This window comes from Acidovorax sp. Root275, from assembly GCF_001428965.1.
Taxonomy (GTDB): Bacteria; Pseudomonadota; Gammaproteobacteria; order Burkholderiales; family Burkholderiaceae_C; genus Acidovorax; species Acidovorax radicis.
In genome coordinates, this window is sequence record NZ_LMJH01000001.1 from 412032 (window position 1) to 467779 (window position 55748).

Genomic DNA, 55748 nt, shown 5'->3' on the forward strand with positions numbered 1-55748 from the left:
GCACTGAGGCGTGATTTGAGGGAGTCCCGCTCCTGCGTCAGCGCAGCCACCTGGTCAGTCAGCAACGCGTTGGTGCGTTGCAGTTCTGCGTGGCGCAAAAGCAGGCGGTCAACGCGCTCGGCGATCTGGTCGGTGGGGGACGGTGTTGCCATACAGCCCTCGATTGTAGGGTTGCGGGTTGTAAACGGTCGTAAAATCCCGCTGTTGGTGCTCGCGGTGTGGTTCACATGCCGCAGTTCAACGGGAAGCAGGGAGGAGGCGCCAAATCTGGCGCGCCCAGCCTGCGCTGCCCCCGCAACGGTCAGCGGACGAATCACCCGATTCTCTCTCCATCCATAAGCCACTGTGTGCCTTGAACAAGCGCATGGGAAGGCATTGGGGGGTGTTCCGCCAGCCCGGATACCGGCCAACACGGTGGCTGCGTGCGCCCGCTTGGGCGCTTCGCGGCTGTATCACCCATATGCTGGCGGGAGGCCGGCCCGGGTTGTTTGTTGACGATGATCCCCATGAAAATCCGTACCCTCCGTGCGCGCCCTGTGGCGTTGCTGCGCCTGCCTGTTCACCGTATTGCCGCAGTGACCCTGGCTGTCGGCGCTGCCTGCACTGCCATGGCGCAAACCGCCTCCGCAAACGGCGAACTGCTGGCCCAGAATCTGCGCACGCCGTCGCTTTCCGAAACTGTAGTGGCTGCCACGCGCACGCCCCAGCCGCTCGCTGACCTGGTGGCCGACATCTCCATCGTGGACCGCGAAACGATCGAGAACAGTGGCGCCACCGGCCTGGCCGACCTGCTGGGCCGCCTGCCTGGCGTGGAGTTCTCGCGCAATGGTGGCCCGGGCACTACCACGGGTGTGTTCCTGCGCGGTGCCGAATCGCGCTTCACCGCGGTGTACATCGACGGGGTGCGCATCGATTCGCAGTCCACCGGCGGCGCGCCGTGGGAGAGCATCCCGCTGGGCCTCATCGACCGCATCGAAGTGCTGCGCGGCCCGGCTGGCGCCGTGTATGGCTCGGATGCCATGGGTGGCGTGGTGCAGATTTTCACCAAGCGCGGCGAGAACGGCGTGGCGCCCTATGTGGGCGTGGGCATTGGCAACCACAACACCACCAAGGTGGAAGCCGGCATCAGCGGTGCCAGTGGCACCGTGGACTACGCGCTGGGCTTTGCACGCGATGACAGCAAAGGTTTCAACGCCCGCACGCTGGCCACCCAGAACCCCGACCGCGACGGCTACCGCACCACGGCGGGCCATGCCCGCGTGGGACTGCAGGTCGATGCGGCACACCGGCTGGAAGGCACGCTGATGGTCAATGATTCCAACAGCGGCTACGACAGCGGGCTGGGCAAGGACGACCGCAACCTGCACACCATGCACGCCCTGGGCCTCAACTGGATCGCGCAGTGGAGCAGCGCCTACAAGACGCGCCTGTCCATCACCGACTCCCGCGATGAATACGAAACCCGCCCCTCGCCCTATCTGAGTGACACGCGCCTGCGCGGCTATTACTTCCAGAATGAATGGCGCCAGGGCGCGCACCTGGTCACGGCCGCGCTGGAGCGCCGCGAAGACCGCCTGGAAAACGCTCCCATCGATGCCAAACGCTCGCAGGACGCGCTGGCCCTGGGCTATGGCTACAACGCTGTAGGTCACACCGTGCAGCTCAATCTGCGCCACGACTCCGATAGCGAGTTTGGTGGCAAGAGCACCGGCAGCGTGGCCTACGGCTATGCCATCACACCGCAGTGGCGCGCCACGGCGTCGGTGGGCACGGCCTTCCGTGCGCCCACGCTGTACCACCGCTTCAGCGAATACGGCGTGGCCACGCTGCGCCCCGAAAGCAGCCGCAATGCCGAAGTGGCGCTGCGCTACGCCCAGGGCAAGAGCACGTTCTCCACCACGCTGTTTCGCAACCGCGTGAGCAACCTGATCTCGTTCTCCGGCCCCGGCACCTGCCTGTCGGACTTTGGCTGCTACGCTAACACGGCCCGGGCCGAGTACAAGGGCGTGACGTTTGCTGGCTCGCACCGCATGGGCGATGTGCAGTTGCATGGCTCCATCGATCTGCAACGCCCGCGTGACCTGGACACCGGCAAGCAGCTCGCGCGCCGCGCCAAGCAGCACGCCACCTTCGGCGCCGACACGCGCCTGGCAGGTTGGACACTGGGCGCCGAAGTGCAGGCATCAGGCCGCCGCTTCGACACCGTGGCCAACACCAACGTGTTGGGCGGCTACGCGCTGTTCAACCTCTACGCCAGCACCCGCATTGCGCGTGACTACACGCTGCTGGCCCGCATCGACAACCTGGCCGACAAGGACTACCAGCTGGCCCGCACCTACGCCACCGCAGGCCGCACGGTGTACGTCGGTGTGAAGTGGGCGCCGCAGTGAAGCCCCCCCTGAGGCGTTGCGCGCCTTCCCCCCACGGGGGGACGCCACCCGTGGCCTGGCGGAGCCAGTTCCACGGTGGCACTGGCTTCGCGCGTGCCAGTTTCATAGGCATGCCGGGCATGTGTCCCACAGGGTTGCTGAAATGACCAGGTGCCCTGCGCTGCTGATTGCAGCCCCGGCCTCCGGGCAGGGCAAGACCACCGTCACCGCCGCCCTGGCGCGCCTGCATGCGCGCCAGGGGCGGCGGGTGCGGGTGTTCAAGTGTGGGCCGGATTTTCTGGACCCGCACTGGCACCAGCTGGCCAGCGGGGCGCCGGTGCACCAGCTCGACCTCTGGATGAATGGCGAGGCGGACTGCGCGCAGCGTCTGCATGACGCGGCGCGCGAGTCGGACCTGGTCCTGATCGAAGGGGTGATGGGGCTGTTTGACGGCACCCCCAGCGCGGCCGACCTGGCCCGGCACTTTGGTGTGCCCGTGCTGGCGGTGGTCGATGCCTCGGCCATGGCAGGCACGTTTGGCGCGCTGGCTTTTGGCCTGCGCCACTATCGCTCGGGCCTGCCCTGGGCCGGCGTGCTGGCCAACCGCGTGGGCAGCACGCGCCACGCCGACATGCTGCAAGGGGGCTTGCACGACGCCGACGACTGGATGGGGGCACTGATGCGGGTGCAGTCCGGCACCGCGCCCGCTTCGGGCAAGGCCGGTTCGGCGCTGCTGCCCGAACGCCACCTGGGTCTGGTCGCGGCGCATGAGCTGCCCGACAGTCTGCAGCGGCTGGACGCCGCCGCCGATGCCCTGGCGGCGACGCCCCTGGGCCAGATGACGCTGGAGGACCTGCAGCGCTGGGCCGTGGAGTTTCCGGCTCCCTCAGTGGGAGCCGCCGTGCCGCCGCTGTTGGCAGGCCGCACCGTGGCCGTGGGGCGCGATGCGGCGTTCTGCTTCATCTATGCCGCCAATGTGGAGTGCCTCACGCAAATGGGTGCACGCGTGGAGTTCTTTTCGCCCCTGCACGACGCGGCGCTGCCCGACTGCGATGCCGTGTGGCTGCCCGGCGGCTACCCCGAGCTGCACACCGCACAGATCGCCGCCAACACCGGCATGCAAGCCAGCCTGCGCGCCCATGGGGCCGCAGGCAAACCCCTGTGGGCCGAGTGCGGCGGCATGATGGCGCTGTTTGAATCCATCACGCTGGCCGACGGCAGCACGGCCCCGCTGTGGGGGCTGCTGCCCGGCCGCGTGACCATGCAAAAACGCCTGGCGGCGCTCGGGCCGCAGCAACTGGCGGTGGCAGGTCACACCCTGCGCGGCCACACCTTCCACTATTCGACCAGCGACAGCAATGCGCCTGTGGTGGCCCGCACGGCCCGCCCCCATGACGCGGTTGCGCCGGATGCGGGCGAGGCGCTGTACCAGCAGGGCCGCCTCCACGCCAGCTATTTCCATGCGTGGTTCCCGTCCAGCCCCGAGGCGGTGGCGCGTCTGTTGGGAGGCGTCTCGGCATGACTCTCGCCCCGCACTCCATCACCACCGAGCTCATTCTGGGCGGCCAGAAAAGCGGCAAGTCGCGCCGCGCCGAGCTGCTGGCGCGCGACTGGCTGGCGCAATCCAGCGACTACCGCGCCGTGCTCATCGCCACCGGGCAAGCCTGGGACGACGAGATGCGCGAACGCATCGCCCGCCACCAGCGTGACCGAGCCGAACGGGTGCCCGGCCTGCAGACGGTGGAAGAGCCGCACGACGTGGCCGCAGCCCTCACGCGGCTCAGCACGCCGCAGACCCTGCTGGTGGTGGACTGCCTCACGCTGTGGCTCACCCACTGGACCATGCCCATGGGCGTGGAAAGCATGAATTTTGAACAAAAACAGGCTCTAGCGCTTGATTGGCAAGCGCAAGCAGCTATGTTTTTGATAGCGGTTCGGAAAGCCCCCGGCCCCGTTGTTCTGGTGGGCAACGAAATTGGCCTGGGGGTCATCCCGATGGGGCGTGAGGTGCGCGCCTTTGTGGATGCGCTGGGTACGCTGAACCAGCAGGTGGCCCAGGCGTGCCCGCGCGTGACGCTGATGGCCGCTGGGCTGCCATTGACCTTGAAATGAAACTATGAAACCAACCCCTGTGCGCCGCATCCTCTGGGTGATCGCGATAGTGATCGTGCTGGGCCTGCTCATGGCCGGACTGGCGCGGGCGCAGCCTGTGCAGATCACCGACGACAAGGGCCGCAAGATCGCGTTGCCCCGTCCGCCCGAGCGCATCGTGAGCCTGCTGCCCTCGTTGACCGAAAGCGTGTGCGAGCTGGAGCAATGCCACCGGCTGGTGGGGGTGGACCGCTATTCCAACTGGCCCGAGAACGTGGTCGGCAAGCTGCCCAAGGTGGGCGGTGGTATCGACCCGAGCATCGAGGCCATCGTGGCGCTCAAGCCGGACCTGGTGCTCATGTCCGTCAGCTCGCGCGCCAGCGACCGGCTGGAGGCGCTGGGCCTCACGGTGGTGCAACTGGAGCCCAAGACCCATGCCGATGTGCGCCGCGTGCTGGGCACCGTGAGCGACCTGCTGGGCGTGCCCCGTGCGCAGGGTTCTGACCGCCTGTGGCGCGTGATCGATGCGGGCGTGCTGGCGGCGGCACAGTCCCTGCCGCCCAGGGCCAAGAATGCGCGCGTGTACTTCGAGGTGAGCCGTGGGCCTTACGCGGCGGGCGAGGCGTCGTTCATCGGCGAATCGCTCACCCGGCTGGGGGTGCGCAACGTGGTGCCGGCGTCGCTCGGGCCGTTTCCGCGCCTGAACCCCGAGTTCGTGGTGCGCGCCAACCCCGACATCATCATGATCGGCAACCGCAGCATGCAGGCCATGGTGCCGTACCCCGGCTGGGCCAGCATGCGCGCCATCCGCGACAACCGGCTGTGCGTGTTCGGCCCTGGCGATTCCGACGTGGTGGTGCGCCCCGGGCCGCGCATGGCCGAAGCGGCGCGGATCATGGCGAAATGCCTCGTGGAGAAAGCTCCATGAAGCAACCTGAGTCGCATGGCGCCTCCGTGCAGCCGCCGCAGACGGCAGCTCTTCGGGCCGTCCAAGCCTGCGCGGGCAGGCTTGGAGCCGCGGCCCTCAGCCCCTCTCCCTGCGGGAGGGGGACGCACCCAGTGGCCTGGCAAAGCCAGTTCCCCGGGTGCCCTGGCCTCGGCCGTGCCTGTCGCAGCCGCTGCCAACGTTGGAAATAGCGGCAAGTGAATTCATCCACCAATTACGTCGGGCAAAGCCGCCGCGCGGCATGGTGTGCCGCCTGGCTACTGCTTGCGAGTGTGATCCTGGCCGTGTGTGGCGCCAGCGTAGGCAGCACGGGTTTTGACAGCGTGCTGCGCATGCACGGCGACCCCGTGGCCTGGCAGATCGTATGGGACATCCGCCTGCCGCGCACGCTGGGTGCGTGGCTGGCGGGTGCGCTGCTGGGCCTGTCAGGCGCGGTGGCGCAGGGGCTGTTTCGCAACCCGCTGGCCGACCCGTACCTGCTGGGCAGCGCCTCGGGCGCAGCGCTGGGCGGGGCTGTCGCCATGGCGCTGTTCGGGGTGTCGCCGGTGGCGGCGCAGTGGCTGGCGCGCATCGGCATCACGGGCATGGCTTTCTTGGGCGCGGCGGGGGCGGTGGTGCTCACGCTGCTGTTGGCCAAAGGCGTGCAGCACACGCTGCGCCTGCTGCTGGCGGGCGTGATTGTGGGCGTGGTGCTGGGCGCGCTGCGCGACCTGGTGGAGCTGGCCTCGCCCGACATCCTGCAGGCCATGCAGGCGTTCACGCTCGGCAGCACCGCCTTTGTGGGCTGGATGGCTTGTGTGCTCATGGCCGTGGCCTGGGGGCTGTGCTCGGTGGTCGCGTGGATGCTGGCACGCGCGCTCGATGGCCTCACGCTGGGCGAGGCCACGGCGGCCAGCCTGGGCCTGCCGCTCATGCCCATGCGCGCCGGTCTGGTGGCCGCCATGGCGCTGGCCACGGGCACGGCGGTGGCGCAAACGGGGCTCATCGCGTTTGTGGGGCTGGCCGCGCCGCACCTGGTGCGCTCCATCGTGCGCGTAACGCACGAGCGGCACATCGTGCTCGCGAGCCTGATGGGCGCGGTGCTGCTACTGGCGGCCGACATCCTGGCGCGCTGGCTACTGGCGCCGCAGGAGCTGCCCGTGGGCGTGCTCACGGCGGCGCTGGGCGGAACCTACCTGCTGTGGCTCATGCACCGGCGCACGGCGCAAGGAGGTGCGCTATGAAATCAATAGCTATCAGTGCAAATGGAATAAGCGCCAGCATCGGGAATCGCTCGATATTGCAGGGCATTGACCTGCAACTGCCCGCCGGGCGCTGGACCAGCATCGTCGGCCCCAACGGCGCGGGAAAGTCCACCCTGCTCAAGGTGCTGGCCGGCCTGTTGCCGCGCGCTGCGGTGCAGGGCGAAGTGTTGCTGCTGGACCGCCCGCTGGCGCAGATCCCGGCGCGCGAACGGGCCCGCCAGCTCGCCTGGCTGGGCCAGAACGAAGGCTCGGCCGACGACCTCACAAGCTACGACGTGGCCATGCTGGGCCGCCTGCCGCACCAGGCCTGGCTGGCCCCGCCCGGCGCGCCCGACCACGCGGCCGTCGAGCAGGCGCTGCGCACCACGCAGGCCTGGGACTGGCGCCACCGCCCGCTGTCGCAGCTGTCGGGCGGCGAGCGCCAGCGCGTGCTGCTGGCCCGGGCTCTCGCGGTGCAGGCGCAGGTGCTCCTGATGGACGAGCCCCTGGCCAACCTCGACCCGCCCCACCAGACCGACTGGCTGCACACCATGCGCGCGCTGGTCGATGCGGGCGGCACGGTGGTCAGCGTGCTGCACGAGGTGTCGCTGGCGCTGCAGGCCGACGACATGGTGGTGATGGCACAGGGCCGCGTGCTGCACCAGGGTGCCTGCGATGCGCCCGATACCCACGCCGCGCTGGAAAGCGTGTTTGACCACCGCATCCACGTGCGGCATCTGGATGGCATGTGGATGGCGCTGCCCTCCCTGCAACGCAAGAACAACCACCAAGGAATGAAGGAAGTGCAAGCATGAACATCGAATCGGGTTTTTCGCAGGTCGCGCAGTCGTTGCTGTGGCCGGTGCTGGTGCTGGTGGGGCTGGCGTTTGTCTACGCGCTGTGGTCGGGCGGCGCCACGCTCATGGAGGCCTGGCAGCGCTGGCGCCAGCCGCAGTACCGCTCGCTGCGTGTGGCGCCTGGCTTGTCGATGGAAGAACTGGAGCTGCAACTGGTGCGCCAGGTGGAGCCCGTGCGCCTGCTCAGCCGCCTGTCGCCCATGCTGGGGCTGATCGCCACGATGATTCCCCTCGGCCCCGCGCTGCAGAGCGTGGCGGCGGGCAACGGCCAGCAGGCGCTGGCGGTGTTCAGCGGCGCCTTTGCGGGCGTGGTGCTGGCGCTGGCCGCCGCATCGGTGGGTCTGGTGGTGTACTCGGTGCGCCGCCGCTGGCTGCTGGCCGAACTGCTGGTGGTGCGCAAGGAGCGCGGGGTGGCGCAATGACCTTGAAGCACCTGAATGTGCTGGCCGAGGACGACGACGACCCGATGCTGTCCGCAGTCAATCTGGTGGACGTGTTTCTGGTGCTGGTGGTGGCGCTGCTCACGGCCGTGGCGGTGCAGACCCAGACCAGCGCCAATGAAAGCGTCACCATCATCCGCAATGCAGGCCAGCCCGACATGGAAGTGGTCGTGCGCGAGCAGGGCAAGGAAGTGCGCTTCAAGGGCGCTGGCAGCGTAGCGCAAGGGCAGGGCGTGCGTGCGGGCGTGGCCTACAAGCTCGAAGACGGCAACATCGTCTACATCCCAGAAACGGGCGCTGCCCCTGCCGGCGCTTCGGCCGGTGGCGCGGGTGGCGCCGCCAAGCCGGTACCCGCCAAGCCATGAAGGCGCTGATCCTGCGTGCTGCACTGTGGTGCCTGCTGCTGGCTGCGCCGCTGGTGCATGCCGTCCAGGCTGAGAAGACCCAGGCAGCGGGCAACGCCGATAAGACAGCGCCCGTGCTGCTGTGGCTCACCTCCGACATCACCACGGCCACACGCACGGCCATGGTGCAGCGCCTGGCCACCGAGGCGGGCCTGGGCTTTGCGCACATCGACTACCCGCTCGCGGGGCCGGCGGTGCTCGACACAGCACAGGCCCAGAAGCTGGAGCGCGCGCTGGCGGGCGCTGCGCTGGTGTGGGTGGATGCGCCGCATGCCAGCGTGGAGGCTCGCCTGCGCCGCATGGCGGGGGCGCAGCTCGATGCCCGTGCCACACGTTCACCCGGCCGCGTGGTCTGGGTGCCTGCGGGCACGCCGGTGCCCGATCTGGCGGCGCTTGATGCTTCTGCCCGCATGGCGGCCTACCTGCAGGCTGGCGGCCCGCGCAATCTGAAGAGCGCCATCGCCCTGGCGCGTGCCACCGTGGCGGGTGCTGCCATGCCCGCCTTGCCCGCGCCCGACATCCTGCCCACCCGGGGCATCTACCACCCCGACGCGCCCCGCCTGCTGCCCAACGCCGCAGCGCTGGAGGCCTGGCGCCAGGGCGAGCCCGCGCTGCGCAGCCTGCCCGCCGTGGCCGTGCTGGTGCACCGCCACCACTTCATCGACGGCAGCACGGAGTGGCTCGACGCCTGGCTGCGCACCTTCCGCCAGCAAGGCCTGTTCGCCTATGCGGCCTTTGGCCAGCAGGTCACGGCGCAGACCCTGTCCGAGGTGCTGGAGCTGCCCCCCGGAAGCGGCACCGGACCCGGCCGCCTGCATGCCTCGGCCCTGGTGCTGCACCAGCTCGTGCCACAGGCCGCCGCGCTGCAGCCGCTGCTGGCCCGCTGGGGCGCACCCCTGCTGGGCACGCAGCCTTACCGCGCGGGCGATGCCGCTGCGTGGGAGGCCAACGACACGGGCCTGTCGCTGTCTGATGTGCCGTTCTATCTGGCGCAGCCTGAGGCGGCGGGTGCCATCGATCCGGTCCTGGTCGCCGCCCACGGCGCCGAGGGCCGGGACTTCCGTCTCATCGAACGCCAGGCCCAGGCCGTGGCGGCCAAGGCGCGGCGCCTGATCGCGCTGCAGACCAAACCCGCCGCCGACAAGCGCCTGGTGGCCATGGTCTACAACTACCCGCCGGGCGGCACCAACTTCGGTGCCTCGTTCCTCAACGTGCCGCGCAGCCTGGAGCAGGTCTCTGGCGGCCTGGCCCAGGCGGGTTACCGTACCGAGCGCGTGCCCGAGCAGGGCTGGATCGATGGGCTCAAACCGCTGCTGGCCGCCTACTATCCCGGCGCCGATGTGCGCGCGCTGCTGCAAAACGGCCAAGCCGCCGCGCTGCCGCTGGCGCGTTATGAGCAGCACCTGGCCACGCTGCCGAAGGCCGTGCGCGAGCGCATGAACGCGCACTGGGGCGCGCCCGAAAAGAGTCGCTACGTGGTCGAATGGCAGGGCGAAAAAGTGTTCGCCATCCCGCGTCTGCAGGTGGGCAAGCTCTCGGTATTGCCCCAGCCCCCGCGCGAAGAAACCCTGCGTCTGGGCCAGAACCCGTTCATGCACAAGTCCAAGGCGCCGCTGTCGCACCACTACCTGGCCGTGTACCTGTGGGCGCAGCTGGAGGCCGATGCGCTCATCCACTTCGGCACCCACGGCACGCAGGAATGGGCCGGTGGCAAGGCGCGCGCGCTGGATGTGCACGACGACGCGCTGCTGCCCCTGGGCGACCTGCCCGTGGTCTATCCCTACATCGTGGACAACCTGGGCGAGGCCCTCACGGCCAAGCGCCGGGGCCGCGCCGTGCTGGTGAGCCACCGCACGCCCGTGTTCGCCCCGGCAGGCTTCGAGGCGCGCATGGCCCACATGCACGAGGTGATGCACGAGTGGGAAACGGTGGACGAAGGCCCCACGCGCCGCGCGCTCGAAAAGCAGCTGGTGGCGCAGTTTGTGGAGCACCAGTTGCACCGCGACCTGGGCTGGAGCGCCGAGCGCATCGCGGCCGATTTCAGCGGCTTTCTTGAAATCCTGCACCCCTACCTGGACCAGCTCGCGCAAAGCTCGCAGCCCAAGGGCCTGGCCGTGTTCGGCCGCGTGCCCGCGCCCGAGCAGCTGCGCGAGACCATCCTGCAGGCGCTGCGCAAGCCGCTGATCGAGGCGCTGGGCGAGGACATCGATGAGGCTTTTCTCATCAAGCACGATGCGGTGCTGGCAGCGCGCCCCGCGCGCTGGCTGGAAGTGGCGCTGACCGACGCGCAGGCTGCCAGCGTGTTGGACCTGCGCCCCGTGCTGCCAGCGCAGGCTGCAACGCCGGGTGCAGCGGGTGCCTCCGACGTGGTGCGCGCCGCAGACCATGTGCCCAACCGCGCAGCGCGCAAGCCCATCGACACGCCCGCGCTGCTGCAACTGGCCCGGCGCGCGCAGGAGCTGGAGCGCCTGCTGGCCACTGAAGGCGAGATGCCCGGCCTGCTGGCGGGGCTGGAGGGCCGGTTCCTCACCGCTGCCTACGGTGGCGACCCGATCCGCAACCCCGAGAGCCTGCCCACGGGCCGCAACCTCACGGGGCTGGACCCGAGCCGTCTGCCCACGCGCCAGGCTTATGCCGTAGCGCAGACGCTGTTCAACGACTGGTTCAAGGACTACCAGGCGCGCCATGGCGGCCAGGCGCCGCAGCGCATGGCGCTGTCGCTGTGGGCGGGTGAAACACTGCGCCACCAGGGGATCATGGAAGCCCAGGCCCTGGTGGCGCTGGGCATGCGCCCGGTGTGGGACGACTCGGGCCGCCCGGTGCGCGTGGAGACCATTGCCGCCGATGAGCTCAAGCGCCCACGCGTCGATGTGCTCATGAGCATCACCGGCTCCTACCGCGACCAGTTCCCCGCGCTGATGGCGCTGCTCGACCGCGCGGTGGCCCAGGCCGCCACGGCCGAGCCCGGCAACGTGATTGCGCGCAACACCGACCAGATCGGCCAGGAGCTGCGCAAGCAAGGCGTGCCCCGCGCACAGGCCGAGCAACTGGCGCGCGTGCGCTCGTTCGGCAATGCGGTGGGCGACTACGGCACCGGCCTGTCCGACGCGGTGCAAAGCGACGGCCTGCAAACCAACGATGCGCGCCTGGGCCAGATGTTCCTCGAGCGGATGAGCCAGCCTTATCTGGATGGCGAGCCGGTGACGGGGGTTGCGGGCGGCACAGCGGCGAAGGCGCTGGGAGCGCACCTGCGCCGCACCGACGCAGCCATCCTGTCGCGCAGCTCGAACCTGTACGCCATGGTCAGCTCGGACGACCCGTTCCAGTACCTGGGTGGCCTGTCTGCCGCAGCCCGTGTGGCTGGCCGGCCGCACGGGCTGGAGCTGCATGTGGCCCAGCTGCAGGATGTAAGCGAGCCCACCACCGAAACTGCACAGCGCGCCATTGCGCTGGAGATGCAGTCGCGCTACCTGCACCCGGGCTGGCTCAAGGCGCAGAAGGCCGAGGGTTATTCGGGCACGCTGCAGGTGCTCAAGGCCGTGCAGTTCGCCTGGGGCTGGCAGGCCGTGGCGCCCGACACGGTGCGCAGCGACCATTGGCAGAGCTTCTACGACGTGCTGGTGCGCGACAAGCACCAGCTGGGCCTGCCCGAGTGGCTCAAAGAGCATCCGCAGGCCTATGCCCAGTCGCTGGAGCGCCTGGTGCAGGCGCAGCGCCAGGGCTATTGGCAGGCCGATGCCGACACGCAAAAACAGCTCGCGCAGATGTACCAGGAGCTCACGCGCGCCGCGCCGCTGGCGGCCGAGCTGCCCAGCGTGCGCCGCTGGGTGGAGCAGGCCGCGCAGAGCACCGCCCCTGCGTCTACCGGCATGGCCGTGGCCACGCCGCAGTTGCCAGCGGCCCCGGCGCTGCAGCCCGCACCGCCTGCTGCCGATCTGCCTGCACCGCCCGCCCAAGCGGAGGCACCGCCCGCCGCACCCACTGTGCCCGCCATGGGCGTGCTGCTGGAGCGCCAGCCCGAGCGCGAAGCCCTTGACACCGCCCAAGAGCCCAGCCCCGTGGAGCGCATGGCCGGCATCGTGGCCCTGCTAGTGATGGGCCTGGTGGTGCTGGCGGGCGCTGCGTGGCAGGCGCGTCGTCCGTTCTCAATCTCCGCTGCGCCCGGCCTGGCCCGCGCGTGAACCGACCCTTCTTGAAAGCACCCACACCATGCAGATCGAAACCCCACCCACCGAGAAGCGCTACGAAAAGCCCGAGGGCGAACGCCGCGGCATCGTCATCGTCAACACCGGCGACGGCAAGGGCAAGAGCACAGCGGCCTTTGGGCTGGCGCTGCGTGCCCACGGCCGGGGCAAGGCTGTCAAGATTTACCAGTTCATGAAGGTGCCCACGGCGCGTTTTGGCGAGCACCGCATGTTCGAGCAACTCGGCCTGCCCATCGAGGGCCTGGGCGACGGCTTCAGCTGGAAGAGCAAGGACCTGGAGCACTCGGCCCAGCTGGCGCGCGACGGCTGGGAGAAGGCGCGCGCCGCCATCCTGTCGGGCGAACATTTTCTGGTGGTGCTCGACGAGATCACCTATCCGCTGATCTACGGCTGGCTGCCGCTCGAAGGCGTGCTGCAGACGCTGCGCGACCGGCCCAAGGAGGTGCATGTGTGCCTCACCGGCCGCCGCTGCCCGCCCGAGATCATCGAGCTGGCCGACACGGTGACCGAGATGCAGATGGTCAAGCACGCGTTCAAGGCGGGCATTCCCGCGCAGCGCGGCATCGAGGACTGAAACCTGTAATTCCCGCAGCTGCTTTGGGGGCCCGTCCTTCCGCCCCTGTTTTTCTTTCGTTCGTCCTCTTCATGCGCAAACACCTCACCCCCCTGTCGCTGGCCGTGCTCGCCTGCACCATGCAGACCGCCATGGCCCAGGCCACCGCCGAGTTGCCGGCCGTCCAGGTCACGGACACGTTGTCCGCGCCCGGCAGCACGCTCTCGCTTGATGCGCCCAGCGCCACGGGCTCGCGCCTGGGCCTCACCGCGCGGGAGACACCGGCCAGCGTCAGCAGCCTGGGTGCGGGCGACATCGCAGAGCGCAGCCTGACCCGCGCGCAGGACGTGGCCGTGCGCATGCCTGGCGTCACCGAGGCGCCGGCCCCCGGCAACGGTGGCACCAGCCTGGTGGCACGCGGCTTCGCGGGCCACAACTCGGTGGCGCAGATGGTCGATGGCACGCGCCTCATCGTCGCTTCGGGCACCATCACCTATCCGTTCTCGACCTGGCCCATGGAGTCGGTCGAGGTGCTGCGCGGCCCGGCCTCGGTGCTCTATGGCGACGGCGCCATTGGCGCGGCCGTGAACTACGTGACCAAACGCCCGATCTTCGGCGCCCCGCAGCGCGAGGCGTTTTTGAGCGTGGGCTCCTTCGGCACGGTGCAGGGCGGCGTGGGCCTGCGCGGCCCCATCAACGACGTGCTGGCGTACTCGGTCTACCTCGATGCGGAAAAGAGCGACGGCTACCGTGCGCTGATGGACACGCAGCGCCACAACTACGCCCTGGCCCTGGCCGTGCGCGCCAGCCGCGATCTGAACATCACCCTGTCGCTCGACGGTGGCGTGAACGACGACGCGCGCTACTTTGGCACGCCGTTGCGCAATGGGGTGCTGGACGACCGCCTGCCCCGCACCAACTTCAACGTGGCCGACTCGGTGGTCAAGTACGACGACCGCATCCTGCGCGCCAAGGTCGACTACCAAGCCGCAGCGGGCGTGCACCTGCGCAACGAGACCTACCACCTGACCACTGACCGCCACTGGCGCAATGCCGAGGCCTACAGCTTCAACGCCGCCGGCACGGCCGTGAACCGCAGCGATTACTTGGAGATCCTGCACGACCAGACGCAGACCGGCAACCGCTTCGACGCCACGTTCGACGGCCACCTGGGCGGTATGAAGAACCGCTTCATCGTGGGCCTGGACTGGTACCGCACAGAACTGGTGCACACCAACAACTCGCCCTATGGCGGCGCAAGCACGGTGGACCCGTTCAACTTCACGCCCGGGGGCTTTGTCAGCCCTGTGCCCACCATCCCCGGCCGGCGCTCCAGGCTGCAGGCCACGGCCCTGTTCGCGGAGAACGCCCTCGACCTCACGCCGGAGTGGAAGCTGGTGGCGGGCCTGCGCAGCGACCGCATGGAGCTGGACAACACCGACCTGCGCACCGGCGTAAACCTGGTCAAGAAGTATTCACCCGTCACCGGCCGCCTGGGCGCCGTGTGGTCGCCCAGCGATGCGCTGTCGCTCTACGGCCAGTTCGGCACTGGCACCGATCCGCTCAGCGGTGCGCTGTCGCTGCCCGGCGGCGGCAACACCCTCGATCTGACCCGGGGCCGCCAGGTGGAAGTGGGCGCCAAGGGCGCGGTGCCTGCACTGCGCGGCGAGTGGACGGTGGCTCTGTACCAGATCGAAAAGCGCAACCTGCTCTCGCGCGATGCCAGCAACCCCAACGTCACGCAGCAGACCGGCAAGCAGTCTTCCACCGGCATTGAGCTGGCCTTTGCGGCCGAGCCCGTGCGTGGCTGGACCATCGACGCCAACGCGGCTTTCCTGCGGGCGCGCTACGACGATTTCAAGGAACTGGTCTCGGGCAGCGTGGTCTCGCGCGATGGCAACACGCCCACGGGCGTGCCCCAGCGCACGGCCAGTGTCTGGACGGCCTACCGTTTCCTGCCCCAATGGCAGGCTGGTTTTGGCGCACGCTATGTGGGAGAGCGCCAGGGCAACACCGCCAACACCGCTCAGCTGCCGTCGTATGTGGTGCTGGATGCTTCGCTGGCCTACGACTATTCGCGCAACCTCAAGCTCGGCCTGGCCGTGAAGAACCTGGCCGACCGGGACTACGCACTGGCCGGCACGGCCAACGCGCGCTGGCTGCTGGGCGCGCCGCGCACCGTGCAGCTGACCGCGCGCGCCACGTTCTGATCTTGGTGAATCGAGCGAGGAACGGCGCATGGTGAAGGGGCTCGTCATCTTTGTGCACAAGTGGCTGGGTGTTGTGCTGGCGCTGTTCTTCCTCATGTGGTTTGTGAGCGGGGTGGTGCTGTACTTCGTGCCGTTCCCCAGCCTGACGCAGGCCGAGCGGCTGGCGGCCTTGCCGCCGCTGCAGCTGCCTGCCGATTGCTGTCTGGCCGCGCCCGATGCCGCTCAGCGCGCGGGCTTGCGCCCGACCGGTGGCGGCGAGGCGCGGCTGGGCATGCTGACCGATGCGCCTGTGTGGCGCATGCTGGCGGCATCAGAGGCGGGCGCGGCCCCGCGCTGGTACACGGTGGATGCCCGCACCGGGGCCGTGGTGCCACCACTCAGCGATGCGCAGGCCGCCACCGTGGCCGAGGCCTTCAGCGGGCGCCGCGCCATGGGCTCCGAATGGGTGGAGCGGGATCAGTGGACGGTGCCCCAGGGCCTGGATGTGCACCGTCCCCTGGTCAAGGTGTTGCTCGACGGCGACGACGGGCTGGAGCTGTATGTGTCGCCCGGCGCCGCCGAGGTGGTGCGTGACACGCGGCGTGCCGAACGCTTCTGGAACTGGCTGGGCGCCGTGCCGCACTGGATCTACCCCACGGTGCTGCGGCAGTTCCCCAAGGCCTGGCACCACGTGGTGGTGTGGCTCTCGATCCCCGGTGTACTGCTGGCCGCCACGGGCATTGCGCTGGGTATCTGGCAGCTGTTCCTGAACCGGCGGCGCTGGATTCCCTACCGCAAGTTCTGGATGCGCTGGCACCACATCCTGGGCCTGGTGGCAGCGGTGTTCACGCTCACCTGGATGTTCTCGGGGCTGATGTCGATGAACCCCTTTGGCGTGTTCACCGGCCGCGCGGTCGATCCACAGGCCCGCACGCAATGGGCGGGGGAGGCTCCGCGCATGGTGCGCGGCCCGGCCGAGGCCGTGGCGCTGACGGCGGTCGAGGGGGTGGTGCCGCTGGAGGTGGACACCTTGCGCATTGCCGGCCAGGCCTGGTACCGGGTGCGCGGCCACGGGGAGGGCGTGGTGCAACGCCTGGTGCGTGCCGACGGGCCCGAGGCCACCGTGGCGCAGGCCGTGCCCGATGCGACGGTGCTGACTGCGCTGCAGGGCCTGCGTCCGGGAATGCCAGCGCCGAGCATTGAACAAGTCACCCAGTACGACGGCCTGTACTATGCGCGCCACCATGACGCATCCACTTCCTTCCACCGGCCGCTGCCCGTCTGGCGTGCCCACTGGGCTGAGGACGACGTGACCGTGTACGCCGACGCTGCCTCCGCCCGCATCGTGATGCGTGCCGACGCCTCCACGCCCTGGCAGCGGTTGCTCTACAACGGACTGCACAGTCTCGACTTCGCGCCGCTGCTGGCGCGCCCGGCACTGCGTACCGGGCTGATCGTGGGGCTGTCGCTGCTGGGGGTGGCGCTGTGTATCACCTCCTGTGTGGTGGCCTGGCGTGTGCTGGTGCCGCGTCAGCGGCGGGCTGCACGGTCGTCAGCGGCCACCGTGCGGACGGCGGAGGGCGCATGGACAGCCTGAGGGCCGTGCTTTTCCCCGGTACGGGTGCGGCCCTGTTCCACGTGCTCTTGTGGTGCCCGTTGCTGGCGCTGGCGGTGGATTGGTGGCTGGGCGAGCCGCCCGTGGCCTGGCACCCCGTGGTGTGGATGGGCAAGGCGCTGCAGTGGTGGGGTGACCGGCTGGCGCCCACGGCGCCTGTGGCCCGTGATATCAAGCTTTTTTGGCGCTCAGCGCTTATCTGGTGTGCGCTGGCAGCTATTGTTTTGGTAGTTTCGTGGGTGGCGCAGCATCTGGTGCTGATGTTCCACGAGTTCCTGGCAGTGGCATTGCTGGCGTTGCTCCTCAAGCCGCTGCTGGCCTGGCGCATGTTGCACGACGAGGTGCTGGCGGTGGAGGTGGCACTGGGCCAGTCGCTGCCCGCCGGGCGCGCGCAGCTGGCCCGCTTGGTGAGCCGTGATGTGAGTGCCCTCACCGCCGTGCAGGTGCGCGAGTCGGCCATCGAGTCGCTGGCCGAGAACCTCAACGATTCGGTGGTGGCGCCGCTGTTCTGGTTTGCGCTGCTGGGTCTTCCGGGCGCCGCGCTGTACCGGTTTGCCAACACGGCCGATGCCATGTGGGGCTACCCCGGCATGCGCGGTGGGCGCTATTGGCAATGGGCGGGCAAGTGGGCTGCGCGGGCGGACGATGTGTTGTCATGGGTGCCCGCGCGCATCACGGCCTTGCTGTTGGCGGTGGTGGCACAGGGCCTGCCGTTTTCAGCACTGGCGCGACAGGCGCGCAAGACGCCATCCCCCAACAGCGGCTGGCCCATGGCGGCCATGGCACTGGCGTTGGGCGTGCGCCTGGCCAAGCCCGGTGTGTACACGCTGCACAGCAACGGCCGCCGGGCCGGGCCGCTCGATACGCGGCGTGCGGCGCGCCTGGGCACCCAGGTGGTTCTGGCCATGGTGCCGGTGGTGGTGGCCATCCAGCTCCTGGTGCTGGTGGCTTTTGCATGGGTGCACGCATGACATCCCCGGTTTCTTTTCCCGTGTTGGCGCCTTTGCACGGTGGGCCAGACGCTGCAGGCATCCCGGTGTTTGATTTTTCGACCAACAGCAATGCGTGCGGGCCGTGCCCTGAGGCACTGCACGCCGTGCAGGTGGCCGAGGCCACGCGGTACCCCGACCCGGCTTATACGGCGCTGCGCGAGGCCCTGGGTGCATTCCACGACGTGGCGCCGGGCCGCATCGTGGTGGCGGCCAGTGCCAGCGAGTTCATCCACCGCATCACCGCACTCGCCGCACAGCAGGGCGCGGTGCAGGTGGCCGTGCCGCCGCACAGTTATGGCGACTATGCCCAGGCTGCACAGGTGCGTGGGCTGGATGTGCTGCGGGGCGGTGGCGCTGCGGTGGGGTTGCAATGGGCGTGCGAGCCGTCCAGCCCTTTGGGGCTGGAAGATCCCGCAGTACGCGGTTGGCGAGAAGGCGAAGAAGGTGAAGTTGCCAGTGCTTTGCGTGTGCTCGATTGCGCGTATGTGCCCCTGCGGCTTGACGCTGAAGGCGCGTGGACCGGTGCACCGTCGCCGCGCCTGCCGTCAGTCAGCTGGCAGCTCTGGACCCCCAACAAGGCCCTGGGGCTGACGGGCGTGCGTGCGGCCTATGCCGTCGCACCGATGTGTGGTGAGGACGCAGTGCAGGCGTTGACGGCCCTGGCGCCTTCCTGGCCCGTGGGCGCCCATGGCGTAGCCTTGCTGCAGGCGTGGACAAGTCCAATGGTGCAGCAGTGGCTGGTGCACAGCCTGGGTACCCTGCGCGACTGGAAGGCACGCCAGCAGGCGCTGTGTACCGACCTGGGCTGGACCGAGCATGCAGGCAGCCTGGCCAACTATTTCTGCGCGCAGCCCGCCACAGCCACACTGCAGGGCGATCTGGCGGCGCTGCGCGCCAGTGGCATCAAGCTGCGGGATGCGACCTCGTTCGGGCTGCCCGGTACCGTGCGCCTGGGGGTGCTGCCACCTGATGCACAAGATGCGCTGCAGGCCGCATGGCAAGCGCTGCAGGGCCGTACCATCCCGAACAGAGTTTCAACCGGTTCAGGGGAGACCTCGTGAGAACCATCACTGTCAACCGCTACGTCACGCCGCTGCGTGAAGGTGGCTCCATGCCCGCCATCGTCGAGGGCGACGACCTGGGCACCTACGTGCTCAAGTTCCGTGGCGCAGGGCAGGGCGTGCGCGCGCTGCTGGCCGAAATCATCGCGGGCGGCATTGCCCACGCGCTGGGTCTGCCCGTGCCCGAGATCGTGCTGGCGCAGCTCGACACAGCCCTGGCGCAAACTGAGCCTGACCCCGAGATCCAGGACCTGGTCCGCGCCAGCGGTGGCATGAACGTGGGGCTGGACTACCTCTCGGGCGCGCTCAACTTCGACCCTGCGGTGGATGTTGTGTCGGATGACTTTGCCTCGCGCCTTGTGTGGTTCGATGCGCTGGTGGGCAACGTGGACCGCACGGCGCGCAACACCAACCTGCTGATGTGGCACCGCAAACCCTGGCTCATCGACCACGGCGCTGCGTTGACCTTTCACCATGCCTGGAACGGCGTGGTGGCCCAGCCTGCCAAACCCTTCGCCCCGATTGCCGACCATGTGCTGCTGGCCCAGGCCACGGCGTTGGCGCAGGTGGATGCCGAGCTGGCGGCGCGCCTTACACCCGGGGTGGTCACGGGCATCCTGGCCGAAGTGCCTGATGAGTTTCTGGCGTTGGCCGGGGCCGAGCATGCCGAAGGCCCGCTGTCGGCGCCCGCAAGCCACCGCCAAGCCTATGTGGACTACTTCCGCGCGCGCCTGGCAGGGCGTGAAACATGGGTGAATGCGGTGAAGGGAGCCGTCGATGCATGCGCCTGAGGTGTATGACTACGCCATCGTGCGCGTGGTGCCGCGCGTGGAGCGCGAGGAGTTCATCAACGCGGGCGTGATCCTCTCGTGCCAGCGCACCGGCTTTCTCCAGGCTGCCATCGCGCTCGATGAAGCGCGCCTGCTGGCCATGGACCCGCACGCCGACATCGATACCGTGCGCCGCCATCTGGCCGCCATCGTGGCCATCTGTGCGGGCGACGAAGGCTGTGGCCCCATTGCGCGCCTGCCGTACCGCCAGCGCTTTCACTGGCTCACCGCCAAACGCAGCGCCATCATCCAGACATCCCCCGTGCACACCGGCCGCTGCACCGATGCGGCGGCAGCACTCGACCACATCATGGACCGCATGGTCCGCCCACTGCCTTGACTTCAAACACCTCTTCCAAGCTAGCCCGCTGTGTGATGGTGCTGGGCACCACCAGCGGCGCGGGCAAAAGCTGGCTGACCACGGCCCTGTGCCGCTACTACAGCAACCTCGGCCTGAAGGTCGCGCCGTTCAAGGCGCAGAACATGAGCAACAACGCGCGCGTGGTGTCGGGCCCGGGCGGCAGCCTGGGAGAGATCGGCAGTGCCCAGTATTTCCAGGCCTTGGCTGCGCGTGCCGAACCTGAGGTGCGCATGAACCCGCTGCTGCTCAAGCCCGAGGCCGACACGCACAGCCAGGTGGTACTGATGGGGCAGGTGAGTGCGGAGCTGACGGCCATGCCCTGGCGCGGCCGCAGCGAAAAGGTGTGGCCGCAGATTGCCGCCGCGCTGGATGCGCTGCGCGCTGAGAACGATGTGGTCGTGATTGAAGGCGCAGGATCCCCCGCCGAGATCAACCTGCATGCCAGCGATATCGTCAACATGCGCGTGGCCCGCCATGCCGATGCGCGCTGCCTGCTGGTGACCGACATCGACCGGGGCGGCGCGTTTGCCCACCTGTACGGCACCTGGGCGCTGCTGCCCGAGGACGAGCGCGCGCTGATCCATGGTTTTGTGCTGAATAAGTTTCGGGGCGATGCCAGCCTGCTGGCGCCTGCGCCGCAGATGCTGCAGGACCTCACCGGCGTGCCCACCGTGGCCACCATCCCAATGCAATGGCGCCATGGTCTGCCCGAAGAGGATGGCGTGTTTGACGACCGCACGCTGTCGGTGGGCACGGTGCACACCACGGTGGCCGTGGTGGCTTACCCGCGCATCAGCAACCTCGACGAGTTCCAGCCGCTCAAGAACGTGCCCGGCGTGCGCCTGCTCTGGGCGCGCAGCCCGGCCGACCTGGCGGGCCTCAAGCCCACCGACTGGGTGGTGCTGCCGGGCTCCAAGTCCACCGCCGCCGACCTGGCCTGGCTGCGCGCGCAAGGGCTGGACCAGGCCATTGCCCACCACGCGGGGCAGGGCGGCACAGTGCTGGGCGTGTGTGGTGGCCTGCAGATGCTGGGCGAGGCGCTCATCGACACGGAGGGCATCGACGGCAATGCGCCGGGCCTGGGCCTGTTGCCCCTGGTCACCACCTTCGAGGTCGCCAAGACCGTGCAGCGCACCCAGGCGCAGTTTGGTGGGGTGCAAGGGGCCTGGGCCGCGCTGGCGGGTGTGCCTGTCACCGGTTACGAAATCCACCACGGCCAGACGGCCCAGCACCCCGCCATGGCCGCCAAGGGTGATGTGGCGCGCGAGGTCATCCCCAGCATTGCGTGGCAAAACCCGGCTGGCAATGTGCTGGGCGTGTATCTGCATGGCCTGCTCGAAGACCCCGCCGCGTTGCAGGCCCTGTTTGGCCGTGCGGGCGCGGCGCCCGTGCCCACGCTCGATGTGGTGTTTGAAGGCCTGGCCCGCATGGCGGAAGCCAGCTTTGCCCCCGGTGCGCTGCAGGCGTTGATCGCGCCAGATCCGGCCACTGCCTGAGCGCTGGTGCCTTCGGCCTTCAGTCCTTCCCGTTTCTTTTTTCTTTTCGCTATCTCACACACCATGCAATCACTGGCCCAGTTCACCGTCCCCGCCATCGCTGACATCACCGATGCCCCCCTGACCGCCCGTTTGCAGCACCTGCTGGACAACAAGACCAAACCACTCGGTTCGCTGGGGCTGCTGGAAGCGCTGGCCCTGCGCATAGGCCAAGTGCTGGGCACTGAGGCCCCCGTGCTCACGCAACCGCAGATGCTGGTGTGTGCGGGCGACCACGGCCTGGCGGCCAAGGGTGTCTCGGCCTTCCCCAGCGACGTGACCTGGCAGATGGTGGAGAACTTTCTGGCCGGTGGTGCCGCAGTGAGCGTGCTGGCCCGCCAGCACGGGCTGCAACTCACGGTGGTGGACTGTGGTGTGGCGCGCACCATTGCCGCGCGCGACACGGCACCCGGTGCACCGCGCCTGCTGGTGCGCAATGTGGCGCCGGGCACCCAGGATGCTTCGGTCGGCCCTGCCATGGCGCCTGAGCAATGTGCACAGGCCTTGCTCAACGGCATGGAGGTGGTGCGCGGCCTGCCGGGCAATGCGTTGTTGCTGGGCGAGATGGGCATTGGCAACACTTCGGTGGCATCCCTGTTGCTGGCGCGGTTGGCCGGGCTGCCCCTGGCCGAGGTGACCGGTGCCGGCACGGGCCTGGATGCGGCCGGTATCGAGCGCAAACGCGCCGTGCTGCAGCAGGCGCTGGACGCGAATGCCGACGCCACCACACCGCTGGCCGCACTGGCCGCGTTGGGCGGCTATGAGGTGGCGACCTTGGTGGGCGCGGTGCTGCAGGCTGCCACGGAGCGCCGCGTGATTGTGGTGGACGGCTTCATCACCAGCGCCGCCGTGCTGGTGGCCAGCCGCTTGCAGCCTGCGGTGCTGCAGCGCTGCGTGTTTGCCCACCGCTCGGGCGAGCGGGGGCACACCCTGATGCTGGCACAGATGCAAGCCGAACCCCTGCTGGACCTGGGGCTGCGCCTGGGTGAAGGCTCGGGTGCTGCGCTGGCTTGGCCGCTGCTGCAGTCGGCCTGTGCGGTGCTGGCCGAGATGGCGAGTTTTGAATCGGCCGGTGTGGCCACTCAGACAGTCTGACCCTACCGGGCATCGCCGCGCTTTTAGGCCACGCTGGTTTGGTTGCGGCCCTGTGCCTTGGCGCGGTACAGCGCCGCATCGGCACGCGACAGCATGGCATCCAGCGTTTCGTGCGATCCCGTCCAGCTGGTGAGCCCAATGCTCACCTGGCAGTCCAGCGCATGTCCGGTGGCCAGCGTGGCGTGGATGCGCTGGGCTACGCCCATGGCAGCTGCCGTGTCCGCGCCTGGCAGCAGCACCAGAAACTCCTCACCCCCGTACCGCCCCAGCCGGTCTGCGCGGCGCAGCACCTGACGGGTGCACTCTGCAAAGTGCACCAGCACGGCGTCACCGTGCTGGTGGCCTCGGGTGTCGTTCACGGCCTTGAAGTTGTCCAGGTCCACCATCATGAGGGACGGGCCATTGCCGTAGCGCTGCGCCCGCTCCAGCTCGTCCTCGCAGCGTTGCAGCAGGGCACGGCGGTTCAGCGTGTTGGTCAGGGAGTCGTGGGTGGCCAGGTGTTCAAGCTCGGTGCGCAGGCGGTCGGTGGCCATGAGCACCGCCCCGATGGACAGCATGAGCACTGTGATCACATAGGCCCCGATATACAGCGTCTGGAACAGTGAGGGCTCCATCAGGTCTGCACCGGCATTCCCGGTCACGATCGAGACCAGCCGCATGGCCAGCACCACCATGTGCAAGGCCAGCACCACCTCCACCAGCCGCACCGGAAAGTTGCGCCCCCCGTGGCGCAGCATGAAGCGCATCTGCGCGAAGTAGATCATCCCCATGACCACCGTGAAGAAGCCGACCCGCAGCGCATAGTGGGGCACCCAGTAGGTGAGGACAATGAACACAAGGGTGGTGCCCACCATCAGCCAGTTCCAGTGGCGCCACGTGGTTGGCTGCCCCATGAAGCTTCGCGTGCCCATGTAGTAGGTCACCGTGCCCAACACCAACAACTGGTTGGCCAGCACCAGGCTGAGCCAGTCCGGGATGGCGCCACGTGCGCCGAACAACACGGTGGACGCGAGCCACAGCAGCGGCGCTGCAGCCCAAGCCCCCACGCCCCGGATCGACGGCGGGTAATAGCGCCGCATGAAAAGCAGCACGATGGCCATGATGGCGGACATGAAGCCCGCCATGGCGATCATGGAGCGTGGGTCGAGGTTCATGCGGCGGGAAGGGGAGGTGGCGCGCCTACGTAAGAAATTGTTTCTTGAGCCCAAGGCCAGTATAGCCACGCACCTGCTCCCGGCGGTACGGTGATTTACTGCACCACAAAGACTGCTGTGCGGACCCTTGGGGTGCAGGCGCATCGTCCTGTTGGTGCAGTCGTGCACGGTACTGGTGCATTTTGTATGCAAAGCAGCAAATGCATTGTGTACAAAGTTGGCATGGGGTTTGCGTACATCCTCCCCATGCAAGCCCCAACCCCTGCGCAGACCCCCGCCGCCATCGAGATCATTGCGCTGACCAAACGCTATGCCCACGGCAAACCGGCGGTCGATGCCATCAACCTGCGCATTGCCAGCGGCAGCTACTGCTGCCTGCTGGGCCCTTCGGGCTGCGGCAAGAGCACGACCTTGCGCATGATCGCCGGGCACGAGTCGGTGACCAGCGGCGACATCTTGCTGGAGAACCGCAACATCACCGACCTGCCCGCCGCAGCGCGTGGCACGGCCATGATGTTCCAGAGTTTTGCGCTGTTTCCGCACCTCTCGGCGCTCGACAACGTGGCGTTCAGCCTGAAGATGAAGGGTGTGGCCAAGGCTGAGCGCCAGACCAAGGCACGGGACCTGCTCGAACGCGTGGCCATGGGTCACCTGGCTGACCGCAAGCCGGCAGAACTGTCGGGCGGGCAGCAGCAGCGCGTGGCGCTGGCGCGCGCCCTGATCACCCAGCCGCGCGTGCTGCTGCTGGACGAGCCTCTATCGGCGCTCGACCCTTTCCTGCGCATCCAGATGCGCGCCGAGCTGCGCCGCTGGCAGAAGGAACTGGGCCTGACCTTCATCCATGTGACCCACAGCCAGGAAGAGGCTATGGCCCTGGCCGACACCATGGTGGTGATGAACCACGGCGTGATCGAGCAGGTGGGCAGCCCGCACGAGGTCTACAACCGGCCCGCCAGCGAATTCGTGGCGCGCTTCATGGGCGGGCACAACGTGATCGACACGCCCGAAGGCAAGGTGGGCGTGCGCACCGACCACCTGCAGATTGCCCCCGCCAGTGCCGAATTGCCCTGGGGCGCCCAGCACATGCAGGCCGTGGTGACCGACGTGGAGTACCAGGGCACTTACGTGCTGGTGGGCCTGCAAAAGCAGGGCGTGGCCTTGTCGGCCAACGCCACGGCGGCGTATTCGGTGATGGTTTCCGAAGCCGCCTTTGCCGCCCAGCCCTACACGGTGGGGCAGGGCGTGCAACTGCATTGGACGCCCGAGCAGGCCCATCCTCTCTCCCTGCAGGCGGTACCTGTGTCCGCGCCCATGGCGACGGCCACTGCCCAGGCCGTGCCGGCCTGAGTTTTCCTCTTTCTTTCGTTGTCCGCTGTCTGTTTCCACCCCTCCACTTTGCAAACCAAGGAGCTTTCCCATGTCCGACGACTCTCGTGCCGATTCCCCCGCTGTTGCCTCTGACACCACCGGCGTGCAGCGCCGCTCGTTGCTCAAGGGCACGGCAGGCATCCTGGCCGCTGGCGTGTTCCCGGCCGTCCACTCGCAGGAAAAGATCGTGCTGCGCTACCTGGGCACGGCGGTGAACCAGGACAAGGCCATCGCCGAAAAGTTCAAGGCCGACACCGGCATCGAGATCCAGTACGTGGCAGTGACCACGGACGACGTGACCAAGCGCGCCGTGACCGCGCCCAACAGCTTCGATCTGATCGACACCGAGTACTTCTCGCTGAAAAAGATCGTGCCCACGGGCAACCTCAAGGGCATCGACACCAAGCGCATCAAGAACGCCGACAAGATCACCACGCTGTTCACCAACGGCATGGTGGCCGGCAAGGCCGTGGGCGACCAGGGCACCGCGCCCAAGAAGGTGATCTACCTGGAAGGCGAAAAGTCCAAGAAGTTCGCGACCGCGCCCACGCAGTTCATGTCGCTGATCCCTACCGTGTACAACGCCGACACGCTGGGCATCCGCCCCGACCTGATCAAGCGCCCCATCAATTCCTGGGCCGAGCTGCTCAACCCCGAGTTCAAGGGCAAGACCGCGATCCTGAACATCCCCTCCATCGGCATCATGGACGCCGCCATGGTGGTCGAGGCCATGGGCATCTACAAGTACCCCGACAAGGGCAACATGACCAAAAAGGAGATCGACCTCACGATCAAGACCCTGATCGAAGCCAAGAAGCAGGGCCAGTTCCGCGCGCTGTGGAAGGACTTCAACGAGTCGGTGAACCTCATGGCGTCGGGCGAAGTGGTGATCCAGTCAATGTGGAGCCCCGCCGTGACCGCCGTGCGCACCAAGGGCATTGCCTGCAACTTTCAGCCGCTCAAGGAAGGCTACCGCGCCTGGGCTGCAGGGTTTGGCTTGCCCGCCACGCTGTCGGGCCGCAAGCTCGATGGCGCCTACGAGTTCATCAACTGGTTCCTGGACGGCTGGGCCGGTGCGTACCTGAACCGCCAGGGCTACTACAGCGCCGTGCTGGAGACCGCCAAGTCCAAGATGGAAGCCTACGAGTGGGCCTACTGGATGGAAGGCAAGCCCGCCACGCAGGACATCAAGAGCCCCAATGGCGACGTGCTGGCCAAGTCTGGCGCGGTGCGCGACGGCGGCAGCTACGAATCGCGCATGGGCGGCATCGCCTGCTGGAACGCGCTGATGGACGAGAACAACTACATGGTCCAGAAGTGGAACGAGTTCGTCGCGGCGTAGAGAGTTCACCCCCTGAGGCGCTGCGCGCCTTCACCCCTCTCTCGAACCGCTGCGCGGTTCGGGAGGGGGACGCCCCCGGTGCGGCGGGGCGGCCCTTGCACGGGGGCACTGGCCTTTGGCAGCGCCAGTTTCAAGGATTGAGACGAAACGCCGAGCAGTGGATACCTGATACCGATTGTTTGCAAACACCATGAGCACCACCACCACACCGACTCTGCCATCGAGCGCCGCCCCCGGGCGCGGCATTGCTGCCTGGTGGCAGGCTGCGCCGTTCACGCTGGTGTTCGTGCTGTTCTTCCTGGTGCCGCTGGCGCTGATCGTGATGGTCAGCTTCTGGGACTTCAACGAGTACGAATTGCTGCCGGGCTTCACGTTCAAGAACTACGTGTCGATCTTTGCGGGCTGTGGCGATGCGTCGGAGGGCCTGTGCGTCACGCTCAAGACGTATTGGTCCACGCTCAAGTTCAGCTTCCTCGTGTGGCTGATCACGCTGGTGATCGGGTTCACCGTGGCCTATTTCCTGGCCTTTCATGTGCGCTCGTCGGGCATGCAGACGCTGCTGTTCGTCCTGTGCACCATTCCGTTCTGGACGTCGAACGTGATTCGCATGATCTCGTGGGTGCCGCTGCTGGGGCGCAACGGGTTGGTGAACCAGACCCTGGTGGGGGCCGGGCTCGTCGATCAGCCCGTCGAATGGCTGCTGTTCTCGGACTTCTCGGTGGTGCTGGCCTTCGTGCACCTGTACACCATGTTCATGATCGTGCCCATCTTCAACAGCATGATGCGCATCGACCGCAGCCTCATCGAGGCCGCCAGCGACAGCGGGGCCAGCGGCTGGCAGACGCTGTGGAACGTGATCGTGCCGCTGTCGCGCACCGGCATCATCATCGGGTCCATCTTCGTGATCACCATCGTCATGGGCGACTTCGTCACCATCGGCGTGATGGGCGGCCAGCAGATCGCCTCCATCGGCAAGATCATCCAGGTGCAGACGTCGTACCTGCAGTTCCCTTTGGCTGCGGCCAATGCCGTGATCCTGCTCGCGGTGGTGCTGATGATCATCTGGGGACTCACACGCCTGGTCGACATCCGCAAAGAGCTGTGAACCACGCCACCAACACCGACAGGACACCCGCATGAAAGCCCGCATCCGCGAATCCCATCCCGCCAGCTTCTGGCTGCTGGCCATCGTGTTCGGCCTGTTCGTGCTGTTCATGTACGGCCCCATGTTCGTCATCTTCATCCTGAGCTTCCAGGGCCCCGAGGGCGGGCTGACCTTCCCCATGCGGGGGGTGTCGCTGCGCTGGTTCTACAAGCTGGCCGAAGGGCTGGGCGTGGTGGACATCGGCGCGGCACTGTGGCGCTCGCTCGGCCTGGGCGTGGCGGTGATGCTGTGCACGGTGGTGCTGTCGGTGCTGGCCGGGCTGGCGTTTCGCAAGCGGCTGGCGGGCGGCAACACGCTGTTCTTCATCGTCGTGGCCAGCCTGATCATGCCGTCCATCATCGTGTCGCTGGGCATCGGGCTGGAGTTCCGGCTCATCGACAACGGCATCAAGGCCGCCCTCGAATGGCTGGGCATGGAGAGCACGCTCGAAGGCTACGGCACGTCGCTGGGCCTGTTCACGTCGGCCCTGGGCGCGCACCTGACCTGGACGCTGCCGTTTGGCCTGCTCATCATGTTCGCGGTGTTCAACCGCTTCAACCCCGCGTACGAAGAGGCGGCGCGCGACCTGGGCGCCACCCCCTGGCAGGGCTTCGCCCACGTGGTGCTGCCGCTGATCGCGCCCTCGGTCGTGGGCATCGGCATGTTCGGCTTCACCCTGAGCTGGGACGAGATCGCCCGCACCTCGCAGGCCATCGGCGACGTGAACACGCTGCCGCTGGAGCTGCAGGGCCTGACCAGCACGGTGACCACGCCGTCGATCTACGCGCTGGGCACGCTGACCACGGTGGTGTCGTTCATCGTCATGGGCATCACGCTGGCGCTGGTGTGGGCTTTGGGCCGCAGGCGCAAAGGTCGTTCGGGGTAAAAACGGCACCCCTATGACGACCACCATTCCCAAGCCCCGGCGCGCACGCGCTGCGGCCGCCGAACCGACCGCCCAGCCCGAGGCCCCAGGCCAGCTTAGCGACAACGATATGTACGACCGCATGGTGTCGGCCATCCTCGACCACCGGCTACCCCCCGGCACCAAGCTGGTGGAGGACAAGCTGGCGGCGGCCTTTGGCGTTTCGCGCACGCGCGTACGGCCCGTGCTGGTGCGTCTGGCCCATGAGCAAGTGGTCACGCTCACGCCCAACCGGGGCGCATCCATTGCCCAGCCCACGCCGCAGGAGGCGCTGGAAGTGTTCGAGGCCCGCCGCCTGCTGGAGCCACGTTTGGTGGAGCTGTTCATCGCCAACGCCACCGATGCCGACATCGCCGCGCTGCGCACCTGCATCGACGACGAAGAGGCCGCGCGCGCCAGTGGCGATATGCGGCGTGCCATCCGCCTGTCGGGCGATTTCCACCTGCACATCGCGCAGGCCGCCGGGCACCAGACGCTCGGGCGCATCCTGCGCGAGCTGGTGTCGCGCACCTCGCTCATCCTCATGACCTACAGCCCCAGCCACGCGCAGACCCGCGAAGAGGCCACGGCCTGCGGCTGCCGCGAGCACCGCGCGCTGATCGACGCCATCCGCCTGCGCGACGCGCGCGAGGCGCCCCGCCTCATGCTGGCGCATCTGGCGCGCATCGAAACGCAGCTGGAGTTCACCCCGCCGGCCAGCGATGTGCCCGATCTCGCGCAACTGCTGGGCGCCTGAATCCCGACACGTCGCCATGCGCCAGCTGCTCGTCATCAACCCCAACACCTCGGCCAGCGTCAGCGCCTTGCTCCAGCGGCATGTGCAGGCAGCCGCAGGCTCGCACGTGGCGGTACGCACGGCCACGGCGCGTTTTGGCGCCCCCTACATCGCCTGCGAGGCCAGCTACGCGGTGGCGGCGCATGCGACGCTGGATGCCTGGGCGCATGACCTGGTGCAACCCCAGCCCCGACCCGATGCCGTGCTGATCGGCTGCTTTGGCGACCCGGGCCTGATGGCGCTGCGTGAAAGTTGCCCCGTGCCTGTGACGGGCCTGGCCGAGGCCTCCTTCATCGAAGCCGCGCGCCATGGGCGGTATGCCATCGTCACGGGAGGCGAGCGCTGGGGCCCCATGCTGCAGCGCCTGGCGCAGGCGCTGGGGCATTCGCATGGGCTCGCGGGTATCCACACGGTGGCGCCCACGGGGGCCCAGCTGGCGGCAGACCCGGACGCTGCCCACGCGTTGCTAGCCCAGGCCTGCCGTGACGTGGTGCGGCAGATGGGCGTGCAGGCTGTCATCCTGGGCGGGGCAGGACTTGCCGGCATGGCCGCTGCGGTGCAGCCCCAGGTGGCCGTGCCGGTGATCGACAGTGTGGTGGCCGGTGCCACCTGGGCCCTGCGGGCCCACCCCGTGCCGCCAGAGCGCAAAGTGCCCGGCTTCGATGTGGCATGGGCGGGGGTGTCGGGGGAGATGGCGGCCTTGGGCACAGCCGGGGTTGTTTGACACTGCTGGGCAGACCACCTGGTCTACGACGGCACTGGGAGGGCCGTTGGCTCTCAAGTTATACGTATTTTTGGCATCTGACGCTTATCCAGTAAGCGCGAGCAGCTATAAAAATAGAAGCAGCCTGCGTTCAAGGCGCCAGTGTCTTCGGCTGGTAGTCGCAATACTCACTCACCACACACTCCCAGCAGCGCGGCTTGCGTGCCTGGCACACATAGCGGCCCAGCAGGATGAGCCAGTGGTGCGAATCCACTGCGTAGGCTGCAGGCACGCGCTTCATCAGCTGCATCTCCACCGCCAGCGGGTTTTTGCCGGGCGCCAGGCCCGTGCGGTTGCTCACGCGAAAGATGTGTGTGTCCACCGCCATGGTAGGTTCGCCGAAGGCCACATTCAGCACCACATTGGCCGTCTTACGGCCTACGCCGGGCAGGGCTTCAAGTTCCTCCCGGGTGCGCGGAACTACGCCACCGTGCTGCTGCACCAGGATGCTGCAGGTTTCCATCAGATGCTTGGCCTTGCTTTTGTACAGGCCGATGGTTTTGATGTAGCCCTCCAGCCCGTCAATCCCCAGGTCCAGGATGGCCTGCGGCGTGCCCGCTACGGGGAAGAGTTTGCGTGTGGCCTTGTTCACGCCCACGTCGGTGGCTTGGGCCGACAGCAGCACGGCGGCCAGCAGTTCGAACGGGGTGGTGTACTCCAGCTCCGTGTTGGGCATGGGGTTGGCCGCCTTGAGGGTGGCGAAGAAGGGCTCGATGTCGGAGGTCTTCATCTGGACTTGGGTGGGGATGTCTTTTTTCTGGAAGGCACGGGTGGTGCCGCTGCATTGTCCCGCAGCTGGCCGCGCAGGAATTCGAGGAACATGCGCACGGCGGCCGGCAGGGTGCGGCCGTGCAAGGTCTGCAGCTCGGTATAGCGCGCGCCCATGCCGGGCTCGCGGATCTGTGCGGCGCGCAGTTCGCCGCGCTGCACGCGGTCGCGCACCGTGACTTCGCCCGAGATGGACAGCCCCCCGCCGTGCAGCACGAAGTGCATCAGGGTCTCGAAGTGGTTGCACACCAGTGCGGGCTCGAACACCAGGCCGCGCTGGCTGCAGCCGATGTCGAACAGCTGGCGCACGGTGTTGTCGCGCTCGGGCAGGGCGATGGGGTAGCCATGCATTTGCGCCAGCGTGACCGACGCGAAACGCGCGAGCGTGTGGTCCTTGCGCATGATGGCGATGACGGGTGATGCCTGGCGGTGCTGCACCGTGATGTCCCGCTCGGCGGAGCGGCTGTAGGTCAGGCCAATGTCTGCATCGCCGTTGAGCACGGCGGTGGTCACGGCCGCCGGGCTGACCACCCGCAGGTGGAACTGGATGCCCGGGTACTGCGTGCGGAAATGCGCCATCACACGCGGCAAAAATTCGATGGCAAAGCCGGCCGAGCTGCACACGCGCACCAGCCCGGTGTGCAGGCCCTGCAGCGCCTGAATATCCGAGACCACGCGGTCCGCCTCCAGCGCGCCGCGCCGGGCGTAGGCCGCCAGCAGCTCGCCGGCGGCGCTGGGCGCCATGCCGCGCGGGCGCCGCTCGAACAGCGGCACGGAGAGCAGGTCTTCGAGCGCGGCCACCTGCCGGCTCACGGCCGAGGGCGACACATTCAGGCGCGTGGCGGCCTCGCTGACCGAGCCGCTGCGCACGACCTCCAGAAAGTAGCGCAGTGCCGTGTCCTGAAGCCGGGTCGAAAGCATGGGGCCACCTTGGGGTGTGGGTTGCATAAAACGCAACGATAACCTCAGAAATCGTCGATTGTCGAAACGCAAGGGGCTGCTTATGCTGACTTGCAAATGACACAATCCTCCAGCTCCGCCACATCGACCACACCCGCGCAGTCTGCCCAGGGCAGGGCACCGGGCGGCATCGTCGGCCACACGGCCACCAGCCTGTCGCGCGCCATCCACGCCCGCGACGTGTCGTGCGCCGAGGTGCTCGACGCCTACCTGGCCCAGGTCGACCGGCTGAACCCCGTGGTCAATGCGCTGGTGGCCCTGGCAGACCGTGACGTGCTGCGTGCGCAGGCCGCCGAGCGCGATGCGCAGCTGGCGCGCGGCGAGAGCCTGGGGCCGCTGCACGGATTTCCGCAGGCACCCAAGGACATCATGCCCGCCGCCGGCATGGTCACCACGCGCGGCTCCCCCATCTTTGCGGGGCAGGTGTCCACCACCGACGCCGTGGTGTTCGAGCGCATGCGCGCGGGCGGTGCGCTGTTCATCGGCCGCAGCAACTCGCCCGAATTCGGCCTGGGCGGGCACACCTACAACCCCGTGTATGGCACCACGCGCAATGCGTTCGACCCGGCCGTCTCGGCGGGCGGCAGCAGCGGCGGGGCGGCGGTGGCCGTGGCGCTGCACATGCTGCCGGTGGCCGACGGCTCGGACATGATGGGGTCGCTGCGCACGCCGGCGGCGTTCAACAACGTGTACGGGCTGCGCACCTCGTTCGGCCTGGTGCCGCACGGGCCGACCGAAGAGGTGTTCTTCCAGCAGTTCAGCGTGGCCGGGCCCATGGCGCGCAACATACCGGACCTGGCGCTGCTGCTGTCGGTGCAGGCGGGCTTCGATGCTCGGCTGCCGCTCACGCGCCGGCACGAGGACGTGGCCTTGCTGGGGCAGCCGCTGGAGCGCGACTTCCGCGGTGCGCGCATCGGCTGGCTGGGCGACCTGGGAGGGCACCTGCCCACCGAGCCCGGCGTGCTGGCCACCTGTGAGCGGGCGCTCGCGCACTTTCGCACGGTGGGCTGCACGGTGGAATCCGTGGTGCCTGCGTTCGACATGGCCCAGCTGTGGAATGCCTGGATCGACCTGCGCAGCTTCAGCGTGGCGGGGGCCAATGCGGCCCTGTACCGCAACCCAGACACACACGCACTGCTGAAGGCCGAGGCGGTGTGGGAGATCGAGCGCGGCATGCGCCTGTCGGCCCTGCAGATATACGACGCGGCCCGCGTGCGCAGTGCCTGGTACCAGGTGCTGCGCGGCCTGTTCGAGCAGTTCGACTTTTTGGTGCTGCCGGCCGCGCAGGTCTTCCCGTTCAATGCCGACCTGGACTGGCCGCATGCGGTGGGTGGCCGCACCATGGACACCTACCACCGCTGGATGGAGGCCGTGGTGCCTGCCACCATGGCCGGCCTGCCCGCACTGGCTGCGCCTGCGGGCTTCGGGCCCGGGGGCTTGCCTGCAGGGCTGCAGATCATCGGTCCGGCGCAGTCCGATGCGGCCGTGCTGCAGGTCGGGCACGCGTACGACCAGGCCAGCGGCCATGCCCGTGTGCCGAGCCCGTTGCTGGGTTGATGCGCGCTGTTTTCCCCACCGTTTCGCCATCCCGCCCTTACCGCACTTTTTGACCGGAGAACTCCCCATGTCCTTGCCGCGCGCCCGCTTCGTATCGTGTCTCCTGGCCAGCGCATTCGTGCTGGCAGCGCCCGCCGTGTCCTGGGCGCAGCAGACCTATCCCGACCGGCCCGTGAAGCTGGTCGTCCCGTTCGCGCCCGGCGGCGCCACGGACATCCTGGGGCGCCTGCTGGCCACGGCGATGGGCGAGCGGCTGGGCCAGCCGATGGTGGTCGAAAACAGGCCGGGCGCGGGCACGGTGGTGGCCGCATCGCTGGTGGCCAAGGCACCGGCCGACGGCTACACCCTGCTGCTGGGCGCCAACACCACGCTCACCATGAACCCCGCCATCCGCACCAACCTGCCGTACGACCCGGTGCGCAGCTTCACGCCCATTGGCATGGTGGCCGACATGGGGCTGCTGCTGGTGGCCCACAACGATGTGCAGGGCAGCACGCTCAAGGACATCGTGGCGCAGGCCAAGGCCGCGCCGGACAAGTTCTCGTACGGGTCCTACGGCACGGGCTCGTCGGTGCACTTCGGCGCCGAGATGCTCAAGGCCACCGCGGGCTTTCCGATGCTGCACGTGCCCTTCAACGGCAGCTCTCCCAACCTGACTGCGCTGATGGGCGGGCAGGTGCAGCTGGCGGTGGACACGGTGGTGGCCTCCACCCCGCTCATCAAGGCCGGCAAGATCAAGCCCATCGCCGTGCTGAGCCCGCAGCGCCTGGCGTTGTTGCCCAACGTGCCCACGGTGGCCGAGAGCGGCTACCCGGGCTTCGACATGGGCTCGTGGTTTGCGTTCGTCGCACCCGCAGGCCTGCCCGCACCGGTGCAGAAAAAGCTGGAGAAGGCCCTGGCCGACACCATGGCGTCCGCCGAATTCAAGAAGAAGCTGGTGGACATTGGCATGACCCCGGCCTGGGGCAACGGCGACGCGCTGCGCGCCCGCATCGAGCGTGAGCTACCGCTGATGCGCGCCGTGGCGGCGCGGGCGGACATCCGCGTCGATTGATCAAGAAGGCAGCGCGGGGCTCGCTCAGGCCGTGCGCTGCACCGCCAGGCACAGCCAGCAGGCAAACGCGCCCGTGCGGTTGCTCACGCGGAAGATGTGCGTGTCCACAGCCATGGCGGGCTCGCCGAAGGCCACATTCAGCACCACATTGGCTGTCTTACGGCCCACGCCGGGCAGGGCTTCAGTGTCTCGCGGGTGCGCGGCACCACGCTGCCGTGCTGCTCCACCAGGATCTGGCAGGTCTGCAAAAGGTGCCTGGCCTTGCTTTTGTACAAACCAATCGTCTTGATGTAGCGCTCCAGCCCCTCAAACCCCAAGTCGAGGATGGCCTGCGGCGTGCCCGCCACGGGAAAGAGCTTGCGCGTGGCCTTGTTCACGCCCACGTCGGTGGCTTGGGCCGACAGCAGCACGGCGGCCAGCAGCTCGAACGGGGTGGTGTATTCGAGCTCCGTGTTGGGCATGGGATTGGCGGCCTTGAGGGTGGCAAAGAAGGGCTCGATCTGCGCGGCTTGCATGGGGCGGGGTATTTTTGCGGGTAGGTGCCGCATTGTCCCGCAGTGGGACTGTGTCTCTGCGGAGTTGGATCTTCGTGGCTACCATTGCGCAGACATTGTTCAGGCCATGCCCGTTTTAGCGGAGGGTGGATTCGCTGGCCGCAAGGCGAGCTGGGGTACCGTGCCAAACGCGCTGATGACGCCTCTGGCACGGCAGCCAACCCCATTGGCTCACGGATTGCGTTAGCTACATGCGTAGTTCGACGCCAGTTTCGCCGCGTTCGCGTCGTTGGCCGGACCGGTGTAGCGCGGGTACTTCGGGTACTGGCAAAGCGGTCTTTCGAACTGCACCGCCCCATTTGCCGGGTCCAGTTTTTGAGCGGTCAGGGTGCCAGGCGCAGCTTTGTTGGTGACCCAATTGTCGAGCGCGGTCAGCAGGTCGGCCGTGTCGGCACCGGGGCCGCCAGCGCAGTGATCAACACCCGGCGCAATGTAAAAACGCATGAAGGCGTCTGCGGCACTTTGCCCTCCTACTTTGGAAACCACATTGTTGTAGTACTCGGCAGTGTTGTTCTTGCTCAATGCGGCATCATTACCCCCGTGCCACAGAATCAACTTCGCACCGCGGTCAACGAATGGCTGGATGTTGCTGTTCGTTGCGTCATTCAGGGCAGCCATCGCACTGAGCGCGCTCTGGTTCTGATCCCACGGTGAGTAGGCTAAGGAGTTGGCGCTGGGATCGCGCGCCAAATAGTTCTTCACGGTTGTGTCCTGGAAGAGGTATTGCAACGCGGTGGTCACGTTGCCGTTGCCCGTGACCCAGAGGCCCATGGCTGTGGGGCTGTCCTCGTTCCCGGTAAGGCTCCAGCCGGCGTTGCGGAACGTAGGGCTGCCAGCAAACACGGCGTCGGTGGTCCACGAGGAGACCACGGCCAGCTGCGCATCGGACAAGCAGGTGTCGCCCGTATCTGTGCCCCCAGCGCAGCGCAAGCTGGCAGGGTTGAATGCGGCAGAAGTACAGGCTGACTGGTTGGAAACAACGCCGTCGACCACACCATCCAGGCCGTCGCACGCGTCGCGGACGGACTTTGCCAGCAACGAAGTCTTGGCGGAAGTGAACGCGCCACCGGGCGCTGCCAGCGCCTTGGCGGTGCGATTGAAGGCCCCCATGAAACCGACCCAGTTGTATGCAGGCGCACGTGCAATCACGCCGTCAAACAGTTTGGGATAGCGCTGCACGTTCATCAACCCTTCCCGGCCGCCGTTTGAGCACCCTTCGTAGTACGACTTCGATGGCAACTGCCCGTACGCTGCCGTGACAGCTTCGATGGCTGTTGCCATGACCGTGGGGACCGACAGGCTCCCGAATAGTTGTGCCGCAGTAGGGTCTGTGAGTGCGAAAGACGCATCGAGCAAGCTGCCTTGATGGCCGGAATCGCTGGAAGCGGTGGCATAGCCTTGCTTGAGGGCGGACGCTGACAGCGCAACGTCCGGGATGGCGCCGTTGTAGCCTCCTCCGCCCGCGTAGTGGAGTTTTCCGTTCCACGAATCCGGCAGGCGAATCTCGAAATTGAGTTTGGGGGCCAGCGTGCCGTTGACCTTGCAATAGGTCGGAGCCGGACCGCTGGCGGGGACCACTGCCGCCGTGAGCGCCGCGCCGCCGATTGTCTTGCCCGAAAGTGTTGCGCACGCCTGCTGCGCGGTAGAGGATGCCCTGACAGCGTCGTTGTCGTTGCTGCCGCCACAAGCGGACAGGGAAATTATGGAGGCCGTGACTACGGCAGATCCGACGCTGGCTGAACGAGAGCGAGTGGGTTTCATGTCCTATTTCCTTGTTGAGAAAACAAGGCGATTTGATTCCTACAGCCAGTTCGACACTGTCCCTGGGCGTACATTTGTGATAGGGGGTTACGCTAATGCGGCGGGGGAATTTCGCTGCGTTGGGCGCCTCTCTTACGAGCGATATCAAGGGCTCCGCGTCTGGTGAAAGAGGTGCTTTTGAAGCCTCGGGCGTATGCAATATTTCTTGATTTGGGGCTGCGGTAGTGGTGAAAGCACCTCCGCAGTGGGTGGGCAGAATGCCTCGCCCTTGAGGCTTGGCGACCTGCACGGCTGCAAGCCGGCACGTTCCGGCCGTGGCCAGAGCCTTATTCGGCGTTGCGCGCGAAACTGCCGAGTGCTTTCAAATCCAAAATCTGCAAGTTACCGTAGTTGGCACGCACGAGCCCTGCGGTTTCCAACGCCTTGATCGCGGCATTGGTGCGCTGGCGTGACAGGCCAGCAAGCTCGCCCAACTCTTCTTGCGAAACGAAGAGCGCAGAACCCATCCCGGGGTACAGCACGGGGTTGAACAGGCTCAGGATTGCGCGCGCCAGCTTGAGCATCGGATCGTCGATGCGGTCGGTTTCCACCATACCCATGAACTGGCCGAGCCGCTCGTTAAGGTGGTCCAGCACAAAATGGTTGAAGGAGAGACTGGTGTCCAACAACCAGCGGAATGTCGCCCGCGGAATGTGCACTGTCATGCTTTGCTGCATGGCCACGATGTCGTAGTGCCGGGGCGCAAATTTCATTACCGAGCCCTCGCCGATCCAGCTCCCCGCAGGAATTCCGCTATAGATCAGCGATTTTCCGCTGCGAAAGTCTTCGCTTGCCTTGAGCAGCCCCTCCACCACACCAATCCAGGAATTCGCGGGTTCGCCTTTGCGGGCTACGAATGCCTTGTCCGCGTGCCGTTCTGCGTACGCGTCCTCCAGCACGCGCTGGCGGGCTTCTGCCGACAGCAACTGCATCCACTTGGTTTCTTCAAGCCACGCGGCGATGGGTTTTGATGATCCGGATTTGCGCATTCAGGGATCTCCGAGGGCAGGCATTCGCAACTATTTTCACGCGGCGTGATGCGTCTTCAGTCGCTAGGCGCTTGCGTATGCACCGCAAACGCCTTGTATGCGTGCGAGTTCTGCGGTCCAGAGCTTGTGCGAAAAAAAGTCCGATTGAAGCCGTGACCGTGACCGTGGCTGCGGCCCCTTGCGCCTTGCTGATGTCGGTGCTCATGGCGCACGCTGCACTGCCAGGCACAGCCAGCACGGAAAGGCTCCGGTGAGCAGGTTCACCGCGAAGTGCTCGTCATACACCTCGATCGCAGGCCGCGCGGCGAGTTCCCAGCCCGCAGGGATTTGCCCCGGTGCGGTCATGCCGGCCCAGGCCGCGCCCATCTCGGGCCCGGTGCCTGTGAATTGCATGCAAGCGTAGTCGCCCCCCGCAAAGTCCTGCACCAGCGCTTCGGTGCCGGTACGCAGGCCGACGCCGATCTGCACGCAGGCGTCATAGCGGCATTGCTCGGGCGGCGTGCACGCGGGGTTGTCGTGGCTGATGCCGTAGTACTTGGGGCGTGGCTCGCTCAGGCCGCGATCACTGCACCACTGGCCAAAGCGCTCCCAAAGCTGCGTGAGGGCCGGGCCGTAAGGGCCGGTCTGGCGCATGTAGGCGAGGCGCATGGCGGGCAACTGGCGGATTTCTAGGGGCATGGTGGTTTGCCTGAGAAGGAGTGGGGGACGGTGGGGGACAGGGCTACAAGTCTAAGCCGCAGGAAACCTGCACGCCAATTAGCGACAATGCGAAATTCCTAGTCTGCCAACCACACCGCCGCCATGCAATTTGCCGACCGCCTGAACAACGTAGAAACCTCCGCCATTCGTGAGCTCTTCAAACTGCTGGGCAAGCCCGGCATCATCAGCTTTGCGGGCGGCTTTCCGGACAGCGCCATGTTCGATGTGGAAGGCATCCGTGCCGCCAGCAACGCAGCGCTGGATGAAGAACCCGGCGGCGCGCTGCAATACGGAGCGACCGAGGGCTACAACCCGTTGCGCGAGCAACTTGCCGCCTTCATGGCCAGCAAGGGCGCGCAAGATGTGGCGGCCGACAACCTCATCGTGACCACCGGCAGCCAGCAGGCGCTGGATCTTTTGGGCAAGACGCTCATCAGCCCCGGCGACAAGGTCATCGTGGAAGGCCCGACCTTCCTGGCCACCATCCAGTGTTTCCGCCTGTATGGCGCAGAACTGATCAGCGCCCCCATCGACGGCAACGGCGTGAAGACCGACGAGCTGGAAAAGCTCATCGTCGAGCACAAGCCCAAATTCGTCTACCTGATCCCCACCTTCGGCAACCCCAGTGGCGCCATGTTGAGCGCCCAGCGCCGCAAGGCCGTGCTGGAGATGGCCGTCAAGCACAACACCCTGATCGTCGAGGACGACCCCTACGGCGACCTGTACTTCGGCGACGCGCCACCCCCGAGCCTGCTCAACCTGTCGGCCAGCGTGCCCGGCAGCCGCGAGCTGCTGGTTCACTGCGGGTCCTTGAGCAAGGTGCTCTCGCCTGGCCTGCGCGTGGGCTGGATGATTGCCCCGGCCGAGCTGCTGGCCAAAGCCACCATGTGCAAGCAGTTCAGCGACGCGCACACCAGCACCTTTGCGCAGGCCACCGCCGCCCAGTACCTCAAGGCCGGCCGCATGCCGGCCACGCTGGCCCATGTGCGCAAGGTGTACGGGGAACGCGCCCAGACCATGGGCGACGCGCTGCGCAAGGAACTGGGCGATGCCGTCGACTTTGTGCAGCCCCAGGGCGGCCTCTTTGTGTGGGCGCGCCTGACCGGCGCAAGCGGCAAGGTGGCCGACGGCAACGTGCTGGCCAAGCGCGCGATTGAAAAGGGCGTGGCCTTCGTGCCCGGCACGCCGTTCTTCTGCGCCAACCCCGACCACGCCACCTTCCGCCTGTCGTTTGCCACGGCCGATGTGGACAAGATCCGCGAAGGCGTGGCGCGGCTGGGCCAGGCGATCTGACGCATCAATGTCTGATACAAACGATCTTGCCAACGTTCTCCAGCGCCTCGAAAGCCTGGAGATCAAGGCCAGCTACACCGAAGACCTGCTGGACCAGCTGAACATGACCATCTACCAGCAGCAGCAACTGATCGACCGGTTGACGCACGAGGTCATCCAGCTGCGCCAGCAGGCGCCCGAAGGCGGCTCGAACGGTCCGCGCAATCTGCGCGACGAGCTACCGCCGCATTACTGATCTGATTTTTCGATCTAGGCCTTCACGGCCCGCAACGCCGCGTCCGCCAGCTCTGCGCGATACGTGGTGGGCGAGGGTAGGCCACCACCCAGACCTGAACGTTCGGACAGCCACGCCCTGCAATAACTCTGCACCGGCCCCATCACCAGCGATGGCATCAGCTCGCAAGGCAGGTCGAGCAGCGCGCCCGACTGGCGGTGGGGCTCGAACCAGGCCACCAGTGCCTGGTTGCGGCGCCGTGCCGCCTCGGCCAGGTCGGGCGTGCGTTGGCCGGCCGCCACGGCGCCGCGCGCCTGGAACAGAAAACGCGCCCGCTCAGGCTGCGCCACCACCCAGTCCAGATAGCCCGTAACCAGGGCCTGTACGCCCGCTTCGACGCCCTGGGCGGCGTCCAGCTGTGCCTGCACGCTGCGCGACTGGTCGTGAAAGATGTCGAAGAACAGCGCGGCCACGATGCCGTCGCGGTTGCCAAAGTGGTGATAAATGCTGCCAACGCTGGCCCCACAGCGGGCGCGCACACCGTCGATGGAAACGGCATCCACACCAACTTCGGCCGCGCAGGCGAGGGCGGCGTTCAGGATGTCCTGACGGCGGTCGGTGCTGGCTTCGGCGGGAACGGCGGAGGGGCTGGGGGTGATTCGGCTTGCCATGGAACGGGATTCTAGAATAAAGTTCTAGAAAAACCTTCTGCTCCCTACGCAACACCATGTATTCCTCCGCCACCACCGCGCCCGTGCCTTCTGCACCCATGCCGCCCGCCCCCGGCGCCGCCCTGTATCCGCACCTGCTTGCCCCTTTGGACCTGGGCTTCACCACGATCAAGAACCGCGTGCTCATGGGCTCGATGCACACGGGGCTGGAGGACGGGCGCGACCTTTCGCGCATGGCGGCGTACTTCCGCGAGCGGGCCGAGGGGGACGTGGGGCTGATCGTGACCGGTGGTTTTGCGCCCAACATCGCGGGCTGGGCCAAGCCGTTTGCGGGCACGCTGGCGACCTCGGGTGCGGCCAAGCGCCACCGCGTGGTGACCGACGCGGTGCACGGCGCGGGCGGCAAGATTGCACTGCAGATCCTGCACACCGGCCGCTACGCCTACCACCCGCTGGCCGTGGCGCCCTCGCGCCTGCAGTCACCGATTTCGCCGTTCACGCCGTTTGCGCTGTCGGCGCGGGGTGTGGAGCGCCAGATCCGTGCCTTTGAGAACTGTGCCGTGAAAGCGCGCGAGGCCGGCTACGACGGCGTGGAGGTGATGGGCTCGGAGGGCTACTTCATCAACCAGTTCCTTTCGCAAACCACCAACCTGCGCACCGACGCCTGGGGCGGCGACTACAGTCACCGCATGCGCCTGCCGGTGGAGATCCTGGCCCGCATGCGCGAGGCCGTGGGGCCTGACTTCATCATCATCTACCGCCTGTCGATGATCGACCTGGTCCCTGGCGGCAGCGCCTGGGACGAGATCGTCACCCTGGGCAAGGCCGTGGCCACCGGTGGGGCCAACATCGTCAACACCGGCATCGGCTGGCATGAGGCGCGGGTGCCCACCATTGCCACCAGCGTGCCGCGCGCAGCGTTTGCCTGGGTCACACAGAAGATGAAGGCCGAGTTCGCGGCCGCAGGCATTGCCACGCCGCTGGTCACGTCCAACCGCATCAACACGCCTGAGGTGGCCGAGCAGGTGCTGGCGGATGGCTGCGCCGACATGGTATCGATGGCGCGGCCGCTGCTGGCCGATGCCGACTTTGTGAAGAAGGCGCGAGAGGGCCGGGCTGACCGCATCAACACCTGCATCGCCTGCAACCAGGCCTGCCTGGACCATGTGTTCCAAAACAAGACCAGCAGCTGCCTGGTGAACCCACGTGCCTGCCATGAGACGGAGCTGGTCTACCGCCCGGTGTCGTCGCGCAAACGTGTGGCGGTGGTGGGCGCGGGGCCTGCGGGATTGACCGCTGCCACGGTCGCCGCCGAGCGCGGGCACGAGGTGCATCTGTTCGACGCGGCCCCGGCCATCGGCGGCCAGCTCAACATGGCCAAGGTGGTGCCGGGCAAGGAAGAGTTCCACGAAATGCTGCGCTACCTGGCCACGCGGGTGGAGGACACGGGCGTGCAGCTGCACCTGAACCAGCGCGTGCAAGCCGCCGACCTGGCGGGCTTTGATGAGGTCATCGTCGCTACCGGCGTGGAGCCACGTGACCCGAAGATCCCTGGCCAGGACCACCCCAAGGTGCTGAGCTACATCGACGTGCTGCGCCACGGCAGGCCGGTGGGCGAGCGCGTGGCCATCATCGGCGCAGGTGGCATTGGCTTTGACGTGGCCGAATTCTTGACGCATGGTGACCATCCTTCCACCACGCTGGACCTCCCGGCCTGGAAGGCCGAATGGGGCATCACCGATCCGGCTGCGGCGCGCGGCGGCCTGGTACCCACGGGGCCACGCGCTACGCCACCCGCACGGCAGGTGACGCTGCTGCAGCGCAAGAAGGGCAAGCTTGGCGCGGGCCTGGGCAAGACCACGGGCTGGATCCACCGGACCACGCTGAAGATGAAAGAAGTGCAGATGGTGAGTGGCGTGAACTACGAGCGCATCGCCGACGAGGGGCTGCTGGTGTCATACGGCGACAAGCGCGAGGACCCCACCTGGATCGCTTGCGACACCGTGGTGTTGTGCGCTGGGCAGGTGCCCCTCTTCAGCCTGGCGCAGGATCTGGAGGCTGCGGGCCACAAGCCCCATCGGATTGGCGGCGCGCTGGAGGCCGGGGAGCTGGATGCCAAGCGCGCCATCGACCAGGCGGCGCGGTTGGCGGCCCGGCTCTGACAGGTAGGGCTACCTGGGCGTGTTGCGCTCCCGCACCAAGCGGATGTGCGCCATCAGGTTTGGGTAGAACATGCGCGAGCCTGGCGCCTGTGGGTCGCTGCCCAGGGCTTCCAGTTCGTCGCATAGCTCCAGGATGCGCGGGTTGCCCGCCGCCTCGGCGGTGGACAGAACGAACCGGTTGAACGGCTCGGTGTACAGGATCGATTCCGACAGCGGGTGCGTGCAGCGCACGGCATCGAGGCCCTGCGCTGTGGCCAGCTGGTCCAGCAGGGGGCCGAGCACGGTTTCGCAGCGCTGGGCGAGCAAGAGCACTGTCCTTGCAAGGCCCTGGGGTCCCCGCATCGCTAGCAAGCTGGCGCCATCGTCATCCGCTTCTATGATGAGATCCGGGTCGGCGCGCAGCCAGTGCGCCATCCGCAGCAGGGCGGTGTAGGGCAAGGGGCTGTCGGCCGTGTCGTTGAAATACTCGGGCAGGCCATGGTCGCGTATGCGCTCGGCCACCGCATCGAGGCGCGATGCGACCGTCAGCGACAGCGTGACGGTGTTTTGCGGCGTGGACCTGACGACCACCAGCAGCCAGTGCTTGCCGCCGGAGAAATTGCTGCAATACAGGTGCCCGACCCGGCTGGGCGACGGCGCGTCGGTCATGGTCGGCTCGTTGACGGGGTCGTGCACGAAGCCCTTGGATTGCATGAAGGGCCGCAGCGCGCGCAGCACTGCCGCATACACACTGTCCAGAGTGGGCAGTACGGGCCATTCCACATGGTCGCGCCGGGCCCGCCAGTCCAGCAAGCGGCGGTTCAACGTCAGGGCGAGGCGGTCGAAGTTGTGCCAGCTGCAGGCAATGCTGCAGGAGTCGTCCAGCTCGTGGCCGGTACGGCTGAATTCACCGGCAAAGACGGCGTCGTAGTCGTTGTCGAACTGCTCCCGGTAGTAGTGTTCGGTGAAGGCCAGGCCTTCCTCGTTCACATCATCTGTGCTGAACTTGCCATCGCACGCATCGAACAGAAAGTCTGCACAGGAGATGCGCCTCGCGCGCAGGTCATCCAGATAGTCATTGAGCCCTTCGCCACCTAATCTGCGCAAGGTGAGCCAGGCGACATACATCCCGATGCGCGTGCCTGCGGCCTCCTTGGGCAGATCAGTCTGGAAATCGATGAAGTAGTAATCCGCGGAGTCGAAGATCATGGAGGGCCGCTACAGGAATTTTCCTGCCGCAGTGTAGCGATGCCGAAGATGCTCAGGCGCTGGCCGACAGCCCCAGCGCATGGTACACGCGTGCTGCCGCATAGGCATCGTTGGCAGCGTACACCAGCTGCGATTCGGTCAGCCGGGGGTTGGCCCAGTTGGAGGTGGCAGCCTTTTTGGATTTGATGAAGCGCCGGTTGAACAGCACGGCCACCGCGCCCTTGACGCCCATCTCCTTGCGGTAGCCCTGCTGGCGGAACACGTGGTTAAGCTCCAACACGCCTTCGGGCACTACGCCCAGCTTGGCCTGTATGCGCTTTTTGTCATCCCCCAGGCCAAAGCCCGCCTTGGTCACGCCGCGCAAAGCCAGCAACTCGGCCACGCGGGCGCGGCAGCCGGGGTCGTGCAGCTGGAATACCCAGGCCGTGTCGAGCGTGGCCAACTGCACGATGTGGGGTCCATCGGATTCCTCGCCCTGCACGAAGGTGGGTTTGGATTCGGTATCAAATCCCCAGGCGCTGGCCGCCGCCAGGGCGTTGCAGGCCGTGTCGGCCTGCTCCGGGGTGGAGACGAGGGTGATGCGGTCCGTGCCCAGCCGCTCGAAAGGGTCCAGCAGGGCGATCTGGTCTTTGTCGGGGGTGGCGTGGTGGGCGGTGCGCGAAGGCGGGTGGGGGCGCCGGGGAGGGGGGGATGCCGTCATGGGCCCATTGTGCCGTGCCCGCTTGGGAGCCCTGCCGTGCCCCACGCCGGGGCAGGGGCGCATCCGCCTCTGTGGCAGCGCTCTCAACGCTGGGCCGTCTTGTGCAGGTGGGGCATGTCGGCAATGTGACCCAGGGCCTCTTGGCAGGCTGCTATGGTCAATGCCTGCCGTGCAGTCAGCCAGCCTACGCCAAACCAGGCCCTTGGGTGGGTGGCGGCAACCTGACCATACAGCGTACAGGCCACACGTTCGTCGCCCAGCCGGCCCATGGCCGCCAATGCGGGCTGCAGGCTGGCGAGGAAAGCGTGCCCCTCTGCGTCCAGCGCAGGCTCCACAAATTCCGTGAGGTAGCGCAAACGCTTGAGTCGTTTGCGCAGGTGGTGTTGTTCCTCCGCCGGCAACGCTGCAAAGCCCTGGGCGCCTGCGCGCACCTTGGCATGCAGGCTGCGCATTCTTTTTTGCAGCAGGCGGCGGACGTCCTTGGCATCCAGGGCCTCTCCCCCGGTCGCGGATGGGGCGTCGAGGCCCCGGGCTGTGAACGCCATGAGGGCGATCAACGCCGCTTGGAACGCTGGCGTGCGCACGATGGCAGCGGTGCAGGGGCCGGGGGCTTCTTTCATCGCCGCACGCACCTCCAACGCGGGCGCGCCTGCATCGCGCATCTCGGCAACGATGGGCTGCAGGGCCTGGCCCCGATCGCGCAGCTGGCCCAGGCGCTGGAACACCTCCACCAGCGTCGGCTCCCAGGCGGGGTCGAACGCGCCGGGGGCCAAAGGCGCCAACTCGCGCAAGGCCGTGCGCAGCCGGCGGATGCCGATGCGCAACTGGTGCACGTGCTCTTCATCGCCCCCGCCTTCCACGATCTCGCTGGCATTGCCCAATATTTGCTGGAGGCAGTGCGCCACCACAGTGCGCTGCAGTTCGCGCCCCTGCAGAAAGTGCTTTTGGGGGGCACTGGCCTTCATCGGAGCGGCCTTGGTGGCGGGCCGGGCCCATTGCGGGGCCAGCAAGCGTTCGCCACGCTCTGCCTTGGACACCGTGCTCAGAAACAGCCCATGCCGTGTGGCCCACCGGGTCGCGAGGGCCGCCAGGCCTGCCAGCGGCCCGGCTTTGAGCTCCAGCTCCAGCTCGCAAATGCGCGCCTCCTTCTGCTGCGGTTTGCCGCGATGGGCAATAACCCGTCCGGTGTCCAGGGCCAGCTCCACCACACCGCCCTTGAAAGCGATGTCCCGCGTCACGCGGTCCATCTCGGTGCCATAGGTTTCGGTCAGCGGGCCGGTGGCTGCCTGCAGCGCGTGAAGCAGCCGAGTGCCTGCCACGGTGCCGGCGTGGAGTTCAGGCTGCGGCTCCGGGGCAGGGCCGGTGGCGTGGGCTTGGCCCCGGTCCACGTTGTGCTCCTCGCGGTCCAGCGGGCCATCGCCCAGGGCCTTGACGGTCTGCACCCACTGGTTGCCTTCGCGGCGCAGCCGAAAGGCAATGCCGCGCGACGACAGCGCTGCATCGGGCGTGTCGAAGTAGCGGGCCTCCATGCGGATTTGCGCATGTGTGCCCCGGCGCGCTGCGGCCTGCACTACCGCCAGGCGCTCAGGGGGGATGCAGAACTTGAACTCGATTTCCATGAAGAATGGGCGCTGTGAGGGGGAGGGCAGAACCGGCCAGTGAAGGATTATAAATATCTCAAATGAATGGCCGGAATGGCGATATTCATGGGTATTGAATTATTGCTGCGAAGGTGCGGACGATGAAATCAGGCTCATCCCCAGTGGGGTGCCATTTTTATCGCGAACGGAGGTAATCGCCTTGAACGCCGATGCCTGAACCCGGTCTGGTAAGCGCACAAAGTTGTTTTCATGGACGAGGGTGTCGCCATTGAGAAACGACCAGATAATGAATTTGAGGGCCTGTGTGGTTTGCTCCGGGTTCTGGGTGACCTTGGGGAACACCACAAACGTGCCCATGGTGATGGGCCACACGGATTTTCCGGGCTTTTGCGTCAAAGTGTTGTTGAAGGTGCCAGTGGCCGGCCATTCGCTGTTGGCCAGCGCGGATTTGAACGCATCGATGGAGGGTTTCACAAAAACCCCCTCGGCATTCTTCATCTGCACCGATGCCAGACCGTATTCGGCCACATACCCAAAATCCACATAGCCAATGGCGCCCACCGTGTCGCGCACGCCCTTGGCCACACCCTCACTGCCTTTGAACGCCAGAAATCCTTCGGGCCACTTGATGCTGGTTTTGGCCCCGTGGGCTGCCTTCCATTTCGGGCTGACCTTGCCCAGGTAATCGGTGAAGTTGTAGGTGGTGCCCGAGCCGTCGGCGCGCACCGCCACCTTGATGGGCATGTCGGGCAGTGGCGTCTCGGGATTCAGCGCGGTGATTTCCGGGGCATTCCAGCGGCTGATCTCGCCCATAAAGATGCGGCTCAGCACTTCGCCAGTCAGTCGCAGCTGCGTGTTGTGCACCTTGGGCAGGTTGACGATGGGGCTGATACCGGTGATGGCCACGGGCAGGGCGAGCAAACCATGTTCGATGAGGTCCTTGTCGGGCGGGTAGACATCGGTGGCGCCGAAGCCCACGGCCTGCTGCTGGATTTTTTTCATGCCTGTGCTGGAGCCCACTGGGTCGTAGTCCACGCTGGAACCCGTGGCCTTGGCGTAGGCCTTGGCCCAGCTGCGGTAGATGGGCGCTGCGGCCGATGAGCCAGCGCCTGTCACGGCCTGTGCGCTGGCCTGGCCCAGTTGTAAAAGCGAAAGAGCCAGGGTGAATATGGCATAAATATATTTCATGTTTTTGGTGTATTGATTTTTATGAATAAAGATATATCAAGGAAATTTCAATCCCGGACCGGTGCCGGTCAGAGCCAATCTGGGCGATTTCCGGTGCGAAGCATATCAAAGTGGCGGTGGTTTTAACTATGGCAATACGGAGGCAAGGTTTCTGCAATCGTCATTATTTTGTCATTTGAAACAATTAGTATCTTTCGTGGTGGGGATAGAACCTTGTGGGCAAGGCACAACCACCAACCCTTGTTGTGGCGCAGGCTCCAGTCGCCCACCCTGTGGACCTTCACGAGAGATTCAGATGCTTCAAAAAATCAAGATTGGCACCCGGCTTTTCCTGGCGTTTGCAGTGCTTTTGCTGCTGATTTCTGCCTTGGCCGCCGGGGGCATCAGCGGCGCCAAGCGCCTCACGGAGCGCAGTGCGGCGCTGTATGGCGACCGGACGGTGCCCTTGGGCGTGTTGGCGGAGATCAGCCACCTCACGCAGCGCAACCGGGTTCTGGTGATGGACATGCTGATGGACCCGGGCACCAGCAACCTGCAGGCCAGCCACGCCGCGTTGACCGCCAACGTTGAGCGCATCCACACGCTGTGGACGGCCTACTCCGGCAAGGCGCTGGGCACCGAGGAGCAAGGCCTGGCGCAGGCCTTTGCCGATGCCAATGCCAACTACCTGGACAAGGGGTTGATCCCTGCGGCCTCCGCACTGCTGGCCAGCAAGTACGACGATGGCTCGGAGCTCTACATCAACCAGATTCGGCCCAATGCGGCCAAGGTGCAGGACACGATCGAGCAACTGGTGGCACTGCAGATCAACGTGGCGGCGGCGGAGTTTGCGGGCGCGCGGGAGATGAGCAACACCATTCACTGGTGGATGCTGGCGGCCACCGGCCTGGCCCTGGTGGTGGGGGCTGCGATGGCCTGGGTCATCACCCGCTCTATCTCGCGCCCCTTGCGCCAGGCGGTGGTGCTGGCCCGTACCGTGGCGGGCGGAGATCTGAGCGCGCAGATCGATGTGCGCGGCACGGATGAAACTGCGGAATTGTTGGGCGCCCTGCGGGAGATGAACCACCAGCTGGTGCGTGTTATCACCGAGGTGCGGGCCAGCACCGAGACGGTGGCGCAGGATGCTGTGCTGATTGCGGGGGGCACGGAAGACCTTGCGCGCCGCACCGAGGTGCAGGCGGCCAACTTGCAGGAGACGGCGGCTTCGATGGAGCAGCTCACCATCACCGTGCAGCACAACACCGACAATGCCCACCGCGCCACCGAGCTGGCCCAAGAGGCTGCCAAGGTGGCGAATGAGGGTGGCAGCGTGATGCGCGACGTGATTGCGACCATGCAGGAGATCAGCATGCAGTCGCAGAAGATCACGGACATCATCAAGGTGATCGACGACATCGCGTTCCAGACGAACCTGCTGGCCCTCAATGCGGCGGTGGAGGCTGCCCGTGCGGGTGAGCAAGGGCGCGGCTTTGCCGTGGTGGCGGGGGAGGTTCGTGGGCTGTCCCAGCGCAGCAGCACAGCCGCCCGTGAGATCCGGGGCCTGATTGGCGCCAGTGTGCGCGGTGTCGAGCGCGGGTCCCTCTTGGTAGGCCAGGCCGGCGAACGTGTAGCCCGCACCGTGCAACGGGTGGACCAGGTGATGGAGCTGATCAGCGAGATCAAGGATGCAGGGCAGGAGCAGGCCCGTGGCATCGCGCAGATCGGCGAGGCCGTGCGGCAACTGGACGCCGCCACACAGAAAAATGCCGTGTTGGTGGATGACAGCTCGTCGGCATCCGCTGGCATGAAGAACCAGGTCCGGCGCCTGCTGGAAGTGATCCACCAGTTCAGGTTGGCGCCCGACGGCTCTGGGGGGGCCGCGGCGTTGCCGCACCGGAGTGGGCGGCAACTGCCTGCTCTGCAAGCGGGGGTGACATCCCCGAAGCAACTTTCCATGGCTGCGCGTTAGTGTGAAACACTGCACTGGCACGGAGCAGGTCACCAGACGTCTTCGCGGTGGGGCCACCATCCCATGAACCGCACGGATGTACTGATCGCCATTGCCGAGGTAGCGCGGACGGGTGGCGCTTCCGCGCCCGAAGACGCCATCTCGCAACTGGCCGTGATCATCGATGGCCTGGAGCTGTCGAGCCGTGGCTCCGAACAGGTGATGGAGATGCTGCTGCGAATTGGTGCCTGCCTGTGGAACCTTCAGCAGGACCGCATGCGCTTGTGACACGCCGCCGCTATTCGCCCAAGGGTTCCAGCGAAGCGATCTGGTTGCGCCCCTGGTGCTTGGCCAGGTACAGCGCCTGGTCAGCGCGGTCGAGCATGTCGCGCAGGCTGCGGTCCGCCTGGCGGAAGGTGCTCAGGCCCAGGCTGGCCGTGATGCCGTAGGTGTGGCCTGTTTCATCGCCGAGCTGCAGGGCGCGAACGCCGTGCAGGATGCGCCTTGCCACTTCCAGGCCCTCGTCCATGCTGGTCAGCGGCAGCAACACGCCAAACTCTTCGCCGCCCAGGCGCCCCACGGCGTCACTGGCGCGCAGCTGGCTTTTGACGGCTTGGGAAAAGGCCACCAGGGCGCGGTCGCCTTCCAGATGGCCAAAGCGGTCGTTGATGGATTTGAAGTGGTCAAGGTCCATCATCAGCAGCGCGAGTGGCTCGCCGTTGCTGCGTGAGTGTTCATACACCGACTCGGCGCATTCCAGAAACGCGCGGCGGTTGGCCATGCCGGTGAGCATGTCGGTCGTGGCCAGGCGGTGCAGCTCGCGCTCCAGGTTCTTGCGCTGCGTCACGTCACGGTAGATGCCCTCGACCCCCGCAAAATTTCCGGTATGGTCGTACAGGGCATGGCTGCTGATGGAGATATCGATCACGGTGCCGTCACGCCGCACCATCTGGCCCGGAAAGTCCGATACCTCGCCGTTTTCCAGGATGGCGGCCTTGAAGGCGTCGCGGTCGGAGCTCTGCGGGTAATAGGACTCGGCCGTGCGGCCTTCGATCTCGTGGGGCTCGTAGCCCAGTACCCGCCGCACGCCAGGGCCTACATGCTGCACCACGCCTTGGGCATTGGTGCGGTAGTAGACATCCTGCAGGTTCTCGAACAGTCGGCGGAAGTTCTGCTCGCTCTCACGCAGCTGGGCCTCGATCTCGCTCTGGTGGGTCATGTCCAGGCCACACATCAGCACGGCGGGGGCTCCCTCCCACTCAATGGCCACGCTGGTGATCAGCACCATGCGCAGATTGCCATGCACCGTGCGAATGCGGAACTCCGACGGCTTGTTGGGCTGGCCGGCCTGCGGCGGCTCTGCCACCTGCTGAACGCGGTTGCTGGAGCGTTGCAAGTCGACGGGGTGTACGAATTCGCTGTATGGGCGCCCGATGAGGATGTCGGTGCTGTGGGCCTCCAGCAGCTGCGCACTGGCCACATTGGCAAAACGGATGGTGCCCTCCTGCGTGACGAGCACAGCCGCTGGCAGCGTTTGCAGCAGACGGAGGTCGTGGAACATCGGGCTTGGCGGTAACCAAAAGTAATGCTCCATTGTGGCACTTGGGTGCCTGGATTGGAATCCATGTCTGCGGCAGGCGGTACCATCGCCCATGAGAAAAACTTTCCAACTCCACGTTGAAGGCAAGAACCGCGACCGCGTTCTGGATGCCGTCAAGCACGAAATCCGCAAGTACATCAAGCGCGAACGGCGCCGCGACCTCCCCGAAGGCGCCGACTTCTGGGACTTTGACTGCCAGTTTGGCCGCACCAAAGAAGAGGCTGTGGTGGCACACCTGTCGGCCCTCACCGGCCTCATCAATGAGGTGGCGGCCGAAGGCGGTGCCCAGTTCTATGTCGAAGTCCTGGCCAAGCCCGCCAAGCGCAAGCCACGGCTGCCGGGCGAGGCGCAAGGTGCTGAGGGGGATGGCATGGACGAAGGCGACGAAGCGGCCTGAACCTGCCGGCACCTTGGCGGCCGCCCTGCACCGTTCTTCCAAAGGCTCCTTTCAGGAGCCTTTTTTGTGGGCGGTGGGGGCGGATTCCGCCGTGGCTGCTGCTATGCCCGTTGCGGCGCGCAGCTTGTCTTTCTTGCTGGGCCGTTTGCCTTTGATGCCGCCGGTGCCCTGGGGATCGGTGGCCGATGCGGGCGGAGGGGCCTCGGTGGGTTCAAAGCCTGCAATCTGTTCGCGCGGCAGGCTCAGATGCTGGCGCTTTTCGATCAGGCGGAAATGCGCTTCGGCATCGGCCGTCACAAAGCTCACGGCCATACCACTCTCACCCGCGCGGCCCGTGCGGCCGATGCGGTGCACGTAGTCCACTGCCGAACGGGGCAGGTCGTAGTTGACCACGGCAGGCAGCTGCGCAATGTCGATGCCGCGTGCCGCCAGGTCGGTGGTCACCACCACCTGCCAGCGTTCGTCCTTGAACTCCTGCAGCACCTGTTTGCGCGCGCCCTGGCTCAGGCCTCCGTGAAAAGGCGTGGCAAAGATGCCCGCCTTGTAGAGCTTTTCGGCCACGTGCTCGGCCGCGTACTGCGTGGCCACAAACACCAGCACGCGCGACCAGCTGCGTTCCTTGACCAGGTGCCGCAGCAGCTGGGTGCGGCGCACCGCGTCCACCGCAATGGCGCGTTGCTCGATGGCGGGCTCGTTGCCTGGGGTGTGGGGCACCTCCACGCGCACCGGGTTTTTCAGCAGGCCATCCGCCAGCGCCTGCACAGCGGCGGGAAAGGTGGCTGAAAAGAACAGGTTCTGCCGCTGGGCGGGCAGTAGCGCCAGCACACGCGTCAACTCTTCGGCGAAGCCCAGGTCCAGCAGGCGGTCGGCCTCGTCGAGCACCAGGTGTGCCACTGCGGACAGCCGCAGCGCGTTGTGCTCCACCAGGTCCAACAGGCGGCCCGGGGTAGCCACCACGATGTCGGCGCCGCCGCGCAGGCCGAGCATCTGCGGGTTGATCGACACCCCGCCGAACACGATGGCCACCTTCAGCGGCTGCTGCAGATGCTGGGCCAGGCTGCGCAGCACCTCGCCCACCTGGGCGGCCAGTTCGCGCGTGGGCACCAGCACCAGGGAGCGCACGCGGCGCGGGCCGCTGGTGGCGCTCAGCTGCAGTTGCTGCAGAAGGGGCAGGGCGAAAGCGGCGGTTTTGCCCGAACCCGTTTGTGCTGCGCCCAGCAGGTCAGCCCCTTGCAGGATGGCCGGAATGGCGCCCGCCTGGATGGGCGTGGGCGCTAAAAAGCCCGCTTTTTCGGCAGCGTGGACAAGGGCGGGGGACAGACCGAGGGAGGCAAAGGGCATGGGGGCGGCGCTGGAGCGGCATTGAAAAGGCAACGCACGACAGCGCGAACGGGAAAAGATGGGGAGATTGTCGCCGCAGTTGCCACTGTGGCCTGCGCATGGGGCCAGCAGTTGCCGCGCCGCTGGCGCATCGCGGGGCGTTGGGCTCACTGGGATTGGTTTTCGTCCTGTGCGGTCGCCGCCGATAATCGAGCCACCGGCGGTTCGCCGACCTTTCCCCATTTTTCTACACCCATGGCTCTGACCCTCGACTCCTCTGCCATCACCCACGGTATCCAGCTGGCGGTGGCCCCTGTGTTTTTGCTCACGGCCGTGTCCGGCATGATCGGTGCCGTTGCGGGCCGGCTGGCCCGCATCATCGACCGGGCCCGCGTGGTGGAAGACCGCGCCCGCGCCAACACCGAGCCCGAGTTTCTGGCCCGCGCCTACAACGAGCTGGCCGACCTGCGGCTGCGCGGGCGGTTGGCAAACGGCTGTATCGGGTTGCTCACGTTCTGCGCGTTCCTGATTGGCACCACCATCATCCTTCTGTTCCTGGGGGAGACGACCGACTTTCAGTCCAGTCGGTTCGCCGTGGGTGGCTTTCTGGCAGGCGTAGCGTCGTTTTTGCTGGCGCTGGTGTGTTTTCTGACCGAGACGCTGCTGGCCACCCGGTTGCTCAACTTTCACATGTTGCAGCAAGAGGTGGAAGGGAAAAAGCCATGAAGTCGTTTGCCGACCTGGGCAGCCTGGTGTATTCCACCGAGTCGGGCCGCATGTGCCCCGGCTGCCGCCAACCCGTGGCGCAGTGCACCTGCCAGCAGAACAAATCCCTGCCCACGGGCGACGGCATTGTGCGTATCTCGCGCGAAACCAAGGGCCGTGGCGGCAAGGCCGTGACCTTGGTCAAGGGAGTGCTGGTGGACGGGGCCGCGCTGGAGCAACTGGGCAAGCAGCTCAAGGCCGCCTGTGGCAGCGGCGGCACGGTGAAGGACGGCGTGATCGAAGTCCAGGGCGACCATGTGGAGCGCGTGATGGCCGCCCTGCAGAAGCTGGGCCACAAGGTCAAGCGCGCGGGCGGCTGATGCGCTGGCTGCGTGAGAAGGCCCGCAAGGAGACACCGTGATGGACACCGAAAAACTCCAGCGTCTGGTCACCCTGCAGATGCCCTATGGCAAATACAAAGGCACGGTGTTGGCCGATTTGCCGGGCAACTACCTGAACTGGTTTGCGCGCGAGGGTTTTCCCAAAGGCGAGCTGGGCCAGTTGCTGGCGCTGATGCATGAGATTGACCACAATGGGCTGTCGCAACTGCTCCAGCCCTTGAGGGCGCGGTAAGCAGGGTTCTGTGTGCGCAGCCAGTGAAAAGGATGTTTCGTGAAAATCAAGCCGGTTTTTGTCCTTTGTTGTGTTGTCGCGCATGTGGGGGCTGCTCAAGCGGCTTTCTGTACCTTTCCATTCTTTGACGGCGTCTATCGAAATGTGTCAGCTGCGGGATATGCATCTGCGGACCGGCCCTTGATTGCCTGCACCATGGTGCAGAGCGACGCTGCCCAGAACGGCGCTACGGCTGTCATGGTCGAGACGGTCGAGGGGGACGCCAAATTGGAGGTCCGGTATACCGACCAGCCTTATCCCATCCGGTTTGCCGATGACTGGAAGCAGGACCTATCGCCCTACTATCAGGACGTGCTGAGAGTTCGTTTACGTTCGCCAGCCCGGGAGACCGATGCAGCGCTGGCATTGACTGCGGTGCCAGGCGCCTCTGCAGGTATGGGTTTTGGCATGTGTGTTTACGGTTACCCGAAGACGGGCAACGCCTGGACCAGCGTGTCGATCAGTAGCCTGGGAAGATATGTCGTAGCCAGCGATGTTTGCTATGCGCCGCCCAGCCTTTACTTCGAGCGGGACTGACGGTCATATCAGTTGTCATTGGTCGAGCAAGAGACCTTTGCACTCATGTGAACGTGGGCCCACTGTATTGCCATAATCGCCCGGTATCCACAACCACCATTATTCAGAGGGAATACACATGAAGGGCAATATTGCTGCGATCGTTCTGGTCGTGCTGGGCGTGTTTTTTCTGCTGACCAATCTCGGGCTGATCAGCATCAGCCTGCGCGAACTGCTGCGGGTGTGGTGGCCTGTGGCGCTGATTGCGGTGGGCCTGGCGTTGTTTTTCACACCGGGGACCAAGGGCAAATAGGCCTTGGCACAGGCGCGAAGATGTCGACGGGGTAAAAGCCCCTTTGCCTTTCAGCCGTCCCGAGGCTGCGGCCCGTGCCCGTCGTCTTCGCTGCGGGTCGGCGCAAACGCTGGATCGGCGCCAAAGTAGCCCCGGAACAGGTTGCGCGCAATCCCGTGTGCTGCCACTTGCAGGTCGCGCGCCACCTCGGGGGCAAACAGGCGGCTGGTGTGCTGCTGCCAGAGCCCTACCCAGGCGGCAAAGTGGGCGGGCGTGACGCCCTCCAGCGCCATGTGTTTGCCAAACACGTCGCCCTTGAAGCTGCGCGTGCCAAGTGCCACGGTGCTCCAGAAGTCCACCAGCCGCTGCAGGTGGGTGTCCCACTGGCCGTGCAGGGCCTTTTCAAACACAGGCCCCAGCAGCGGGTCCTGGCGCACATCGCCATAAAAACCATGCACCAGCCGCGTGATGCTTTCCACGCTGGGTGGTGCGTGTGCCCCAAGACCCTCGGGTGACGTGGTTTGCAGGTTCATGCCTGCAGTGTGCCCCCACCGCTGCAGGCGCAACCTGACGGACCGCAACCCTGCGAGGGGACCGCGCTGGCTTCAAACTGGGGGAACAGCACGTTGTTTTCGAGGTGGATGTGGTTGATGAGGTCATCGCCCAACTGGGCAATGCCCGCAT

53 protein-coding genes, 1 pseudogene and 1 riboswitch (2 of these 55 cut by a window edge) are annotated in these 55748 nt (G+C 66.7%); of the genes and pseudogenes, 37 read left to right on the top strand and 17 right to left on the bottom strand.

The genetic code is table 11. The features are described from left to right. On the bottom strand, positions 1-152 hold the 5' portion of the coding sequence (locus ASE52_RS01915; protein ID WP_010460682.1) for a hypothetical protein. The gene continues 76 nt to the left of window position 1, outside the view; the window shows 152 of its 228 coding nt (coding positions 1-152); its start codon is at positions 150-152; the stop codon falls past the left edge of the window. A gap of 36 nt (positions 153-188) precedes the next feature. Further along, positions 189-426, top strand: a riboswitch (cobalamin riboswitch). A gap of 80 nt (positions 427-506) precedes the next feature. On the opposite strand from ASE52_RS01915, the gene ASE52_RS01920 reads away from it, so the two are divergent. From ASE52_RS01920 to cobT, 18 genes are all read left to right on the top strand, one after another. Beyond that, a complete protein-coding gene (locus ASE52_RS01920; protein WP_057225085.1) occupies positions 507-2390 on the top strand; it encodes a TonB-dependent receptor in 1884 nt (627 codons plus the stop codon). A gap of 142 nt (positions 2391-2532) precedes the next feature. Beyond that, positions 2533-3891, top strand: a complete 1359-nt coding sequence (locus ASE52_RS01925) for a cobyrinate a,c-diamide synthase (protein WP_057223338.1) — start codon at positions 2533-2535, stop codon at positions 3889-3891. Beyond that, positions 3888-4481, top strand: coding sequence for a bifunctional adenosylcobinamide kinase/adenosylcobinamide-phosphate guanylyltransferase (locus tag ASE52_RS01930; protein WP_057223341.1), 594 nt, complete (start codon positions 3888-3890; stop codon positions 4479-4481). The genes ASE52_RS01925 and ASE52_RS01930 overlap by 4 nt, the downstream gene beginning before the upstream one ends. Positions 4482-4485: 4 nt before the next feature. Further along, positions 4486-5388, top strand: a complete 903-nt coding sequence (locus ASE52_RS01935; RefSeq protein WP_057223344.1) for a helical backbone metal receptor — start codon at positions 4486-4488, stop codon at positions 5386-5388. 215 nt (positions 5389-5603) lie between these two features. Then, positions 5604-6629, top strand: coding sequence for an iron ABC transporter permease (locus ASE52_RS01940; protein WP_057223347.1), 1026 nt, complete (start codon positions 5604-5606; stop codon positions 6627-6629). After that, the gene (locus tag ASE52_RS01945) at positions 6626-7444 is read left to right on the top strand and encodes an ABC transporter ATP-binding protein (RefSeq protein WP_057223351.1); all 819 of its coding nucleotides are present in this window, start codon (positions 6626-6628) and stop codon (positions 7442-7444) included. The genes ASE52_RS01940 and ASE52_RS01945 overlap by 4 nt, the downstream gene beginning before the upstream one ends. Then, the gene (locus ASE52_RS01950) at positions 7441-7908 is read left to right on the top strand and encodes a hypothetical protein (protein WP_008906167.1); all 468 of its coding nucleotides are present in this window, start codon (positions 7441-7443) and stop codon (positions 7906-7908) included. Before ASE52_RS01945 ends, ASE52_RS01950 begins: the two co-directional genes overlap by 4 nt. After that, positions 7905-8291: a DUF2149 domain-containing protein gene (locus tag ASE52_RS01955; protein ID WP_057223354.1), complete on the top strand. Its 387-nt coding sequence runs from the start codon at positions 7905-7907 to the stop codon at positions 8289-8291. Before ASE52_RS01950 ends, ASE52_RS01955 begins: the two co-directional genes overlap by 4 nt. Further along, entirely contained in the window at positions 8288-12511 is a 4224-nt protein-coding gene (gene cobN / locus ASE52_RS01960) for a cobaltochelatase subunit CobN (RefSeq protein WP_057223356.1), read from the top strand. The genes ASE52_RS01955 and cobN overlap by 4 nt, the downstream gene beginning before the upstream one ends. A gap of 28 nt (positions 12512-12539) precedes the next feature. After that, on the top strand, positions 12540-13109 hold the full coding sequence (gene cobO, locus ASE52_RS01965) for a cob(I)yrinic acid a,c-diamide adenosyltransferase (RefSeq protein WP_057223360.1): 570 nt from the start codon (positions 12540-12542) through the stop codon (positions 13107-13109). A gap of 71 nt (positions 13110-13180) precedes the next feature. Further along, positions 13181-15298: a TonB-dependent siderophore receptor gene (locus ASE52_RS01970; RefSeq protein WP_057223363.1), complete on the top strand. Its 2118-nt coding sequence runs from the start codon at positions 13181-13183 to the stop codon at positions 15296-15298. Between the two features lie 28 nt (positions 15299-15326). Then, entirely contained in the window at positions 15327-16874 is a 1548-nt protein-coding gene (locus ASE52_RS01975) for a PepSY domain-containing protein (RefSeq protein WP_057223365.1), read from the top strand. After that, positions 16862-17863, top strand: coding sequence for an adenosylcobinamide-phosphate synthase CbiB (cbiB, locus tag ASE52_RS01980; protein WP_198928050.1), 1002 nt, complete (start codon positions 16862-16864; stop codon positions 17861-17863). The genes ASE52_RS01975 and cbiB overlap by 13 nt, the downstream gene beginning before the upstream one ends. A gap of 23 nt (positions 17864-17886) precedes the next feature. After that, positions 17887-18945: an aminotransferase class I/II-fold pyridoxal phosphate-dependent enzyme gene (locus ASE52_RS01985; protein WP_241776941.1), complete on the top strand. Its 1059-nt coding sequence runs from the start codon at positions 17887-17889 to the stop codon at positions 18943-18945. After that, positions 18942-19736: a HipA family kinase gene (locus tag ASE52_RS01990; protein ID WP_057223371.1), complete on the top strand. Its 795-nt coding sequence runs from the start codon at positions 18942-18944 to the stop codon at positions 19734-19736. The genes ASE52_RS01985 and ASE52_RS01990 overlap by 4 nt, the downstream gene beginning before the upstream one ends. Beyond that, positions 19723-20115, top strand: a complete 393-nt coding sequence (locus ASE52_RS01995) for a DUF3037 domain-containing protein (RefSeq protein ID WP_010460716.1) — start codon at positions 19723-19725, stop codon at positions 20113-20115. The genes ASE52_RS01990 and ASE52_RS01995 overlap by 14 nt, the downstream gene beginning before the upstream one ends. A gap of 35 nt (positions 20116-20150) precedes the next feature. Then, complete coding sequence (locus ASE52_RS02000; RefSeq protein WP_057223374.1) at positions 20151-21632, top strand: cobyric acid synthase; 1482 nt, start codon at positions 20151-20153, stop codon at positions 21630-21632. 63 nt (positions 21633-21695) lie between these two features. Next, the gene (gene cobT / locus ASE52_RS02005) at positions 21696-22766 is read left to right on the top strand and encodes a nicotinate-nucleotide--dimethylbenzimidazole phosphoribosyltransferase (protein WP_057223377.1); all 1071 of its coding nucleotides are present in this window, start codon (positions 21696-21698) and stop codon (positions 22764-22766) included. A gap of 23 nt (positions 22767-22789) precedes the next feature. Here the strand turns inward: cobT and ASE52_RS02010 are convergent, their stop codons facing one another. Next, on the bottom strand, positions 22790-23920 hold the full coding sequence (locus tag ASE52_RS02010; RefSeq protein ID WP_035197279.1) for a GGDEF domain-containing protein: 1131 nt from the start codon (positions 23918-23920) through the stop codon (positions 22790-22792). 246 nt (positions 23921-24166) lie between these two features. Here ASE52_RS02010 and ASE52_RS02015 point away from each other — a divergent pair, with 246 nt between their 5' ends. The 6 genes from ASE52_RS02015 to ASE52_RS02040 all read left to right on the top strand — a co-directional run bounded on the left by ASE52_RS02015 (position 24167) and on the right by ASE52_RS02040 (position 30198). Then, the gene (locus tag ASE52_RS02015; protein WP_057225089.1) at positions 24167-25267 is read left to right on the top strand and encodes an ABC transporter ATP-binding protein; all 1101 of its coding nucleotides are present in this window, start codon (positions 24167-24169) and stop codon (positions 25265-25267) included. A gap of 70 nt (positions 25268-25337) precedes the next feature. Beyond that, positions 25338-26630 (top strand): extracellular solute-binding protein, encoded by a 1293-nt coding sequence (locus tag ASE52_RS02020; protein ID WP_057223381.1) that lies wholly within the window; start codon positions 25338-25340, stop codon positions 26628-26630. Positions 26631-26820: 190 nt separating this feature from the next. Then, on the top strand, positions 26821-27735 hold the full coding sequence (locus tag ASE52_RS02025; RefSeq protein ID WP_057225092.1) for an ABC transporter permease: 915 nt from the start codon (positions 26821-26823) through the stop codon (positions 27733-27735). Positions 27736-27766: 31 nt separating this feature from the next. Further along, positions 27767-28660, top strand: a complete 894-nt coding sequence (locus tag ASE52_RS02030; RefSeq protein ID WP_057223384.1) for an ABC transporter permease — start codon at positions 27767-27769, stop codon at positions 28658-28660. A gap of 13 nt (positions 28661-28673) precedes the next feature. Then, entirely contained in the window at positions 28674-29435 is a 762-nt protein-coding gene (locus tag ASE52_RS02035) for a GntR family transcriptional regulator (RefSeq protein ID WP_057223387.1), read from the top strand. Positions 29436-29451: 16 nt separating this feature from the next. Continuing rightward, on the top strand, positions 29452-30198 hold the full coding sequence (locus tag ASE52_RS02040; RefSeq protein WP_057223390.1) for an aspartate/glutamate racemase family protein: 747 nt from the start codon (positions 29452-29454) through the stop codon (positions 30196-30198). Between the two features lie 130 nt (positions 30199-30328). On the opposite strand, the gene nth (ASE52_RS02045) is transcribed toward ASE52_RS02040, so the two are convergent. Continuing rightward, on the bottom strand, positions 30329-30967 hold the full coding sequence (gene nth, locus ASE52_RS02045; protein WP_057223393.1) for an endonuclease III: 639 nt from the start codon (positions 30965-30967) through the stop codon (positions 30329-30331). Further along, positions 30964-31926, bottom strand: a complete 963-nt coding sequence (locus ASE52_RS02050; protein WP_057225094.1) for a LysR family transcriptional regulator — start codon at positions 31924-31926, stop codon at positions 30964-30966. Before ASE52_RS02050 ends, nth (ASE52_RS02045) begins: the two co-directional genes overlap by 4 nt. 96 nt (positions 31927-32022) lie before the next feature. Between ASE52_RS02050 and ASE52_RS02055 the strand changes: the two genes are divergently transcribed. Next, positions 32023-33522: an amidase gene (locus ASE52_RS02055; RefSeq protein ID WP_057223396.1), complete on the top strand. Its 1500-nt coding sequence runs from the start codon at positions 32023-32025 to the stop codon at positions 33520-33522. 67 nt (positions 33523-33589) lie between these two features. Beyond that, positions 33590-34576, top strand: coding sequence for a tripartite tricarboxylate transporter substrate binding protein (locus tag ASE52_RS02060; protein ID WP_057223399.1), 987 nt, complete (start codon positions 33590-33592; stop codon positions 34574-34576). A gap of 69 nt (positions 34577-34645) precedes the next feature. Here the strand turns inward: ASE52_RS02060 and nth (ASE52_RS02065) are convergent. The 4 genes and pseudogenes from nth (ASE52_RS02065) to ASE52_RS02080 all read right to left on the bottom strand — a co-directional run. Next, a pseudogene (gene nth, locus ASE52_RS02065) lies at positions 34646-35091 on the bottom strand (endonuclease III); the annotation flags it as partial. A gap of 222 nt (positions 35092-35313) precedes the next feature. Continuing rightward, positions 35314-36891, bottom strand: a complete 1578-nt coding sequence (locus tag ASE52_RS02070; protein ID WP_057223403.1) for a tannase/feruloyl esterase family alpha/beta hydrolase — start codon at positions 36889-36891, stop codon at positions 35314-35316. 326 nt (positions 36892-37217) lie between these two features. Beyond that, positions 37218-37919 carry a Crp/Fnr family transcriptional regulator gene (locus ASE52_RS02075; RefSeq protein WP_057223405.1) on the bottom strand — a complete coding sequence of 234 codons (702 nt, stop codon included), beginning with the start codon at positions 37917-37919 and terminating at the stop codon, positions 37218-37220. Positions 37920-38120: 201 nt separating this feature from the next. Then, the gene (locus tag ASE52_RS02080) at positions 38121-38597 is read right to left on the bottom strand and encodes a GyrI-like domain-containing protein (protein WP_057223408.1); all 477 of its coding nucleotides are present in this window, start codon (positions 38595-38597) and stop codon (positions 38121-38123) included. Between the two features lie 123 nt (positions 38598-38720). Here ASE52_RS02080 and ASE52_RS02085 point away from each other — a divergent pair, with 123 nt between their 5' ends. Together ASE52_RS02085 and ASE52_RS02090 are read left to right on the top strand one after the other, a co-directional pair. Continuing rightward, positions 38721-39911 (top strand): PLP-dependent aminotransferase family protein, encoded by a 1191-nt coding sequence (locus ASE52_RS02085; RefSeq protein WP_010460741.1) that lies wholly within the window; start codon positions 38721-38723, stop codon positions 39909-39911. A gap of 7 nt (positions 39912-39918) precedes the next feature. Then, entirely contained in the window at positions 39919-40146 is a 228-nt protein-coding gene (locus ASE52_RS02090; RefSeq protein WP_057223410.1) for a SlyX family protein, read from the top strand. A 14-nt stretch (positions 40147-40160) separates the two neighbouring features. On the opposite strand, the gene ASE52_RS02095 is transcribed toward ASE52_RS02090, so the two are convergent. Then, a complete protein-coding gene (locus tag ASE52_RS02095; protein ID WP_057223412.1) occupies positions 40161-40796 on the bottom strand; it encodes a TetR/AcrR family transcriptional regulator in 636 nt (211 codons plus the stop codon). Positions 40797-40894: 98 nt separating this feature from the next. Between ASE52_RS02095 and ASE52_RS02100 the strand changes: the two genes are divergently transcribed. Then, a complete protein-coding gene (locus ASE52_RS02100) occupies positions 40895-42958 on the top strand; it encodes an NADPH-dependent 2,4-dienoyl-CoA reductase (RefSeq protein ID WP_057225095.1) in 2064 nt (687 codons plus the stop codon). 9 nt (positions 42959-42967) lie between these two features. On the opposite strand, the gene ASE52_RS02105 is transcribed toward ASE52_RS02100, so the two are convergent. The 4 genes from ASE52_RS02105 to pstS form a co-directional block, all read right to left on the bottom strand. After that, positions 42968-44146, bottom strand: a complete 1179-nt coding sequence (locus ASE52_RS02105; RefSeq protein ID WP_057223415.1) for a hypothetical protein — start codon at positions 44144-44146, stop codon at positions 42968-42970. Between the two features lie 52 nt (positions 44147-44198). Beyond that, complete coding sequence (locus ASE52_RS02110) at positions 44199-44846, bottom strand: 3'-5' exonuclease (protein ID WP_057223418.1); 648 nt, start codon at positions 44844-44846, stop codon at positions 44199-44201. Between the two features lie 83 nt (positions 44847-44929). Beyond that, entirely contained in the window at positions 44930-46465 is a 1536-nt protein-coding gene (locus ASE52_RS02115; protein WP_057223421.1) for a CYTH and CHAD domain-containing protein, read from the bottom strand. 99 nt (positions 46466-46564) lie between these two features. Beyond that, the gene (gene pstS, locus ASE52_RS02120) at positions 46565-47635 is read right to left on the bottom strand and encodes a phosphate ABC transporter substrate-binding protein PstS (RefSeq protein ID WP_057223424.1); all 1071 of its coding nucleotides are present in this window, start codon (positions 47633-47635) and stop codon (positions 46565-46567) included. A gap of 295 nt (positions 47636-47930) precedes the next feature. On the opposite strand from pstS, the gene ASE52_RS02125 reads away from it, so the two are divergent. Together ASE52_RS02125 and ASE52_RS02130 are read left to right on the top strand one after the other, a co-directional pair. Then, on the top strand, positions 47931-49583 hold the full coding sequence (locus ASE52_RS02125; RefSeq protein ID WP_057223427.1) for a methyl-accepting chemotaxis protein: 1653 nt from the start codon (positions 47931-47933) through the stop codon (positions 49581-49583). Between the two features lie 63 nt (positions 49584-49646). Further along, entirely contained in the window at positions 49647-49850 is a 204-nt protein-coding gene (locus tag ASE52_RS02130; protein WP_057223430.1) for a hypothetical protein, read from the top strand. Positions 49851-49860: 10 nt separating this feature from the next. Here the strand turns inward: ASE52_RS02130 and ASE52_RS02135 are convergent, their stop codons facing one another. Continuing rightward, positions 49861-51123, bottom strand: a complete 1263-nt coding sequence (locus tag ASE52_RS02135; protein WP_057223433.1) for a sensor domain-containing diguanylate cyclase — start codon at positions 51121-51123, stop codon at positions 49861-49863. A gap of 91 nt (positions 51124-51214) precedes the next feature. On the opposite strand from ASE52_RS02135, the gene ASE52_RS02140 reads away from it, so the two are divergent. Beyond that, positions 51215-51559: a DUF6172 family protein gene (locus ASE52_RS02140; protein ID WP_010460762.1), complete on the top strand. Its 345-nt coding sequence runs from the start codon at positions 51215-51217 to the stop codon at positions 51557-51559. A gap of 51 nt (positions 51560-51610) precedes the next feature. Here the strand turns inward: ASE52_RS02140 and ASE52_RS02145 are convergent, their stop codons facing one another. Beyond that, the gene (locus tag ASE52_RS02145) at positions 51611-52900 is read right to left on the bottom strand and encodes a DEAD/DEAH box helicase (RefSeq protein ID WP_057223435.1); all 1290 of its coding nucleotides are present in this window, start codon (positions 52898-52900) and stop codon (positions 51611-51613) included. A 234-nt stretch (positions 52901-53134) separates the two neighbouring features. On the opposite strand from ASE52_RS02145, the gene ASE52_RS02150 reads away from it, so the two are divergent. The 5 genes from ASE52_RS02150 to ASE52_RS25980 all read left to right on the top strand — a co-directional run bounded on the left by ASE52_RS02150 (position 53135) and on the right by ASE52_RS25980 (position 55085). Continuing rightward, on the top strand, positions 53135-53605 hold the full coding sequence (locus ASE52_RS02150) for a DUF2721 domain-containing protein (RefSeq protein WP_010460766.1): 471 nt from the start codon (positions 53135-53137) through the stop codon (positions 53603-53605). Then, complete coding sequence (locus ASE52_RS02155; RefSeq protein ID WP_057223439.1) at positions 53602-53964, top strand: translation initiation factor Sui1; 363 nt, start codon at positions 53602-53604, stop codon at positions 53962-53964. Before ASE52_RS02150 ends, ASE52_RS02155 begins: the two co-directional genes overlap by 4 nt. 40 nt (positions 53965-54004) lie before the next feature. After that, positions 54005-54217 (top strand): DUF3820 family protein, encoded by a 213-nt coding sequence (locus tag ASE52_RS02160; protein ID WP_057223442.1) that lies wholly within the window; start codon positions 54005-54007, stop codon positions 54215-54217. Between the two features lie 39 nt (positions 54218-54256). Continuing rightward, entirely contained in the window at positions 54257-54793 is a 537-nt protein-coding gene (locus ASE52_RS02165) for a hypothetical protein (protein ID WP_140426118.1), read from the top strand. A 118-nt stretch (positions 54794-54911) separates the two neighbouring features. Continuing rightward, positions 54912-55085, top strand: coding sequence for a DUF5668 domain-containing protein (locus ASE52_RS25980; RefSeq protein ID WP_010460774.1), 174 nt, complete (start codon positions 54912-54914; stop codon positions 55083-55085). A 50-nt stretch (positions 55086-55135) separates the two neighbouring features. Here the strand turns inward: ASE52_RS25980 and ASE52_RS02170 are convergent, their stop codons facing one another. Together ASE52_RS02170 and ytfE are read right to left on the bottom strand one after the other, a co-directional pair. Further along, a complete protein-coding gene (locus ASE52_RS02170; RefSeq protein WP_057223447.1) occupies positions 55136-55597 on the bottom strand; it encodes a group III truncated hemoglobin in 462 nt (153 codons plus the stop codon). Beyond that, positions 55594-55748, bottom strand: the final stretch of a protein-coding gene (gene ytfE, locus ASE52_RS02175; protein ID WP_057223450.1) for an iron-sulfur cluster repair protein YtfE. It continues 613 nt past the right edge of the window; the window shows 155 of its 768 coding nt (coding positions 614-768); its start codon lies off the right edge, out of view — the gene reads right to left on this strand; it ends in the stop codon at positions 55594-55596. The genes ASE52_RS02170 and ytfE overlap by 4 nt, the downstream gene beginning before the upstream one ends.

Excerpts from the sequence above, each read along its gene's own strand:
- ASE52_RS02130 (WP_057223430.1), top strand. The coding sequence starts at position 49,647 with ATGAACCGCACGGATGTACTGATCGCCATTGCCGAGGTAGCGCGGACG.
- ASE52_RS02100 (WP_057225095.1), top strand. The coding sequence starts at position 40,895 with ATGCCGCCCGCCCCCGGCGCCGCCCTGTATCCGCACCTGCTTGCCCCT.
- nth (WP_057223393.1), bottom strand. The coding sequence starts at position 30,967 with ATGAAGACCTCCGACATCGAGCCCTTCTTCGCCACCCTCAAGGCGGCC.
- cobN (WP_057223356.1), top strand. The coding sequence starts at position 8,288 with ATGAAGGCGCTGATCCTGCGTGCTGCACTGTGGTGCCTGCTGCTGGCT.
- ASE52_RS02135 (WP_057223433.1), bottom strand. The coding sequence starts at position 51,123 with ATGTTCCACGACCTCCGTCTGCTGCAAACGCTGCCAGCGGCTGTGCTC.
- ASE52_RS01975 (WP_057223365.1), top strand. The coding sequence starts at position 15,327 with ATGGTGAAGGGGCTCGTCATCTTTGTGCACAAGTGGCTGGGTGTTGTG.
- ASE52_RS01935 (WP_057223344.1), top strand. The coding sequence starts at position 4,486 with ATGAAACCAACCCCTGTGCGCCGCATCCTCTGGGTGATCGCGATAGTG.
- ASE52_RS01920 (WP_057225085.1), top strand. The coding sequence starts at position 507 with ATGAAAATCCGTACCCTCCGTGCGCGCCCTGTGGCGTTGCTGCGCCTG.
- ASE52_RS25980 (WP_010460774.1), top strand. The coding sequence starts at position 54,912 with ATGAAGGGCAATATTGCTGCGATCGTTCTGGTCGTGCTGGGCGTGTTT.
- ASE52_RS02140 (WP_010460762.1), top strand. The coding sequence starts at position 51,215 with ATGAGAAAAACTTTCCAACTCCACGTTGAAGGCAAGAACCGCGACCGC.
- ASE52_RS02010 (WP_035197279.1), bottom strand. The coding sequence starts at position 23,920 with ATGAACCTCGACCCACGCTCCATGATCGCCATGGCGGGCTTCATGTCC.
- ASE52_RS02095 (WP_057223412.1), bottom strand. The coding sequence starts at position 40,796 with ATGGCAAGCCGAATCACCCCCAGCCCCTCCGCCGTTCCCGCCGAAGCC.
- cobO (WP_057223360.1), top strand. The coding sequence starts at position 12,540 with ATGCAGATCGAAACCCCACCCACCGAGAAGCGCTACGAAAAGCCCGAG.
- ASE52_RS02155 (WP_057223439.1), top strand. The coding sequence starts at position 53,602 with ATGAAGTCGTTTGCCGACCTGGGCAGCCTGGTGTATTCCACCGAGTCG.
- ASE52_RS02145 (WP_057223435.1), bottom strand. The coding sequence starts at position 52,900 with ATGCCCTTTGCCTCCCTCGGTCTGTCCCCCGCCCTTGTCCACGCTGCC.
- ASE52_RS02160 (WP_057223442.1), top strand. The coding sequence starts at position 54,005 with ATGGACACCGAAAAACTCCAGCGTCTGGTCACCCTGCAGATGCCCTAT.
- ASE52_RS01950 (WP_008906167.1), top strand. The coding sequence starts at position 7,441 with ATGAACATCGAATCGGGTTTTTCGCAGGTCGCGCAGTCGTTGCTGTGG.
- ASE52_RS01955 (WP_057223354.1), top strand. The coding sequence starts at position 7,905 with ATGACCTTGAAGCACCTGAATGTGCTGGCCGAGGACGACGACGACCCG.
- ASE52_RS02085 (WP_010460741.1), top strand. The coding sequence starts at position 38,721 with ATGCAATTTGCCGACCGCCTGAACAACGTAGAAACCTCCGCCATTCGT.
- ASE52_RS01970 (WP_057223363.1), top strand. The coding sequence starts at position 13,181 with ATGCGCAAACACCTCACCCCCCTGTCGCTGGCCGTGCTCGCCTGCACC.
- pstS (WP_057223424.1), bottom strand. The coding sequence starts at position 47,635 with ATGAAATATATTTATGCCATATTCACCCTGGCTCTTTCGCTTTTACAA.
- ASE52_RS02060 (WP_057223399.1), top strand. The coding sequence starts at position 33,590 with ATGTCCTTGCCGCGCGCCCGCTTCGTATCGTGTCTCCTGGCCAGCGCA.
- ASE52_RS02035 (WP_057223387.1), top strand. The coding sequence starts at position 28,674 with ATGACGACCACCATTCCCAAGCCCCGGCGCGCACGCGCTGCGGCCGCC.
- ASE52_RS01945 (WP_057223351.1), top strand. The coding sequence starts at position 6,626 with ATGAAATCAATAGCTATCAGTGCAAATGGAATAAGCGCCAGCATCGGG.
- ASE52_RS02075 (WP_057223405.1), bottom strand. The coding sequence starts at position 37,919 with ATGCGCAAATCCGGATCATCAAAACCCATCGCCGCGTGGCTTGAAGAA.
- ASE52_RS02020 (WP_057223381.1), top strand. The coding sequence starts at position 25,338 with ATGTCCGACGACTCTCGTGCCGATTCCCCCGCTGTTGCCTCTGACACC.
- ASE52_RS02025 (WP_057225092.1), top strand. The coding sequence starts at position 26,821 with ATGAGCACCACCACCACACCGACTCTGCCATCGAGCGCCGCCCCCGGG.
- ASE52_RS01930 (WP_057223341.1), top strand. The coding sequence starts at position 3,888 with ATGACTCTCGCCCCGCACTCCATCACCACCGAGCTCATTCTGGGCGGC.
- ASE52_RS02110 (WP_057223418.1), bottom strand. The coding sequence starts at position 44,846 with ATGACGGCATCCCCCCCTCCCCGGCGCCCCCACCCGCCTTCGCGCACC.
- ASE52_RS02015 (WP_057225089.1), top strand. The coding sequence starts at position 24,167 with ATGCAAGCCCCAACCCCTGCGCAGACCCCCGCCGCCATCGAGATCATT.
- ASE52_RS02055 (WP_057223396.1), top strand. The coding sequence starts at position 32,023 with ATGACACAATCCTCCAGCTCCGCCACATCGACCACACCCGCGCAGTCT.
- ASE52_RS02150 (WP_010460766.1), top strand. The coding sequence starts at position 53,135 with ATGGCTCTGACCCTCGACTCCTCTGCCATCACCCACGGTATCCAGCTG.
- cobT (WP_057223377.1), top strand. The coding sequence starts at position 21,696 with ATGCAATCACTGGCCCAGTTCACCGTCCCCGCCATCGCTGACATCACC.
- ASE52_RS02000 (WP_057223374.1), top strand. The coding sequence starts at position 20,151 with ATGGTGCTGGGCACCACCAGCGGCGCGGGCAAAAGCTGGCTGACCACG.
- ASE52_RS02070 (WP_057223403.1), bottom strand. The coding sequence starts at position 36,891 with ATGAAACCCACTCGCTCTCGTTCAGCCAGCGTCGGATCTGCCGTAGTC.
- ASE52_RS01925 (WP_057223338.1), top strand. The coding sequence starts at position 2,533 with ATGACCAGGTGCCCTGCGCTGCTGATTGCAGCCCCGGCCTCCGGGCAG.
- ASE52_RS02125 (WP_057223427.1), top strand. The coding sequence starts at position 47,931 with ATGCTTCAAAAAATCAAGATTGGCACCCGGCTTTTCCTGGCGTTTGCA.
- cbiB (WP_198928050.1), top strand. The coding sequence starts at position 16,862 with ATGGACAGCCTGAGGGCCGTGCTTTTCCCCGGTACGGGTGCGGCCCTG.
- ASE52_RS01995 (WP_010460716.1), top strand. The coding sequence starts at position 19,723 with ATGCATGCGCCTGAGGTGTATGACTACGCCATCGTGCGCGTGGTGCCG.
- ASE52_RS02090 (WP_057223410.1), top strand. The coding sequence starts at position 39,919 with ATGTCTGATACAAACGATCTTGCCAACGTTCTCCAGCGCCTCGAAAGC.
- ASE52_RS02115 (WP_057223421.1), bottom strand. The coding sequence starts at position 46,465 with ATGGAAATCGAGTTCAAGTTCTGCATCCCCCCTGAGCGCCTGGCGGTA.
- ASE52_RS02170 (WP_057223447.1), bottom strand. The coding sequence starts at position 55,597 with ATGAACCTGCAAACCACGTCACCCGAGGGTCTTGGGGCACACGCACCA.
- ASE52_RS02105 (WP_057223415.1), bottom strand. The coding sequence starts at position 44,146 with ATGATCTTCGACTCCGCGGATTACTACTTCATCGATTTCCAGACTGAT.
- ASE52_RS02030 (WP_057223384.1), top strand. The coding sequence starts at position 27,767 with ATGAAAGCCCGCATCCGCGAATCCCATCCCGCCAGCTTCTGGCTGCTG.
- ASE52_RS02050 (WP_057225094.1), bottom strand. The coding sequence starts at position 31,926 with ATGCTTTCGACCCGGCTTCAGGACACGGCACTGCGCTACTTTCTGGAG.
- ASE52_RS02080 (WP_057223408.1), bottom strand. The coding sequence starts at position 38,597 with ATGCCCCTAGAAATCCGCCAGTTGCCCGCCATGCGCCTCGCCTACATG.
- ASE52_RS02040 (WP_057223390.1), top strand. The coding sequence starts at position 29,452 with ATGCGCCAGCTGCTCGTCATCAACCCCAACACCTCGGCCAGCGTCAGC.